A 56,070-nucleotide genomic window follows, 5' to 3' on the forward strand; every position below is an offset into this window, starting at 1 on the left:
GGCGCGGTCGGCCAGGTTCTCCCGTCGTGCAAGGGCCCCGGCCAGGGCGTCCGAGCTGTCGCCGAGCGTGTAGACGGAGGCGCCGCGGGCGCCGGGGGCGCTGTCCGCGTGAAGCGATACGAAGAGGGCGGCCTGCCGGCGCCGGGCGAATTCCACGCGGTCGCCCAGCGGTACGAAGCGGTCGTTGCTGCGGGTCATGGCCACGCGGCAGCGCCCCCCGGATTCGAGGACTTTCCGCAGTTCTTCCGCCGCGGCCAGGACGATGCGCTTTTCCTGCGTGCCCTGGGTGCCGATGGTGCCGGGGTCCCGCCCGCCATGGCCGGGGTCGAGCACGACCAGCGGCAGCGGCCCGGCACGCGCCGGGTTGCGCGGGGCGGCGTTGCCGGGTTGGGACGTACCAGGCTGGGAGGTACCAAGTTGCGAACGGCCGAGGTTGGAAGCCGTGGCCGTGGCGCTTTCCGCCAGCGGACGGCCGGCGGCGGCCAGGCGGGCGAAGCTGGTGGCGGTGGTCGGTTCCAGGTCGATGACCAGGCGCCCGCGGGTTTCCTCAACCCGCTTGAGCGCGGCGGGGCGCAGGAGGTCGAGCCTCAGCCCGCCGCGTCCCGCGACGGCGCGGCGGATAGGGCCGGCGCTGCCCAGGCTGGCCGGGCCGCGCCAGGGGCTGCCGGGCGTGGTCAGCACCAGGCGATTCGGGTCCGTGGCGGCGGCAAGCCGCCAGCGCGTGCCCGCGGGCAGGATGAGGGTGAGGCGCGCGCCGTCACCCGCCGGTTCCAGCGTGGCATCCGTCACGGCGGCTTCGGCCGGCCGCGGCGGCGGCAGGGCGGCGAAGGCGAGCGCGAGGCTCGCCAAGGCACGGCGACCCAGCATGGTGTCGGGTGGTCCCCCGCAGGCGCCGGCACCGCCCCCCGGCGCCGGAACGCAACCATGATGCCATGGCATGCCCGTCACTTGCCAGCATCCGTTGAGAGCGCGCTTCAACAGGAAGGCCTGTTCGGCGCCGGGTCGCGGCCCGGTGGCGGTTTGCGTCCTGCGCACAAATCGGCGATTGGGTGGTCCTTCGAGGCCAAAGCGACCCGCATGGCCACGGCGCCTTGTGGCCCCCGGTTGCACCGCCTATGGTGGGTCGCCCCGGTGGCGTCAGCCGCTGGTGGGGTCCTTGTGTTCGCGCGGCCGCCCGGCCCGCATCTCGCCGCGAGATCGCGGCCGGTGATGCGCCAGTGGTGGCCTTAGTCCTGGCATGGTGATGGGGCGCCGCCCCTCATCGCATTTCGCCAGGTGCCGCGGCCCCCGATCCCGCCGGCGCGGCGCATGCGGCGCATCCTTCCTGCTGGCTGACCCCTGGACTTCCCCGGGGGACACGGTTCGGGGCGATGCGTTCCATGCCCACGCCGCCCGCCCGATTGCGCCTGCAACCGGCGCCCCCGCCTGGACCTCACGTCCGGGAGACCAGCTCAAGGGGGCTGCCGATTGAAGGGTTTCCGGGGCAGCGCGAGGCGCGCCCGCCGGGAACGGTCTGCCAGGGGTCACTCCCGGGCCAATCGTTCCCAATGAACCCAACAGGGTCGTGCCGCCAGGCCGACCCGCCGAGAAGAGGACCGGATCGCCGCCGCATGGAAACTCTCCTGCCGCGATTCCGTCGCTTCCCGGGCCCCGCCACCACCTGCCGCCGCTGCCGGCCACTGGGCGGAAACCCAGGCCAGCGCGGTGCGGAGTCCCCTCACCCATGACCAAGCGCATGCTGATCGACGCATCACACCCGGAAGAGACCCGGGTGGTGGTGCTGGACGGCAACCGGCTCGAAGCCTTCGACATCGAGTCGGCCAACAGGATGCCCCTCAAGGGCAACATCTACCTCGCCCGCGTCGTGCGGGTCGAACCCAGCCTCCAGGCCGCCTTCGTCGAATACGGCGGCAACCGGCACGGCTTCCTCGCCTTCGGCGAAATTCACCCCGACTACTACCAGCTTCCCGTCGCCGACCGGCAGCGCCTCATCGAGATGCAGCAGGCCGAGGCGCTTGAGGAGCAGGAGCGCGAGGACGCCGAGGACGCGGCGCGCGACATCGATGCCGCGCTGAACGGCGCGCTCGAAGCCGCCGCGACCGCGGAGCTGGAGGCCGAGGCCGCGGAGCCGGATGCCCCCGCGGAGGTCCGGCATGAGGAGGTCTCGGCCGAAGCGGCGCCGGACGCCCCCGCTCCCGAGCCCGCCGAACAGCCCCATGCGACCCCCGTCGAGCAGAGCGCGGAGGCGGCCGAGGCCGCCGCCGACGACGCCTATGCCGCCGCGGCCGAACGCGACGCCGCCGAAGCCGCTGCCGATGCGGCGGAGGATGCGGCCCGCGACGACCAGAATGGCAGCCAGGAAGACCGGGGCCAGGACGAGTACGAAAGCGTCGGCAACGCCGATGCGCCCCCGCCGGAGACGGTCGGCGGCACGACGGAGGATGACGCGCGCGAACGCCGCATCCCGCCCCGCTTCCTGCGCCACTACAAGATCCAGGAAGTCATCAAGCGCCGGCAGATCATGCTGATCCAGGTGGTGAAGGAGGAGCGCGGGTCGAAGGGCGCGGCGCTGACCACCTACATCTCGCTGGCCGGCCGCTTCTCCGTGCTGATGCCGAACTCGCCCCGTGGCGGCGGCGTCTCCCGCAAGATCACCTCGGCCGCGGACCGCAAGCGGCTGCGGGAGATCATCGACGAGCAGGGCCTGCCGCAGGGCATGTCCCTCATCGTCCGCACCGCCGGCGCGGCCAGGCCGAAGCCCGAGATCAAGCGGGATTGCGAATACCTGCTGCGGCTGTGGGACGGCATCCGGGAGCGCACCTTCGCCTCCTCCGCCCCCGCCCTGATCTATGAGGAGGCGGACCTCATCAAGCGGTCCATCCGCGACGTCTACGGCAAGGACGTCGAGGAAGTGCTGGTGGATGGCGAGGGCGCCTACAACGACGCCCGCGAATTCATGCGCATGCTGATGCCGGCCCATGCCAGCAAGGTCCGGCCCGTGCGGGACGGCGTGCCGCTGTTCGCCCGCCACGGCGTGGACGCGCAGCTGGACGCGATGCACAGCCCGACCGTGCAGCTGAAGTCCGGCGGCTACATCGTCATCAACCAGACCGAGGCACTGGTCGCCATCGACGTGAACTCCGGCCGCGCCACCCGCGACCGGCACATCGAGGACACGGCGCTGCGCACCAACCTGGAGGCGGCCGACGAGGTCGCGCGCCAGCTGCGTCTGCGGGACCTGGCGGGCCTCATCGTCATCGACTTCATCGACATGGAGTCGAACAAGCATGACGGGATGGTGGAACGCCGGCTCAAGGAAGCGCTGAAGCAGGACCGCGCCCGCATCCAGGTCGGCCGCATCAGCCATTTCGGCCTGCTGGAGATGTCGCGCCAGCGGCTGCGCCCCAGCGTCGTCGAACACGCCTATGTCGCCTGCCCGCATTGCCAGGGCCGCGGCCTGGTGCGCGGCGTGGAAAGCAGCGGCCTGCAGGTGCTGCGCGCGATCGAGGAGGAAGGCGCCAAGCGCCGCGCCGCCGAGATCGTCGTGCATGTCGCCATGCCGGTGATGCTGTGGCTGCTGAATCGCAAGCGCGAACGGCTCGGCCAGATCGAGCAGAAATACGCGATGTCGGTGCTGGTCCAGCCGGATGACACGCTGATCCCGCCCGCGCTGCGGATCGAACGCACCCGCGCCCAGAACCCCGACGCCATCGCCGAACGCCCCAGCGCGCTGCGCATGGACTACGCGCCGGAGCCGGAGGAGGCCGAGGTCGATACGCTGGAGGAGATGGAGGAGGAGGCCCCGCCCCCGCCCCGCCAGCGCGAGCCCCGCGAGCAGCGCGAACCCCGGCAGCCCCGCGAAGCCCGCGAACCGCGCGAGCCCCGAGGGGAATCGCGCGGGGAATCGCGCGGGGAGACGCGTGGTGAAGGCCGTGCCGAATCGGCCGAGGGACGCGCCCCGCGCGACGGTGCGCCGGAGGCCGAGGGCGAATCCACCGCCGAGGGCCAGCGCCGCCGCCGCCGCCGCCGCCGCCGTGGTGGCCGTCGGGAGGGCCTGGAAGGCCGCCCGGAAGGCTCGACCGAGGGTGGCGCCGAGGGCGTCAATGCCGAGGATGAGGGCGAGGACGACGAGGCGCCCGAGGTGACCGTGGCGGCCGAGGCGCAGCCCGCCGTCGCGGAAGCCCCGGCAGCGGAGGCCGTCGAGGCCACCACCGAGACCGCGGAGGATGAGGGCGCCGCCCGTCGCCGCCGCGGCCGTCGTGGTGGCCGCCGCCGGCGCGAGGGCGAGGAGGCCGTGGGCGATGAAGCCCCGATCGCCGCCGCCCCCCCGCCGCGCCGCGCGCCGACGCCGGCGGATCCCTTCGCCGGGCACATGGACGACATCTTCTCCGCCATGGAAGCGGCGGAGGAAGCGGCCGCCCGCGCCGTGACCACCCGTCGCCAGCCGATCGTGGCGCCGGCGCCCGTGGAAGCTGCGCCCGTGGAAGCCGCGGTGGTGGAAGCCCCCGCTGCCGAACTCCCCGCTGCCGAAGTCGCGCCGGTCTCCCAGGCGGCAGCGGAGGCCCCGGTGGTCGATGCCCCGGTGGGCGAGGCTGCGGTGGTCGAGGCTGCGGTCGCCGAAGCCCCCGCTGCCGAGGCGCCCGTCGCGGCGGTGGAGGCAAGTTTCAGCGCCAAGGCCGAGGCCAGCTTCACCCCGGCGGAGCCGCCCGCGCCGGAACCCGCCCCGGCACCGGCTGCCCCGACACCGGCTGCCCCGACACCGGCTGCTCCCGAAGCGCCGGTCGCGGCCCCGTCTGTCACGGAACCGGCGCCCGCCGTGCCCGAGGTCGTGGCCGCGCCGCCCGTCGCCCCGATCGTGCTGGGCGAGGGGACGGAGGCGGACCTCCCGCGCAAGCGGGGCTGGTGGCGCCGCTGATCCAACCACCTCCCGGGATTCGTTCCGGGATCGCCTGATCGAAGCCGCCGGGACCACCGTCCAGGCGGCTTCGTCGTTCCGGCATCCGGGCGGCACCGCTGCCTGCATGGCTGCCCTCCCGCCCCCCCGGTTGCGATGCCGCCGCCAACCGGTGATGGTGCGGCAGACCAGCCGGGAGAGCCGGCCCAGGGGGAGTGCATCGCGTGGCGCAGCTGACCGTCCTCGAGCCCGAGGGCATGTATCCCGACACGATCCTGGAGCAGGAGGTCCTCGGCCCGGCGGTGCAGGTGCTGCATGGCGGCGCGCCGCATACCGAATCGCTGGACATGCTGCCGGACGAGCTCTGCGCCCGCGTCGATGGCCTGCTGATCTTCCGCCACTGGCTCCGCCCGCAGCACATCGCCCGCTTCCCGAAGCTCAAGGTCGTGGTGCGCATGGGCGTGGGGTATGACCGGCTGGACCGCGCGGCCTGCGCGGCGCGGGGCATCACCGTCTGCAACGTGCCGGACTACGGCACGATGGAAGTGGCGGACCACGCAATGTCGCTGGTCCTGGCCCTGACCCGCGGCGTGATCCTGCACCACGACCTGCAGCGCGAATCGCCCCCGGCCGCCTGGCGCTACGTGGACAGCCCGCTGATCAAGCGCGCGCAGGAACAGGGCTTCGGTATCGTCGGCCTGGGCCGCATCGGCACCGCCGTCGCGCTGCGCGCCAAGGCCTTCGGCTTCAAGGTCCGCTTCTTCGACCCGAACCTGCCGAACGGCGTGGATCGCGCGCTCGGCATCCAGCGGGCGCGGTCGCTGGAGGAGCTGATGCGCGGCTCCGACATCCTCTCCATCCATGTGCCGGACACCCGGACCACGCGCGGGCTGATCGGTGCCAGGGAACTGGCCTGGCTGCCGCAGGGCGCGGTGGTGGTGAACACCGCGCGGGGCACCAGCCTCGACATCGATGCCGTGGAAGCGGCGCTGCGGTCGAACCACCTGGCCGGGGCCGGGCTTGATGTCATTCCGGTGGAACCGCCGGTGGACCCGGTGCCGGGGCTGCTGGCCGCCTATCGCGCGAAGGAGGAATGGCTCAAGGGGCGCGTTGTCATCACCCCCCACAGCGCCTTCCACACGCCCCATGCCTGGGACGACATCCGGCGGAAGAGCGCGGAGACGATGCGCGACGTCCTGGTTCTCGGCCTTGACACGAACGTGATCCGGCCCGACCAGGACTGAATGATGGGGCCGCGCGCCCGACGGAACGGGGTTGCACCCCTTGCCGATCGCAGGTTCAGGCCGCCACCAGGGCTGACAACCATGACGCGAAATCTACACGCCAGGCGGGAAGGTTTCAGTTTCGTTGAAAAAAAGAGATTGACGCGGTGCACACTGTGACACACTAATGTGTGCCGCGGGGAAGCTCCATCCGCTACCGGATTGACTTCCTTGCCAAGGAGATCAGCAGTTTGGCCCGCCAGCAGGCGAATATCTTCGGGTGGCGGGCATCTCCCTGGCGAGGGAAGCGATAGGCATGCACGTCTTCCTCGACATCTCCCGGTTGCTGAGCGTTGCGCACCGCAGCGCACCATCCGGTATCGACCGTGTCGAACTGGCCTATGCGCGGCACTGGGCGAATCTCGCCCCCTCTGAATGCACTTTCGTCGCGGAAGTTCCGCTGCTGGGCTTCGCCGCCCTGTCCGCCTCGCTCGTCCGTGAACTGGTGACGGCGCTGGAGGAGGCGTGGGAGAGCGGGACGCGCATCGCCACCGGCGCCGCGCGCCGCGCCCGCCTGTCCCTGCCCTTCGGCCGCGGCGCGCTGGTGGAAGCGCTGCGGCGGCCGGGCCCGAAATGCTTCCTGCTGGTCTCCCACCGGGCGCTGGAACGCCCCGCGCGGATCGCGGCGCTGCGCCGCCAGGGCTGCCATTTCGTGCCCCTGATCCATGACCTGATCCCGCTGCACCATCCCGAATTCGCCCGCGCCGGCCACGCGGAGAAGCACCGCCGCCGCATCGTCACGACCGCCGCGCTGGCGGACGCCATCATCGTCAACTCGGCCGCCACGGCGGCGGAGCTGATGCCCTGGCTCAGCGCCCGCCCCTCCCCGCCCCAGGTCGCGGTCGCGCCGCTCGGCGTCACGCCGCCGATGGTGGAAGCGCCGCCGGTCGCGCTCCGTCCCTATTTCGTCGTGCTCGGCACGATCGAGCCGCGGAAGAACCACCTGCTGCTGCTGAACCTCTGGCGGCAGCTCGCCAGCACCCATGGCGCGGCGGCGCCGCGCCTGGTCGTGGTCGGCCGCCGTGGGTGGGAGAACGAGAACGTGCTGGACATGCTGGAGCGCTGCAGCGCGCTGGATGGCCTGGTGCGCGAAGCCGGCCCGCTGCCGGACCGGGAGGTCGCGTCCCTGCTGCGTGGCGCCCGCGCCCTGCTGTTCCCCTCCTTCGCCGAAGGCTTCGGCCTGCCGCTGGCCGAAGCCCTGGCGCTCGGCGTTCCCGCCATCGCGTCCGATCTTGCCGCGCTGCGGGAAGTGGGCGGCGCGGTGCCGGACTACCTCGATCCGCTCGACGGCTCCGCCTGGCGCTCGGCAGTGCTGGACTACGCGCGGTCGGACAGCGTCGGCCGCCGCACCCAGATGGGCCGCCTGACCGGCTGGAAGCCGCCGAGCTGGGAACGGCATTTCATCGAGGTTGAACGGCTGATGGTGCGCCTCGCGCAGCGGCCCATCGGCCAGCCATCCCTGATCCCTGCCCTGCCGGCCATGGCGCGGCCGGAACCGGGCGTCGGGCGGCGCGATGAAGGCCATACCTGACATTGGGCGCCGCTTCGCCGGGCCCCGCCCCGTCCCGTCACCACCGCCTGCCGAAGACAGCCGACTGACCAGGGCGAGGGCGGCACGATGAGGATCGCCGATCGTCCAGAACGGACGACACGGCCCGGCGCCGCAGGGCCCGGCACGCCGAGCAATCGGAAGGGCGCCGCCAGGGCGGCCGCGCCGATCGCCATCGTGGGCGCGGGCTGCAGGCTGCCGGGCGCGCCGGACCTTGATGCGCTGTGGCCGATGCTGGCGGCCGGCACGGATGCCGTGACATCGGTGCCGGCCGAGCGCTTCGTGAAGGAAGCCTTCTTCCACCCGCGCCGCGACGAATACGGCCGATCCTACACCTTCGCCGCCGGTACCATCGGCGATGCGCGCGGCTTCGATGCCGGCGCCTTCGGCATCTCCCCGCGGGAGGCGGCGGAGATGGACCCGCAGCAGCGCCTGCTGCTGGAAGTGACGGCGGAGGCGCTGGAGGATGCGGGCTGGCGCCCCTCCGCCATCGCCGGCCGCGCGGTCGGCGTCTTCGTCGGCGGGTCGGCGACGGATTACGCGGAACTCCGCCTGCCCGACACCAGCGGCGCCGACCGCTACTTCATGACAGGCAATGCGCTGTCCATCCTGTCCAACCGCCTGACCAACGTCTTCGACCTGCGCGGCCCCGCGGAGACGATCGACACCGCCTGCTCCTCCTCCCTGGTCGCCCTCCACGCCGCCTGTGCGGCGCTGGCGGATGGGCGGCTGGAAGCGGCGGTGGTGGGGGGCGTGCAGATGCTGCTCTCCCCCTTCGCCTTCATCGGCTTCTCCCGCGCCGGCATGCTCTCCCCCACCGGGCGGTGCCGGGCCTTCGATGCGGCGGCGGATGGCTATGTGCGGGCGGAAGGCGCGGTGGCCCTGCTGCTGAAGCCGCTCGATGCCGCGCTCGCGGCCGGGGATGCGGTGCGGGGCGTCATCCTCGGCACCGGCGTGAACAGCGCCGGGCGCACCATCGGCCTGTCGCTGCCGAACCGGGAGGCGCAGGCGACCCTGATCCGCCGCGTCATGGCCGAGGCAGGCATCACGCCGGATGACCTCGCCTATTTCGAGGCGCATGGCACCGGCACCCAGGTTGGCGACCCGACCGAGGCCTGGGCGATCGGCCAGGCCGCTGCCGGCCGTGCCCGGCCACTGCCGATCGGTTCCATCAAGACGAATATCGGCCATCTGGAGCCCGCCTCCGGCCTGGCGGGCCTGCTGAAGGCGATGCTGGTGCTGGAACAGGGGCGCGTCCCGCCAACGCTGCACCAGGCCAACCCCAACCCGAACATCGATTTCGCCGCGCTGAACCTGCGCGTCGTGGGCGAGGCGGAGGCGCTGGACAGCCTGGCGCCGGGCAGCGTCGCCGGGGTGAATTCCTTCGGCTTCGGCGGCACCAACGCCACTGTCCTGCTGGGGCCGGCGCCGGCCCGCGCCGTGGTGCCCGCCGATGGCCGCCCCCTGGACCGCCCCCTGGCCCCCCCCCCGGGCGCGATGCCGCCGCTGGTGGTCTCCGCCCGATCCGCCGCGGCGCTGGCGGAACTGGCCGGGCGGTGGGAGGCGCGGCTGCGGGGCCAGGATGTCGCCGCCGCCGCCGCCCTGGCGCGCGGCGCGGCGCGATACCGGGACCTCCTGCCCCACCGGTTGGTGCTGCGCGGCGGGGATGGCGATGCGCTGGCCGCCGCCATCGCCGCCTGGCGCCGCCCCGCCGGCACGCCAGAAGGCCCGCCTGCAGATGGGTCCGCGCCTGGGACCGCGACCGGCACCGCGACCGGGGGCGTGGCCAGCGCGGCGCAGTCCTCGCCCGGCGGCACCTGCTTCGTCTTCAGCGGCAATGGCGCGCAGCATGCAGGCATGGCCCGCGCCGCGCTGGCCCATTCCGCCGCCTTCCGCCGGGCCTTCCGCCCCGTCGATGCCGCGCTGGCCCCCCTGCTCGGCTGGTCGCCGCTCGCGATGCTGCGCGCCGGCGTCTCCGCCGCCGATCTGGCCGCGACCGATGTCGCGCAGCCCCTGCTCTTCGCCATCCAGGTCGCGAGCCTTGGCGCGCTGGCGGCGCAGGGCATCCGCGCGGACATGGTCCTCGGCCATTCGGTGGGGGAGGTCGCCGCCGCCCATGCCGCGGGGATCCTCGACCTGCCGGCGGCCGCCCGGCTCGTGGTTGCGCGCAGCCGGCACCAGCAGCGGATGCAGGGCGTGGGGCGCATGGCGGCCCTCGGCGCCGCCGCCGCCGATGCGGCCGCGATGATCGCCGAACTCGGCCCGGAAGCGGCGGGGCTGGAAGTCGCGGCCCTGAACGCCCCGGCTTCCGTCACCCTGGCCGGCCCCGGCCCCGCGCTGGCGGCGCTGCGGCCCCTGGCGGAAGGGCGGCGCCGTTCCTTCATCCCGCTCGACCTTGACTTCGCCTTCCACAGCAGCGCCATGGACCCGGTGCGGGACGGCCTGCTGGCCGACCTGGCCGATCTCGCGCCAGGGGCCGGGCGGCTGCCCATGGTCTCCACCGTCACCGGCCAGGCTCTGGACGGTGTGGCGGCGGGGGCGGCCTATTGGTGGGGCAACCTCCGCCAGCCCGTGCTGTTCGAAGCCGCGCTGCGTACCGCGCTGGACCGCGGCGCCCGGCTGTTCGTCGAAATCGGGCCGCACCCCGTCCTGCAATCCTACATGCGGGAGACGTTCCGCGCCGCCGCGGTGGAGGCCTCGCCCCTGGCCACGCTCAGCCGGCGCGACGCGGCGGGGCAGGACCCCTTCCCTGGCATCGCGGACCGCCTGGTGGCGGGCGGTGCCGATCCGCGCGGCGGCCCCGCCTTCCGCGCCCCCCGTTCCGGCAACCCGGCCGCGCGCCGCCTGCCGCTGACGCCCTTCGACCGCAGGCCCACCTGGCATGCCGCCACGGTGGAAAGCGCGCGGCTGGTGGACCCGGACCAGGATCACCGGCTGCTCGGCTTCCGGCGGGGCAGCGAGCCCGGCACCTGGTCCCGCGCGCTCGACACCGACCTGGAGCCCTGGCTGGCCGACCATCGCCTGGGCCCCGATGCCGTGCTGCCGGCCTCCGCCATGCTGGACATGGCCCTGGCCGCCGCCCGAACCCGCCACCCCGAGGCCGTCGCGCTGGAAGTGGCGGAATTCCGCATCCTCCGCCCCCTGGCGCTGGAGCCCGGGCGGACGCGGGAAGTGCGCAGCACGCTGGATGCCGCGGGGGCCTTCCGCCTGGAAAGCCGCCGCCGCCTGTCCGGCGACGCCTGGGCCCTGCATGCGGAAGGCGAGGCCCATGCGGTGACCGCCGCAGCCCTTGCCCTGCCGCCGGGCGGAGCCCTGTCCGATGCCGTGGTGATCGACGGCGCCGCCATCCGCGGCCTGGCCGCCAGCCTCGGCCTGACCTACGGCCCCGCCTTCTCAGCGGTCGAACGGGTGGAGGCCAGCCTGCGCGCGGCCGATGGGCTGGGCCGCGCCCTGGTGCGCCTGGCGCTGCCGGACGCAGCCCCCCCCGATGCCGGCTTCCTGCTGCATCCCTCGCGCCTCGACGGCGCGCTGCAGGGCCTGTTCGGCCTGCTGGGGGAGGCTGGCCTGCCACCGGGCATCGGGCTTGCCCCCGTGCGCTTCGCCCGGGTGGTCGCGCGCCCGGGCGCCGTGCCGCCGGTGCTGGCGGAGGTGTCGCTGGTCCGTCGCGGTGCCCGGTCCGTCACCGCGCGCGCCGTGCTGCGCGATGCCGCCGGCCAGGCCGTGGCGCGGGTGGAAGGCGCTGTGTTCCAGATGTTCACGCAGATGTTCGGCCAGGCCGGCGCGCCCCCCGCCGCCGATGCCGCCTGGCGCATCGCACTCGCCCCCGCCGCGGAAGGCGCGCCGCCCGCCCCCGCTTTGGCCCCGGCCCTGGAAGCCGCACGGGCCGCCGCCGCGGGGATGGACCTGACGGAAGCCGCCCTGCTGCTGGAAGCGCATGTCGCCGCGGCCGCGCAGGCCTTCTACGCCGCCGATCCCGCCCATGCCGACGCACCGCCGGAGGCATCGCCCTACCACGCCTTCCTGCGCCGGGCGCTGATTGAGGATGGCGCGGCGGAGCCGCTGGCCCGCGGCGGCATCCGCCTGCTGCCCGATAGCGCCCTGCCGCCGGCCGAGGCCATCTGGCGTTCCGTGCTGGCGGAACAGCCGGGCCTGGCGCTCGACCTCGCCTGGATCGCCGATTCGGCGGAACGGCTGCCGGACGCGCTGCGCGGCCACATGCGCGATCCCGCGCCGCCGCCGGCCGAGGGACTGGCCATGGCGCAGCTGGCGGAGGCCGTCGCCGCCGCGGTGGGTGCCCTGGCCGCCGCCTGGCCGGAAACAAGGCCCATCCGTATCCTCGAAGTCGGCACCGCCGGAGGCGTGCTGGCGCGCCGCGTGCTGGCGCGGATCGCGCCGCTGGGCCGCGCCCTGGTCTATGTGGCGGCCGGCGATGGCCATGTCGCCCTGCCCGCCCTTCCGCCGGGCCTGCCTGCGGGCAGCGCCCTGACGGGTGCCGTGTGGGACCCGCTCTCCGATGCCCCACCGCCGCTGGTCGCGGACCTCGTCATCGGGCTGGCCCCGGCGGCCCGCGCCCGGGCCGGGGTCGCGATGGCGGCGGCGCTGCGACGGGCACTGGCGGAAGGGGGCGCGCTGCTGCTCGCCGAACCCCTGCCCGGCCGCGTCTGGACCTTCGTCTGCGGCCAGGACCCGGCCTGGTGGAGCGGCCTCGGCCCCGATCCCGCGGGATCGGGCGGCGGGTCGCTGCCGGACGCCACGCTCTGGACAGGCCGCCTGGCCGATGCAGGCTTCCGGGCCGTGGCGGCGGAACCGCTGGGCTGTGCGCCCTGGCCCGCCTTGCTGCTGGTGGGCGAGGCCCCCCCGCCCCCCGCCGCCGCCCCGCCCGCGCCGCCGCGGACCCTGCTGCTGGCGGACCCCGCTTCCCTGCCCCTGGCCGATGCCCTGGCCGCCCGCCTGCTGCGCCGCGGCGGCAGCGTGGCGCGCGGCGTGCTGGGCGCCGCCATCGATGCCAGCGCGCTCAGCGGCGTGCGGCTGCTGTGCTGCGCCAGCCCGGACGCCACCAGCCTGCCCGGCACCCTCGCCGCGATCACGCGCCTGGCGGAAGCCGCGCAGGGCCAGGCCAGCGGCTTCATCCTGGCCACCAGCGGCGGCCAGCAGCCCGCCGAGGGCCAGCACGTCCCGGAAGCCGCCGCGCTGCTCGGCCTGATGCGCGTCCTGGCGAATGAGATGCCGTCGCTGCGCCCCCGCCGCATCGATGTCGCCCCCGGCATGGCGCCGGCCGCCGCGGCGCGGCGCCTGGCCGCCGAACTCGATTCGCCGGCGGCAGAGGCGGAGGTCACGCTCGGCCCCGACCAGCGCCTGGTTCCGCGCCTGCAGCCGGTGGTGCCGCCGCCGCCGGCCGGTCCCCTCATGCTCGGCATCGGCCAGCCCGGCCGGCTGGGCACGCTGCGCTGGGAAGCCATGCCTGGCCTCCCGGCTGGCCGCGCACCCGGCCCCGGGGAAGTCGCGATCGCGGTGGAGGCCGCGGGCCTCAATTTCCGCGACCTGATGTGGGCGCAGGGCCTGCTGCCGGAGGAAGTGCTGGAAGCCGGCTTCGCCGGCCCCACCCTTGGCATGGAATGCGCCGGCACGGTCACCGCCGCCGGCCCCGGTGTCGCGATCCGGCCCGGCACGCGCGTCTTCGGCTTCGCCCCCGCGGCACTCGCCGCCCGCGCCATCACCCGGGTGGAGGCGATCGCGCCGCTGCCGGATGGGCTGAGCGCCGAGGAAGCCGCGACCATTCCCGTCGCCTTCCTGACCGCGCTGCATGCGCTGGAATCCTGCGCCGCGCTGCAGGCGGGGGAGGCGGTGCTGATCCATGGCGGCGCCGGGGGTGTCGGCCTCGCGGCGCTGCAGGTCGCGCAGCAGATCGGCGCCCGCGTGGCGATGACGGCGGGCAGCCCCGCCAAGCGCGCCTTCCTGCGCGCCGCCGGGGCGGAGCTGGTGCTGGACAGCCGCGACCCCGGCTTCGCCGACGCGCTGCGCGCCCAGTGGCCGGAAGGCGTGGACGTGGTCCTCAACTCCCTCGCCGGCGATGCGATGGAACGCAGCCTGTCGCTGCTGAAGCCCTTCGGGCGGTTCGTGGAACTCGGCAAGCGGGACTATGTGGAGAATCGCCGCGCGCCGATCCGCCCGCTGCGCCGCAATGCCAGCTACTTCGCCGTGGATGTGGACGAATTGCCGCGCGCCCGCCCCGGCGTCGCGGCGCGGCTGCTCGGCAAGGTGCGCGATGGCCTGCAGGATGGCAGCTTCCTGCCCCTGCCCCATGCCGCCTTCGGGCCGGAGGAGGTGGAAGCCGCCTTCCGCACCCTCCAGGCCTCCACCCATATCGGCAAGCTGGTGATCCGCCCGCCCGCGCCGCAGCCCGCCGCCGTCGCGCCCTGGGCGCCGCCGGCGGAGGCGACGATCGTCGTCGTCGGCGGCACGCGCGGCTTCGGCCTCGCCACGGCCAAGTGGCTGGCCGCGCAGGGCGCGCGCCATTTGGCCCTCATCAGCCGGCACGGCGCCATCGCCGCGGAGGCATCCGGCGAACAGGCGAATGCGCTGCGCGACCTGGCGGCGCTGGGCGCCCGCGCCGCCATCCATGCCTGCGACGCCGCCGATCCGGATGCGTTGGCGGCGACGCTGGCGCGCATCAGGGCCAGCCGGCCGATCGGCGGCGTGGTGCATGCCGCCGCCGTGCTGGATGACGGCGCCGCCACCGCCATGGATGCCGCCCGCTTCCAGCGCGTGCTGGCGCCGAAGCTGGTAGCGGCGGAGAATCTGGACCGGCTGACGGCGGCGGACCCGCTGGCGCTGTTCCTGCTGTTCAGCAGCGCGACCACGGCCTTCGGCAACCCCGGCCAGTCCAACTACGTCGCCGCCAATGCAGCGCTGGAAGCCCTGGCCCGCCGCCGCCGCGCCGCCGGCCGCCCGGCGCTGGCCGTGGCCTGGGGGCCGATCACCGATGTCGGCATGCTCGCGGCCGATGGGGACAAGGCCGGCCGGCTCAACCGGCGCCTCGGCGTCGCCGCCATGACGGCGGCGGAATCGCTGGCCTTGCTGCCGGCGCTGCTGGCCGCGGGCGATGCCACGCCGATGGTGGTGCGCCTCGGCCCCGCCGAAGGCCGCCTGGCCCTGCCGATCATGCAGGAGCCGATGCTGGCCGCGCTGGCGGGCCCCGCCGCCGCCGCGCCGGCGCAGGAGGATCTGCGCGCCCACCTCGCCAGCCTGCCGCGGCCGGAGGCGGAGGCGCTGGTGCTCCGCCTGGTGCAGGAGGAGATCGCCCGCATCCTGCGCCTGCCGCCGGAAGGGGTCGGCGCCGATGCCGGGGTGACGGCGCTCGGGCTCGACAGCCTCGGCGCCATGGAATTGCGCGGCGGGCTGGAACAGCGACTCGGCGTGCAGGTCGCGCTCTCCGCGCTCAGCGAGGAGTTGACGGTGGGGGCCCTGGCACGGCAGATCGCCGCGGCGGCCATCGCGCAGCCGGACACGGAAGCCACCATCTCCACCCTGATGGAAGCCTTCGAACCTCAGCGAAGCGATATCCGCGCCGCGGAATGAGGGGCGACACCACCGGCCCAGGCCCGGCCGCACAGCACCTGAGGGGTTCGGCACGCGACCATGGCAGTGACGCCACACCCGGATGGCGCACAGCGCCACCTTCCCTGGCCCGGCGCACAGCGCCAACGTCCCTTTCCCGGCGCGCAGCGCCACCACCGGTCGGCCGAGGCCTGACGCATGGTCCGGGGACACGGCTTCGGCCTTTCCGCCACCGCGCGGCTCGCGCTGGTGCAGCGCCTCGCCCGGCGGCGAGAGGGGCAGGACGCGCAGGGCACGACGGATGGGCGTGGCTTCAGCAGCATCCAGAACCTGCGCGACTGGGGCCTGGTGCAGGAAGGGATGGCGGCGCTCGGCATCGAAAGCCCCTTCTTCCGCGCCCATGAAGGCCGTGCCGGCGCGCACAGCCTGATCGGCAACCGGGACGTCATCAATTTCGGCTCCTACGATTATCTCGGCCTCAACGGCGACCCGCGGCTGCACCAGGCGGCGGCGGCGGCGATGGCCCGCTACGGCATCTCCGCCTCGGCCTCCCGCCTCGTCTCGGGCGAAAGGCCGGTGCATGGGGCGCTGGAAGCGGCGCTGGCGCGGCATTACGGGGCGGAAGCCGCGCTCGCCTTCGTCAGCGGGCATGCCACCAACGTCACCGTCATCGGCCACCTGATGGGCCCGCGCGACGTCATCGTGCACGACGCCGCCATCCACAACTCCGCGGCCGAGGGCGCCAAGCTGTCCGGCGCGCGCCGGGTCACCTTCGCCCACAACGACGCCCGCGCGGCGGAACGCGAACTGGCCGCCGCACGTCGCGGCGCCGCCCGCGCCCTCCTCATCGTCGAGGGGCATTACTCCATGGACGGGGATGTCCCGGACCTCGCCGCCTTTGTCGCCATGGCGCGCAAGCATGATGCCTGGCTGATGGTGGATGACGCGCACGGCCTGGGCGTGGTCGGCGCCACCGGCCGTGGTGCCTTCGAGGCCGCCGGCATCGATCCCTCGGAGGTCGACATCTGGATGGGCACGCTGTCCAAGACGCTCTGCGCCTGCGGCGGCTACATCACCGGCCGGGCCGATTTGATCGACTGGATGCGTCACACCGTGCCGGGCTTCGTCTATTCGGTGGGCCTGGCGCCGCCGCTGGCCGCCTCCGCCCTCGCGGCGCTGGAGGTGATGCAGGCGGAGCCCTGGCGGGTGGGGAAGCTGCAGGCGAACGCCACGCTGTTCCGCGACCTCTGCCGCGCCCGGGGCTTCGATACGGGGGCCTCCGCCGGCCTCGGCATCGTGCCCGTCGTGCTGGGCAGTTCGGTGCGCGCCGTCCGCGTTTCCGCGGCCCTGCTGGAGCGCGGCGTGAACGCGCTGCCGATCATCTTCCCCGCCGTGCCGGAAAAAGCCGCGCGGCTGCGCTTCTTCATCTCCGCCGAGCATGAGGAACGCGACATCCGCGACGCCGTCGCCGCGCTGGTGGCGGCGAATGACGGTATCTCCCCCGCCGATCTCGCGGGGTGATCGAGACCCGGCCGCCCCGGGGCCGCGCGGAGGAAGCCGCCTTCCACGCCTTGCCCGCGCGCCTGCAAGGAGCCGGCTGGGGCCCCCGGCTGCGGTGGGAGGAACGGCGCCTCTTCGCCCCCGCCACCAACGGCTTCCTTGCCACCCATGACGTGGCGCGGTTCCTGGCCTGGCGGGATGGGCGCGCGGTGGGGCGGATCGCCGCCTGCGTGCCCCACGACCCCGCCGCCCCCGCCACCTTCGGCTTCCTGGCGGTGGAGGAGGATGCGGCGGTGCTGCGGGCGCTGCTGGATGCCGCCCGGGGCTTCGCGGCCGCCCACGGGCGGGATGCGCTGCTCGGCCCGCTATCCTTCACGATCAACCACGAGGTCGGCGCCCAGGCCGGCTTCTTCGACCGGCCGCCGATGCTGCGCATGCCGGCGACGCCGCCCTGGCTGCCCGCGGCGCTGGATGCGGCGGGCCTCCGGCCCGTGAAGGACGTGCTGGCCTGCACCGTGGACCTGGCCACCGAACGCCACCGTACCCGCTTCGCCCGCCTTGCCGCTGCGCGCGCCCCGGACATGGCCCGCCTGTCCATCCGCGGGCTTCGCCGGGCGGACTACGCGGCGGAGGTCCGGCTGGTGGCGGCGCTGTTCGACGATGCCTGGGCAGACAATTGGGGCGCCGTGCCACTCGGCCCGGCGGAGGTCGAGACGCTGGCCACGCTGCTCCGCCCCCTGCTGTGGCGGGGGCAGGTCTTCATCGCGGCCTGGGACGGCAAGCCGGTCGGGCTGCTGTCGCTGGTGCCGAACATCGATGCCGCCCTGCCGCGCGACGGCAGGCTGCTGCCCCTGGGCTGGGCCCGGCTGCTGGCCGCCCTGGCAGGGCGCATCCCGGCAGGCGCGGACCAGGCGCGGATCCCGATGCTGGGCATCACCCGCGCCTTCCGCCGCCACCCCGCCTCCGCCCTCGCCATGGGGGCGCTGCTGGATGCCGCCTTCGGGCTGGCGGCGCGCCGGGGATGGCGGCGGATCGAGATCTCCTGGATCCTCGAGGACAATGCCGCGATGCTCAACGCCATGGCGCGCCTGCCCGCGCCCGTCACCGGGCGCTGGCGGCTTTGGGCGATGCCCGCCCATTCGCCCACCGAGGGTTGAAGCACGACGAAACCGCTGCCGTGCCGAGTGGCATTGACAGGTGCCCCGCCGATGGTGGCTATGGCCCCAATGCTTCCGCCCGACGCCCTGCCGTCGGCCAGGATTCGCGGGGACATCGCCATCGCGGCGGCGCCACCGCGCCCCGGGCCGCGCCGTTTCCTGTTCCTGCAGGGACCGATCAGCCCCTTCTTCCTGGAGGTCGCGCGCGGCCTTGCCGCGCAGGGCCACGCCATCCACCGCATCCACCTCAGCTTCGGGGACCGGCTGTTCTGGGGGCGGGTGGAGGGGCAGCCGCCGGCGGCGCATTACCAGGGCCGCCCGGCGGATTGGCCGGCCTTCATCGCCGCCTACCTCGACCGCCACGGCATCACGGACATCCTCCTGCTGGGCGAGCAACGCGCCTATCACCGCGCAGCCATCGCCGCCGCTGCCACGCGCGGCATCGCCGTGGTGGTGACTGATTTCGGCTATTTCCGCCCGGACTGGATCACGCTGGAGCGCGACGGCATGGGCGGCGACAGCCGCTTCCCGCGCGACCCCGCGCGCATCACCGCCCTTGCGCGGTCCCTGCCCCCGGCGGACCTGACGGAGCGGCTGAAGGATGATTTCGGCCGCCAGGCCGCGTGGGACGTGATCTACAACCTGGCCAACCTGGCGCCCTGGCCCTTCCGCCACTACCGGTCCCACCAGCTGCACCACCCCCTGGCCACCTACTGGGGTATCGCCCGCCGCCTGCTGCGCCGGCGGGCGGAGCGGGCGGAAGGCGAAAGGGCGCTGGCCGCCATCGGCGACCGCCCCTTCTGGCTCTTCGCCATGCAGATGGAGACCGATTTCTCGGTCCGCGCCTATTCGCGCTACCCCGACCTCGACACCCCGATTACGGAGACGCTGCGCTCCTTCGCCGCCCATGCGCCGGCGGAGGGGCATCTGCTGGTCAAGGTCCATCCCCTGGACCCCTGCGTGAAGCGCTGGACGACGCGCATCGGCCGGCTGGCGGCGGCGGAGGGCCTCTCCGGGCGCGTCCATGTCGCCCACAATGGCAGCCTGGACGAGATGGTGCATGGCATGCGGGGGCTGGTCACGATCAACAGCACGGTGGGGCTGAAGGCCGTGGTGTTCGGCAAGCCGGTGAAGGCGCTGGGTATCGCGGTGTGGGACCTGCCGGGCCTGGCGCACCAGGGAACGCTCGACAGCTTCTGGACGGAAGCGGCCGCGCCCGATCCCGCCTTCCGCGCCGATTTCCTCGCCGCCCTGCAGGCGACGACGCAGCTGCGCGGCGTCTTCTATGGGAAGGAGGGACGCGCCGTCGCCGTCGCCGCCGCGACCCGCGCGTTGCACGAGGATCGCGTCGGTGCCTTCCTGCCGCCCGTCACGGTGCCGGGGGCGGCGCTTCCTCCGGGCTGACCCGGAAGCGCATCAGGCCCACCGCGCGGTCGCCGATCCAGGGCGGCAGCAGGCCCAGCAGCCGCATCCCCAGCGCCATGGGCCAGGGAAAGCCCAGGCGCGGCACGCCGACCAGCAGGGCGCGGTGCACCTTGCCCGCCGCTTCCTCCGTCCCCAGCAGCAGGGGGCGCGCGCCATGGAAGCGGTCGCCCATCGCGCTGCGGAAGAAGCCCGGGGTGATGACCGTGACGCAGATGCCCCGCCCCCGCTCCGCCGCGCGCAACCCCTCCCCCCAGGCGATCAGCCCGGCCTTGCTGGCGCAATAGGCCGGGAAATCCGGCAGGCCCCGGAAGCCCGCGATGCTGGCCACCAGCGCCACCTGCCCGGATCGCCGCGCCCGCATCCCCGGCAGCAGCGGCGCCACCAGGTTGATCGCGCCGACCAGGTTCACCATCACCTGCCGCGCAGCCGCCGCCCGATCCTCCGGCGTGCCATCGGGCGCGCGGCCGGCGGAGGTGCCGGCATTGGCGATGACCAGGTCCACCGGCCCCGCGGCCTCGAAGGCCGCCAGCGCCGCGGCGACGGCGGCCGCATCCGTCACGTCGAGCACGACGGCCTCCGCCAGGGCCCCGGCGGCCCGGCATTCCTGGGCCACCACTTCCAGCGCCGCTGCCGACCGGGCGAGCAGCAGCAGCCGCATCCCCGGCGCAGCGAAGCGCCGGGCGAGTGCCGCGCCCAGGCCGCGGGAGGCCCCGGAGATGACGACGCTGCGCGCTTCCTTCATCGCAACCCCCTGATCCGCGCGATGCCGCGCCTGAGCCAACCCTCCGCCGCGCGAATCGCGGACAGGCGGCCGGGCGGGAACAACCCCGGCTGCGCCATCCGGTCCAGCAGCACCTCCGGCGGGCAGGGCAGCAGCGTCAGCGGGTCGATGCAGCGGGGATAGAGGATCAGCGCCGCCGCGACGAGTTCGTCCAGCGTCGCCCGCCGCGTGCGGGGCGGCGCGCCGGAAGGCAGGGCGCCGCGATCCTGCGTCAGCCCCCAGCCCGCATAGAAGGGCATCCCCCAGCAGGTCACGGGCAGGCCGCGCAGCAGCGCCTCGAACCCCGTCAGGGAGGTCAGGGTATGCACGGCGTCCACCCGGTCCAGCAGCGCCGCCATCGGCGCCTGCTCCACCACCTGGTCGGCCAGCCCCGCCAGTTCCGCCTTCGGGATGCGGCCGCGGCGGAACCCGGCCTCGATGTCCGGATGGGGCTTGTAGACCAGGAAGGCATCGGGCTCCGCCGCCCTGACCGCCCGCAGCAGGTCGATGTTGCGGCGGATGGCGCCGCCGCCGAGTCGCACGGAGGCATCGTCCTCCACCTGCCCCGGCACCAGCACCACGCGCCGCCCCGGGGCCGCCGCGATCGCCGGAAGCGTGCCGCCGAGGTTGTACTTGGTGATGCCGCGCGCCACGACGGCTTGGCGCAGCGCCGCCGCGCGCACCAGCGTCTCCGGCGCGAAATCCCCGGCCTCGAGGAGGCGCGTGAGGTCGCTCGGCGCCGCCGGGTCGAAATAGGCCCCCCCGGCATCAAGCGCGAAGGACGCCCCGGGCCGGAAGGCTGCGCCGAGCCCGGCGGAGCGGATGAAGCCATCCTCCAGCCAGCGGAGTTCCACCCCCGCCGCCCGGCAGCGGTCCCGCAGGCCTGGCGGCGCGGAGGCCGCCCAGGCCAGCAGCGCCCCGCCCCGTGCCCTGGCGGCCGCCAGCGCCGGGGCCACGCGGCCGTGGAAGCTGGGCGCCGGGGCGCTGGAGGCCAGCAGCGCGCGCACCCGGTCCCGCTTGTAGGGGTGCACGCCGAGGCAGGCGGCGACGCCGCGCGCCTCCGCCTCCCGCTCCCGCCACAGCGCCAGGATCGACAGCGCGTGCCCGATCGAGCAGGGCTGCCGCGTGAAGGGGTCGGCGGCCCGGGTGGCGGCGAGGATGGAGGCCCAGGCCGCGACCGGATCAGCCCCGGCCAGCGGCCCATCCGCCACCCGCACCCCGGCGGCCAGCGCGAGCAGCGCCAGGGGCCGGGACGCACCATGGACCGAGGCGGCCGCATCCAGCAGCGTCCAGGGGGACAGGCGCCCCGGGATGTCCGAAGGGGTGGCCACGTCATCGGCGAAGGGATCCGCCGCCCGGAGCACGGCAGAGCCAGGGGGGGGCCCAGGATGCTCGCCGCCACCGATCACCAGCGCGGCACGCCCGGGCGGCAGGCCGATCGCCGCCGCGCCGGGGTCGTCCAGCCCCGGCGGCCCGCCAATCCGCCCCGCCGCGACCGCCGCCATCACCTGCCGGGCCAGGGCCAGGAACGGCACCGGCGCGGGGCGTGCGAGGGCGGCGCCGACGGGGTCCGGCCCCGGCCCCATGACCAGCAGGACCGGCACCTCGCGCCCTCCGAGGCGGGCGGGTTGGAAGGGGCCGGGGGTCCAGAGGAAGGGCGCGTCCATGCCCTCCGCCGCCACGTCAGGCGGCCCTTCGCCGGCGGGCAGCAGCTGTCGTCCGGGCCAGAAGGCGGGCAGGTGCGGCAGCGCCGCCAGCGCCGCCGCCGGCACGCGCAGCGGCCCCAAAGGCGGACCGGGGGGCGGACCGTAGGGGGTTGGGGATAGGTCTTGTTCCGGCACACCGGCAGCCTAGCATCCGGCGTCCCATCGGGCGCCCCCCGGCGTCGCCCCCCCGTAGTCGCCCCCCCGGCCCGCCCCCCCGGGGCGGCCGTTTCGAGGGTGGTTTGCGTTTTGCGTCAGCCGGGTAGTTCCGCTAAACTCCGCTCCCATGAAGCAAGCCATCGTGATTGGAAGCTCCTTGGCCGAGCCGTGCCAGGGCGGGCGGGCTGCATCTCGCCAGGGCAGGCTGGGCCTGGCCATGGGCCTGCTGGCTACCATCCTGGTGCTGCCGGGCTGCGCCGGCCTGACGGCAGCCTGGCCCTTCAGCCGCCAGGCGGCGGCACCCGCCGCCCCCCCGGCCGCGGCCGTGCCGGCCGACCCGGTCCTTGCCTTCGCGGCCCGGGCGCAGCCGGGATCCCAGGACCGCATCACGCTGGCGGATGGCCAGTCTGCAACCGCGCGCCTGGTGCGCGCCTACAACGCCGCCAGCGGCCGGGAATGCCGCGAAGTGGCCGTCGTGACCTCCGCGGGCGAAAGGGCGCGCGTCATCTGCGCGACGCCCGAGGGCAGCTGGGCGGAGACGCGGATGCTGCTGCGCGGCGGCGGGATCCCCCGTCCGTGAGCAGCACGGCCGGCGACGGGATCGGCCTGCCGGAACGCCCCCGGGGCATCGCCCTCATCAGGAAGGGCTTCCGGATCCAGGGCCGCGTGATCCACGCGCTGGCGATGCGGGAACTGTCCACGCGCTTCGGCCACAGCCAGCTGGGCTTCGTCTGGCTGGTGCTGGAACCGCTGATGCTCGCCTCGGCGATCGGGCTGATCCACTACGTCTGGCATCCCGACGGGAAGGGCGACATCCCCGTCTTCCTCTTCTACATCGTCGGCTACGCGCCCTACTTCGCCTTCCGCGCCATCATCAACCGATCGACCTCCGCCTTCGAGGCGAACATGACGCTGATGTACCATCGCCAGGTCCGCCTGACCGATGTGATCATCGCGCGAAACCTGCTGGAAGCCGGGGCGGTCCTGGCGGTGCTGGTGCTGGTCGTCGGCGGCGCATCCTGGCTCGTGGACATGGTGCCGGCGGACATCCCGCTGCTGGCCCTGGGCCTGCTGCTGATCTTCCTGTTCGCCAACGGGCTGTCCATGCTGGCGGCAGCCGCCTCCGCCCGGTGGGAGGTCGTGGACCGCCTCGTCCACCCCCTGACCTACCTCTCCCTCCCGATCTCGGGCGCCTTCATCCCGCTGGAAAGGCTGCCGCCGAGCTGGCGGGAGGTGTTCCTGTGGAACCCGCAGGTCAGCATGCATGAGATGGTGCGCGAAGGCATGTTCGGAGAGCTGACCGCAACCTATTTCGACACGCAATATGCGATCACCTGTGTGGTGATCCTCAACCTGCTCGGCCTTGCCGCGCTCCGGGCCGTGCGGCCCAAGCTCGAATTCTGACGGGCCGGCCGGTGATCATCCTCGACAACGTCTCCAAGCACTACGAGGTGCGCGGCGGCAGCCGGAAGACGGTGCTGCGCAACGTCAACGCGGTGATCCGCCCGGGCGATGCCGTCGGCATCCTGGGCCGCAACGGCACCGGCAAATCCACCCTGGTGCGCATGCTGGCCGGGGTGGAACACCCCTCCGCCGGCCGTATCGAACGGCGGATGTCCGTCTCCTGGCCCCTGGCGCACGGGATCGGCCTGCAGGCGGCGCTGACGGGCGCCGACAACGCGCGATTCATCGCCCGGATCTACGATCACGACGTGCGGGACGTGCTGGACCAGGTCGAGGATTTCGCCGAGCTCGGCAGCTACATGCACATGCCTGTCCGCACCTATTCGGCCGGCATGATGGGGCGCCTGCTGCTCGGCCTGTCCTTCGCGGTGGATTTCGACTGCTACCTGATCGACGAAATCACCGCGGCGGGCGATGCACGATTTGTCGCCCGCGCCCAGGAAAAGCTGTCACAGAAGACCCGGGGCCGTACACTGGTCCTGGTCAGCCATGTGCCTGAACATCTGAAGATCTACTGCCGGACCGCAGCGGTGCTGAACCATGGCAGCCTGACCTTCTTCGAGGACATCGATGAAGCTGTCGCCACCTATAAGGCCCTCTGAAACCCTTCCCGCCACGGGGGTCGAGGAACAGCGCCTGCCGCCCCGCGTGGCGCAGAAGGGACGCAGGCAGCGAAGCCTGCTGCCCAAGACCGCCATGGGCTGGTACCTGCTGCTGGTCCTGCTGCCGACGCTGCTGGTCGGCACCTACTACGTCACCTACGCCGCGGACCTCTACGAATCGGAATCGCGGCTTCTCGTCCGCGGCCGCGGGGCGAGTGGCGGCAACGCCGCGGGCGGCATCATGGCTGCCGTCACCGGCGGCGGCGGCCGCGGCGGCATGGACGAAGCACGCGCCGTGGCGGCCTACATCGACAGCCTCGATGCGCTGGCGGGATTGCGCCAGTCGCTCGACCTCGTCGCCATCTGGCGGCGGCCAGAGGCCGACCTGGTCTCCCGCCTCCGCTCGGAGGATCCGGCGGCCGAGCGCCTCCTCCGCTATTACCGCGGTCGCGTGACGGTCAATTACGATATCGAGACAAACATCACCACGCTGCGCGTCCTCGCCTACCGCCCCGGCGACGCCAAGGATATCGCGGAGGCGCTCATCGCCCTGTCGGAGAACCTGGTCAACCGCTTCTCCGCCCGCACTGCGGCGGACACCATCCGCGTGGCGCGGGAGGAGGTGGACATCGCCGAACGCCGCGTCCTCGCCGCCCGCGAAGCCCTCAATACCTTTCGCGAACGCGAACAGGCGCTCGACCCCACCCGCACCGCCGGCGCGGCAGTGGAGAATGTCTCCCGGCTCGAAGGCCTGCTGACGCAGGCGCGCGCGGAGTTGCAGGAAAAGCGCGCTTTCATGCGGCCGGACAACCCGCAGATCCAGGTGCTGAACAACCGCATCGCCGCCCTCATCGCGCAGATCGGCGCCGAACGCGCACGCTCCACGCGCGGTGAGGAAGGGCTCACCCAGCAGCTTTCCGGCTATGAACGCCTGCAGCTGGAACGCGAATTCGCGGAAAAGCAGCTCACCTCCGCCATCAGTTCGCTCGAGAATGCGCGCGCCGACGCCCAACGCCAGGCCGTGTTCCTGATGCGGGTGGTGGAGCCCAACCTGCCCGAGCGCGCCCTCTACCCCAAGGCACGATTCAACACCCTCACCGTCTTCGCCGGGCTGACGATCCTGTTCGGGATCGGCTGGCTGATGGTGGCGGGCGCCCGGGAACATGCGAGCTGACATGACGGATACTGCCTCCCCCATGACCACGGCACGCCCCGCGGCGGCGAAGGCGCTGTTGCGCTGGCTACTGGCGGCGTCGCTGCTGCTGCCTGCCTTCATCCCCACCCCGGTGCATGCGCAGGTTTCGGCGCCTTCGCTGCCATCGACGCGGGGCGCCACCACCGCCACGCCGCAGGCGGCCCAGCCCGCCCAGGCCGCCGGCAGCACCGCCCAGGGCAGCGCGCTCCCGGCGCTCACCGCCGGGGACTTCATCTCCACCACCCGCGCCGGTTCCGCCACCGCGGCGGAAGGCGGGCCGATCGCGGTCGGGCCGATCGGCGAACCCGGGCGCTTCCCGGGCCCGGCCACCGTCGTGTTCGGCTCCGCCCTCTTCACCCGCGGCGGGGCCGCTGCCTCCGACACGCCGAACCCGAACTACACCATCCTGCCCGGCGACCGCGTCTCCATCACCGTCTGGGGCTTCGTCGAAGCCTCCATCGTCACGACGGTGGACACGGACGGCAACGTCTTCATCCCCCAGGTCGGCCCCATCCGCCTTGCCGGTGCGCGCGCCGGCGACGTTCAGCGGGTTGTGGAAACCGAGGTCCGCCGCGTCTATTCGCAGCAGGTCCAGGTCTATGCGGTGCTGCTTTCCGCCGGCCAGGTCGGCGTCTTCGTCACGGGCCAGGTCCGCATGCCGGGCCGCCATCTCGGCTCCGCCTCGGAAAGCGTGCTCGACTACCTTTCCCGCGCGGGCGGCGTGGATCCCGGCCGCGGCTCCTACCGCGACATCACCGTGACGCGCGGCGGCCGCACCGTCGCGCGCATCGACCTCTACCGCTTCCTGCTCTCCGGCGAACTGCCCACCCTGTCGCTCCAGCAGGGCGACACCATCCTGGTGCCCGCGCAGGGCGCGATGGTCGGGGCCGATGGCGCCGTGCGCAACAACTTCCTGTTCGAGGTGACGGGCCGCACCATGCCGGGGTCGGAACTCATCCGCCTCGCCGCCCCCCTGCCCTCCGCGACCAATGCCGTCATCCGCGGCACGCGCAACAGCCAGCCGTTCTCCCGCTACACGACGGTGCGCGAACTGGCGGGCGTCCAGCTGATGGACCAGGACGTCGTGACCTTCATCACGGATGCACCGCCGCCCACCGTCCGCGTCTCGGTGGAGGGCAGCCGCATCGGCCCCTCCGTCCTGATCACCGACCGGGACGTCACGCTCTGCACCGTGCTCGACTACATCTCGGTCGATCCCAACCTCGCCAACACGCGCGGCATCTTCCTGCTGCGTCCCTCGATCGCCGCGCAGCAGGCACGCGTGATCACGGAGGCGATGGACCGGCTGGAGCGCCAGCTTTTCCTCACCGTCTCCCCCACCACTGGCGTCGCGGAGGTCCGGGCCTCCGAGGCGCAGCTGGTGTCGAGCTACATCAGCCGGGCGCGGCGGACGCGGCCAGAAGGGCGGCTCGTCGTGATGGATCGCGGCGGGCGCTGCGCCGATGTGCGGCTGGAGGATGGCGACGTCATCGTCATCCCGGAACGCGTCCAGACCGTGCTCGTCTCCGGCGAGGTGACGGCGCCGCAGGCCGTGCTCTGGCGCCCGAACATGAGCGCTCAGGACTTCATCCGCGCGGCCGGTGGCCTGGCGGAGCGCGGCGGCGACAACCAGCTGATGATCCGGCGCGCGAGCGGGGAGCTGATCCTCGAGCCGACGGAACCGCCCCAGCCCGGCGACGAGCTGATCGCCCTGCCCCGGCTTGACCCGAAGAACTTCCAGCTGACGCGCGACCTGCTGAACATGATCTTCCAGACCGCGCTGTCCGCCCGCGTCTTCGCGAACTGATCCACCACGCACCGCCGGGCGGAACGGGGCGCTGGCCGAAAGGTCAGCGCCCTTTCTGTTGCCGCAGGGCGGCGGTCGCGATAGGCAGGATGCCGATAATCGGCCCCGAGAGGCCGGCACCATCCAGGGAGGCTTCGTGACCATGACCCACCAATTCGGCCGCCGCACCGCAATCGGCCTCGGTGCCACGCTGCTCGCCGCGCCGGCGGTCCGCGCCCAGGGCCGCTTCCCCGACCGGCCCATCCGCCTGATCGTCCCCTGGGGCGCCGGCGGCACCACGGATATCCAGATGCGCGTCCTGGCCGAACAGGCCGCGCGCCGCCTCGGCCAGCCCGTCATCATCGAGAACAAGGCCGGCGCCGGCGGCGTGCTGGGCGCGCAGCAGGTGCTGAACGAACGCAATGACGGCTATGTGATCACTCAGATGCCGATCAGCGTCTTCCGCCATCCGCAGATGGCAAGCCGCGCGCTGTTCAACCCGCTGGAGGATTTCACCTACATCATCCACCTCACGGGTTATCTGTTCGGCGTGGTGGTGAAGGCGGATGCGCCCTGGAACACCTTCCAGGAATTCCTGGACCACGCGAAGGCGAATCCCGGCCGCGTCACCTACGGCACGCCCGGTGTCGGCACCTCGCTCCACATCACCATGGAACAGATCGCGGGCACCCGCGGCATCGACTGGGTGCATGTGCCGTTCCGCGGCTTCGCGGAGAATGTCACCTCCCTCCTCGCCGGGCAGACCACTGCGCTGGCCGACAGTTCCGGCTGGTCGGAGATGGTGCAGGCCGGCCGCCTCAAGCTGCTGGTCACCTGGTCCGCGGATCGCGCCAAGCGCTTCCCGAACGTGCCGACGCTGCGGGAGACGGGCATCGATATCGTCAGCGCCAGCCCCTACGGCCTGGCGGGGCCGAAGGGCATGAACCCCGATGTCGTTCGCGTGCTGCACGACGCCTTCAAGGAAGCGCTCTACGATCCCGCGCATATGGCTGTGCTCGACCGCTTCGACATGGCGCCGATGTATCTCGGCCCCGATGAATACGCGACCGATGCGCGCCGCACCTTCGCGACGGAAGGGGAGATGATCCGCCGGCTCGGCCTCCGTCTCTGAGCACGGCGTCTCTGAGCACGGCGGCGCCGACACTGGCGCATATCCGCTGCGGCGATGACCTCCGCCCCCGCCTGGCCGCCAGCGGCTGGGCGGGGGACTACCTGGCGATCAGCGACCCCGTCTGCGTCGGCGCGGTGAATGACGACGCGCTGATGGCCTATCTCGGCCTTCGCGCCCGCGTCATCGCGCTGCATGCGAAGGTCGATCTCCAGGAAGCGCGGCTGCGCCTGGGGCGGGAGTACATGGCCCTCAATGCGCTGGACCGCTTCGACCGCGTGCTGCTGTGGTTCGAGCATGACCTCTGGGACCAGGCCGTGCTGATCCGGGTCCTGTCGCTGCTGGCGGATCGCCGCGGGCTCGATGGCCGGCTGTTCCTGATGCCGGCGGACGGGAAGCGCCCCTTCATGGTGCTGTCCGACGCCGAGCTCGCCGCGCTGGAACCGGTGCCGGTCACGCCCCTCCAGCTCGAGGCCGGCGCCGAGGCCTGGGCCGCCTTCGCTGATCCGGACCCGGAGGCGCTGGACCGCCTCTGGCGCCGTGCCAGCCCGCTGCCGCATCTGGCCCACGCCATGCGCCGGCACTTGCAGGACCTGCCCTGGCGCGCGGACCGCCTGGCGCTGACGGAGCGCCAGGTGCTGCGCGCCGTCGCCGATGGCGCCAGCACCCTGCCCGCCGTGATGCGGGCACAGCACGCCATGGACGCCACCTACCCGCAGACCGACCTGATGCTGGTCGACCTGCACCGGCGCCTGTCCGCCGGCCCGCTGCGCCTGCTGGCCCCTGGCGACAGCTGGACACTGACGGATCGCGGCCAGGCCGTGCTGGCGGGGGAGGAGAAGCACCGCCCCCCGCCCCGCTTCCAGGGGGCGATTCCGGTCCGCCCCGACCCGCCCTGGCAATGGGACCCGCGCGCCACGGGCGTCCACCGCGCGCTACCGTAGCGCCGCGAAGAAGTCCTTCAGCAGCGCGGCCGCCTCGGTTTCCCTGACGCCGCCGATCACTTCGGGCGCGTGGTGGCAGGTGGGCTGGCCGAACAGGCGCGGGCCGTGTTCCACCGCGCCGCCCTTGGGGTCATAGGCCCCGAAGACCACCCGCTTCACCCGGAAGAAGGCGATGGCCTGGGCGCACATGGCGCAGGGCTCCAGCGTCACGGTCAGCGTCGCCTCCGGCAGCAGCTTGTCGCCCGTCACCCGCGCGGCCTCCCGCAGGGCCAGCATTTCCGCATGCGCGGAGGGGTCGCGCCGTGCCTCCACCTCGTTCCCCGCCACCGCCAGCACGCGGCCCGCGGCATCCGTCACCACGGCGCCCACGGGCACTTCCCCCCGCGCGGCGGCGGCGCGGGCAGCGTCGAGGGCGATTTCCATCGGTGTGGGGCCGCTTGGCATGGCCGCGATGCTTGCCCCGGCACGGCGGCGCGGTCTAGCAACGCGCATGAAAAAGCGACCGGTCATCGGTGTCACCCTGGATGCGGAACCCGCCGGCGGCTGGTCGAAGCTGCCCTGGTATGCGCTCCGCCAGAACTACCTCTCCGCCGTCATCGAGGCCGGTGGCCTGCCCGTGGCGCTGCCGCACCACCCGGACCTCGCGGCGGACTACCTCGACGCCATCGATGGCCTGCTGGTCACGGGCGGCGCCTTCGACGTGGACCCGGCGCTGTGGGGCGGCGGCGCGCCGCACCCCAAGGTGACGCTCAAGCCCGGCCGCACCGATTTCGAACTGGCCGCGACGCGCGAAGCGCTGCGGCGCGACATGCCTGTGCTCGGCATCTGCGGCGGCCAGCAGTTGATGGCCGTGGCCTTCGGCGGCACGCTGATCCAGCACATCCCGGACGAGGTTCCGGGCGCGCTCGCCCATGAACAGCTCAATCCGCGGCACGAGCCGGGGCATGAGGTCGCGGTCGCCCCCGGCACGCTGCTGGCGCGCATCGTTGGCACGGACCGCCTGGCCGTGAATTCCTCCCACCACCAGGCCGTCGCCACCCCCGGCACCGGCGCGCTGGTGAATGCCCGCGCGCCCGATGGCGTGGTGGAGGGCATCGAGCATCCCGGCCACCGCTTTGCGCTGGGCGTGCAGTGGCATCCCGAATATGCGGTGGACCCGCGGGACCCCGTGATCCTCGCCGCTTTCGTGGAGGCCTGCCGGTGACCGACGAGATCGAAGACGTCGCCTCCCCTGACACCCCTGAGGCCGAACGCGGCGAGCGCATCGCGAAGTATCTTGCCCGCGCCGGCATCGCGTCGCGCCGCGACGCCGAGAAGCTGATCGCCGAGGGCAAGGTGAAGATGAACGGCAAGGTGGTGGCCACCCCCGCCACCTTCGTCGCCGAGGGCGTCCGCATCAGCGTCGAGGGCAAGCCGGTGCAGCCCGCGGAACGCACCCGGCTGTTCCGCCACCACAAGCCCGATGGCGTGGTGACGACACACAAGGACCCGCAGGGCCGCCCCACGGTCTTCGAACGCCTGCCACCGGCCATCGGCCGCGTCGTCTCCATCGGCCGCCTCGACCTGACGAGCGAGGGCCTGCTGCTGCTGACCAATGACGGGGAACTGGCGCGCAAGCTGGAACTGCCCAGCAATGGCTGGCTCCGCCGCTACCGCGTCCGCGTCTATGGCGTGGTGGATGAGAAGTCGCTGGCCGCACTCGCCCGCGGCATCACCGTGGATGGCGTCGCCTATGGCCCGATCGAGGCCGGGCTCGACAGCCGCCGCGGCGCCATCGCCTGGCTGACGGTGAGCCTGAAGGAAGGCAAGAACCGGGAGATCAGGCGCGTGATGCAGCATCTCGGCCTGCACGTCACCCGGCTGATCCGCACGGCCTATGGCCCCTTCCAGCTCGGCACCCTGCCCAAGGGCGGCGTCGAGGAAGTGCACCCCAAGGTGATGCGCGAACAGCTCGGCATCGGGGAAGCGCCGCAGAAGAAGCGCCGGCGGGAGCAGGAGGAAGCGGCCGCCGCCGCCGCCGCAGCCCCCCCGCCGGTCGCACCGCCGGCGAAGCCCAAGCGCGTGCGCCCCGAAAACATCCCCCGCGCCCGCAATGCGGAGCCACCGAGGCCCAAGCATGTTGCGAATCGTCGCCGGAAGCCATCGGGGCCGTAGGCTCTCCGCCCCGCCCGGGGAGACCACGCGCCCGACGGCGGAACGCGTCCGCCAGGCCGTCTTCGACATGCTCTGGCACGCCCCCTGGGCCGGCCGGGCGGTGGTGGAGGAAGTGCGCGTGCTGGACGCCTTCGCTGGCACCGGGGCGCTCGGCCTCGAAGCCCTGAGCCGCGGCGCCGCCCACGCCACCTTCATCGAACGCGACCGCGCCGCGCTGGCTATGTTGCGCGCCAACGTCGCGGCGTGCCGGGAGGATGCGCGCGCCCGAATCATCGCCGGCGACGCCCTGAAACCCCCCGCCGCCGCACAGCCCTGCAGCCTGGTGCTGCTGGACCCGCCCTATGGCCAGGATTTCGTCCCCCGCGCCCTCTCGGCGCTCACCGCCACCGGCTGGATCGCGCCCGGCGCGCTGGTGGTGGCGGAGCTGGGGCGGGATGAAGCGCTGGACGCGCCGGGTTTTTCCGAGGTCGCCATGCGCGAACACGGCGCCGCGCGGGTGGTGTTCCTGCGTGCGCACTGACCAGACCGGAAACCCGATCCGATCACGCCATCCTGGCGTGATCGGATCGGGCCTCAGGCGGCGGCAGTGCTTGCGACAGGGACGGGTTCCGCCACATGCATACCGATGCCGAGCGCGTCGCTGATCGTCGCCTGCACCGTGTGATCCATCGTCATGCGATGGCGCCGGAGGAATGCGCGCGGGTCGACGCGATCCCAGAAGCCTGCCTGATTCAACTGCAGCGCGATTCGTGTGACATCGTCCAGATCAACGGCCGTCGGAGAATTGGGTAATTGCGCCAAATATTCTGAAAATATCAACATGACATGATCAGCAAATCGATCATCGTGAAGTTTTCGCGCCATGCGGGATATGTCGCTCGGCCTCAGACGGTGCAGACGATCTATTGTCATTGCGGGCTCATGATCGCTCATCAAGAAGACCCCCTTCTCGGCTGAATGAAGCTTGCCACGACGTCGATGTCATGACCGCTGAATAATTTCGCCGCATTCTCGAGGTGGATATGCTCGCGGCCAGCGCGAAGGCCATAGCGGCCAGAAGCGTTCGTGATGAACCAGCGGTATGGCCGCTCCCCTAGGTCGAAGATGATTTCGCCGCCGATACGGCCCTTTTCGCCCCCGAGCAACGCTGGGTGGCCCAGGCGCTGCTGCGAGGGGGTTGTGGGTGTACCGCGCAATCTCGGCGAGACGAAGGCGTGGGTCGCCGCATCGATCACCTCCTCGAGGGCGAACCAAAGCGTCCCACCCTGGTCAATCACCCAGAGAATGGGAAGTTCCGAATAAACATATCGCGCAACCCCCAGCCCTTGCTGCGCTGCCACCACTAGCAGTCGAAGGCGCACTGCGCTCGCGGCGTCCAGCCGGACAAGGCTCCGTGGCTTTCGGGTTCTCTCGTGGTCGTCCACCCGGGTTGGGTCGAGCGGTACGCCGTACAGCGCATCAAGGTCGGCAGGCCGCCGGGGGTAGCCTGGACCACCTTTTGTCAACGAAGGGTCAACGGCCACGCAAATCTTCCGATCCCGCCTCGATCCCTCTTAAAACTTCGTTGCGCCCTGCCAACAGTGGACCCGGCATGACACTTCGGGCCGGTGGCCCGGCGTCACTCCCCGCCGGCCCCCAGCGTGATGCCGAGCTTGGCGTACATCTCCACCAGCCGGGCGTCGTAATGCGCGGCGTCGAACAGCGCCGCCTGGCGGGGCCCGCGCCAGGACAGCTCCGCGCGCAGATCGTCATTCGAATCCAGCGCCTGGATCGCCTCCGCCATCGCCCGCGTGTCGTAGGGGTCGACCGTCAGCGCCGCATCGCCCACCACCTCCGGCAGCGAGGCGACGTTGCTGGTCAGCACCGGCGTGCCCAGCAGCATCGCCTCCAGCGCCGGCAGGCCGAAGCCTTCATACAGCGAAGGGAACAGCAGGGACCGCGCGCCGCGGATCAGGCTGACCAGCAGGCGGAAGGGCGCGTAGTCCAGCAGGATCACCCGGTCCCGCAGCTTGCGGGTCATGCCCTGCGGGCCGTCGAAGCGGGCGTCCTCCGGGAATTGCCGGTGGTCATCCTCGAACAGCAGCGCCAGTTCCTGGCGCACCTGCCAGCCATGCTTGCCGCAGATCACCAGCGGCCAGGGGCTGCCGGAGGCCAGGTAGGCCTCGATGATCCGGCCGATATTCTTCTTCGGCTCAATCGCGCCGAAAAACAGCCAGTAGCCCCCCCATTCCAGGCCGAAGGCGCCCTTCACCTCCGCCCGCGCCAGCGCCTCCGGCTTCTCCGCCAGCGCCGCCGGGATCTCCACGCATTGGTAGGTGACGGAGATGCGTTCCTCCGGCACCCCCAGCAGGTTCACGATGTCGCGCTTCGAGGCTTCGGAGACGGTGGCGATGTGATCGGCCTCCGCCGCGATGCGCCGGATGGTGCCGAGGTAGCGGCGCTTCGAATCGAGCGTTGCGTAGGGCATCCGCAGCGGCACCAGGTCATGGATCGTGTAGATGTTCCGCGCCCCCTCCACCCGGAGCGGCAGCGGGAAGGTCCAGTGCATCACATCCTGCCGGTCCGGCAGCCGCACGCGGCCGAACTTCCGGCCAGGCGCCGCGCGCTGCACCGCGGCGCGGAACAGGCCCGGTATGTTCCAGAGCCGGTCCGCCTGGGGCAGCCGTGCCTCCAGCCCCCGCAGCACCACGCGATCGGTCCGGGGCACCGCCCGCGCCATCGGGCCCATGGCCAGTTTCAGCCGCGCGCGGAAATCCTCATAGGCCTGCTGGCGGGGGGGCAGGGGGCGCGGCGTTGCGTCATACAGCCCGACCTCCCGCAGCAGGTCATCGCGGCCGCTGGAGGATTTCTGGCCATAGAGCACCCCCACCTCCGCCCCCAGCGCGTGCAGGCGCTGGGTCAGGTTGCGGCAATAGGTCGCGACCCCCGTGCCCTGGTCCAGGGCCAGGTTGTAGCCGTCGATCGCGATCCGAGGCTTCAGCACCGTCTTCCGTCTCCCATCGCGATCCCGGCGTTCGAGCCAGCCGGTTAAGCCCAGCCCGCCCGGCCGCCGTCAACCCGCCACCCTCAACCCACCGGCGCCAACCCACCGTCAACATCGATCACGCCGTCGCGCGCAACCTGCGCGGCCCCAGCTTACGCTGGACGCAGCCCATCGGTTGATGCTTGATCCGGTGGCGCGCAAGGGCAGGGCCACCATGCAACCGACGGATCGCATCGAACAGGCGGAGGCAGCCCCGGCGCGGGGCGGCTCGGGCGCTGGAATCGTGGTGGCGCATGCCGCGGCACTGCTGCTGCGCGCGATCGCGATCGCCATCCTGGCTGCGCCCATCGTCATCGGGCTGGTGCTGCTGGTCCGCTGAGGGCCCCACCCGCCGAAGCCACGCACCATGCTCCTGCCGCGTCATTGCCTTTCTTTTTCCGAATCCCTGCGACATACCGGCGGACACCGCCGCAGCACCGAGGTTCCACGATCCATGCCGACCGATGCCGTGCCGACTGGCTCTTCCACCGCATCCACCCGTGGCGCCGTTGACCAGATCGTGCCCGTGATCCTGTCGGGCGGCACCGGCAGCCGGCTCTGGCCGCTGTCGCGGGAAGCCTATCCGAAGCAGTTCTGGCCGCTGGTGTCCCAGGGCACGATGCTCCAGGAAACCGCCGCCCGCGCCCGCGCGCCCGGCTTCGCGCCCCCCGTCGTGGTGTGCGGGGAAGCGCATCGCTTCCTGGTGGCCGAACAGCTGCGCGAAGCCGGCGCGGAAGACAGCCGCATCATCCTGGAGCCCAGCGCCCGCAACAGCGCCGCCGCCATCGCCGCCGCCGCGATCCTGATCGGGGAGGATGCGCCCGACGCCATCCTCTGGATCATGGCCGCCGATGCCGCGGTGCAGGACGTGCCCGCGCTGCGCCATGCCCTGACCGCCGCGGCACTCGCCGCCCGCGAAGGCCGCATCTGCACCTTCGGCATCCGCCCCACCGCGCCCGAGACCGGCTACGGCTACATCGAATCCGGCGCGCCCCTGGCGGGGATCGAGGGTGCGATGCAGGTCGCCCGCTTCGTCGAGAAGCCGGACGCCGCGACGGCGCAAGCCTTCCTGGCGGGCGGCCGCCATCTCTGGAACAGCGGCATGTTCGTCGCCACGGCCAGGACGCTGGTCGCCGAACTCGCCGCCCATGCGCCCGGCGTTCTCGCCGCCGCGCGGGAAGCGGTGGCCGGCGGCGCGCGGGACCTGGGCTTCGTGCGCCTCGGCGCCAGCTTCAGCGACGCGCCCTCCATCTCCATCGACCATGCGGTGATGGAACGCACCGCGCTCGCCGCCGTCGTGCCCTGCGATCCCGGCTGGTCCGATGTCGGCTCCTGGGCCTCGCTGTGGGAGATCGCGCCGAAGGACAAGGACGGCAACGCCGCCATGGGCAATGCCGCGGTGCTGGGGTCCAAGCGCTGCTATGTCCGCTCCGAGGGGATCCTCACCGCCGTGGTGGGGCTGGAGGATGTGGTGCTGGTCGTCACCGACGACGCCGTCCTCGCCGTCCATCGCGACCGCGCGCAGGACGTGAAGAAGATGGTGGAGCAGCTGAAGGCCAGCGGCCACAAGGAAGCCACCGAACACCGCCGCGTCTACCGCCCCTGGGGTGCGTATGAAGGCGTGGCCCATGGCAGCCGCTTCCAGGTGAAGCGCATCACCGTCCGGCCGGGCCGCAAGCTGTCGCTGCAGAAGCACTACCACCGCGCGGAACACTGGGTCGTCGTCGCCGGCACCGCCGTGGTGGAACGCGACGGGGAGCGCATCCTGCTGCGGGAGAACGAGTCGGTTTACCTCCCCCTCGGCTGCGTCCATCGCCTGGAGAACCCCGGCATGATCCCGCTGACGCTGATCGAGGTGCAGTCCGGCCCCTACCTCGGCGAGGACGACATCGTCCGGCTCGAGGATAATTACGGCCGGGCCTGACCCGAAGGGAGGCGGCATGGGGCAGGATCAGCCGCCGGCGCCGCGCCCGGACACGCAACGCGGCGCCGGCGATGCCCGCGCCACCCTGCGCCTGGCGGATAGCCTCCGTGATGCGCGGGACTGGCCGGGCGCAGCCGCTGCCTATGGCGCCTGGCTCGCCGGCCGCCCGCATGACTGGCCCGCCTGGATCCAGTACGGCCACGCGCTGAAGGAAGCGGGCGACCCGGAGGCGGCGCTCGGCGCCTATCGCCGCGCGGAACAGGGCAGGCCCGGGGATGCCGATCTGCAGATGCAGATCGGCCACGCCCTCAAGCTGCTCGGCAACCTGCCGGAAGCCCGCCTGGCCTATTCCCGCGCGCTGGAGATGGAGCCCGCCGACGACGCCGCCTGGCGGGAGGTGTCGCAACTGCTCGGCCAGCCTGAGGTCGCCGCGGCGGAACCGCCGGAGGCCCAGCTCTCCCTCGTCGGCGATCTCTGCGTCGTCTTCGACCTGACGGACCTGCTTTCCTGGTTCGGCAGCAACCGCGCGCCATCCGGCATCCAGCGGGTGCAGTTGGAACTGGTCGGGCCGGCGCTACGCGGCGGCGGGCCGGCGGCGCGCGTCATCCTCGCGGTCTACAACCCGGACACGCTCGGCTGGCGCGCCCTGCCGCGGGAAGCCTTCAACCGCCTGGCCAGCCTGTCCCGCAGCGGCGCCGATCCGCGGGAGCCCGCCTGGGAACAGGCCGTCGCCGTCGCTCGCCAGGCGGTGGAGGCAGCACCCGACCTGGCCTTCCCCGCAGGCGCCTGGCTGGTCGTGCCCGGTTCATCCTGGTGGCTGGCCAACTACCATTTGGCGCTGCGGCTCGCGAAGGCTCGCTTCGGCCTGCGCCACGCCCCCCTGGTGCATGATTGCGGCCCGCTGGTGGTACCGGAACATTCGCCACCGGCGACCGCCGCCCAGTTCGCCCGCTGGTTCGCCGGCCTCGCCGCCCATGCCGACCTGCTGCTGCCGGTCTCCGCCGCGACGGCGGGGGATATCAGCCGCCTCCAGGCACGGCACCTGCCCGCCTTCCCCCTGCCGCCGATGATGGTGGTGGGGCTGGATGGCGCACCCCGCGATCCCACCCCGCGCGACCCCGCGCCCCATCCCGGCGTGAATGCCCTGGCGGGCCGGCCCTATGCGCTGTTCCTCGGCACGCTGGAATCGCGGAAGAACCACCTCTTCGTCCTCAACGCCTGGCTGTCGCTGATCCGCAAGCATGGTGCGGGCAAGCTGCCGCTGCTGGTGCTGGCCGGCCGCACCGGCTTCATGGGCGATGCCGTACTGGCCCTGCTGCGCGGCGCGCCGGCGCTGCGGGATGCCGTGCTGCTGCTGCCGGACGTGCCGGATTCCGCGCTGCCGCTGCTGTATCGCCGCGCGCTCTTCGTCCTCTACAACTCCGACCATGAAGGCTGGGGCCTGCCGGTGACGGAGGCGATCGCCCAGGGCAAGGCGGTCCTCGCCCCCGACCATTCCGCCCTGCCGGAAGCCGGGCGCGGCGCCGCCATCCTGTTCCGCCCGCATAGCGAGCCCGACTTCATCGCCAAGATCGAGCAACTGGCCTTCGACCCTGGCTTCCGCAGGGCGGCCGAGGCCAAGGCCGCCGCCGCGCCGCTGCGCAGCTGGCAGGCGATCGGCGATGCGGTGCTGGGCCGCCTGGCGCGGGAGAATGCCGCCCCCCCCGCGCCCCCGCTGGCCATCCCCTTGGGCACCATCATCCGCCTGGGCACCGGCGGCTTTGCCGCGCCCGGCCCCATGGCGCTGCTGGCGGAGGCGCTGCGCGACGGGGAGGGCTGGCACGCGCCCGAAGGCTGGGGCTGCTGGACCCGCCCGCTGGAATCAGGCGGCCGCGCCGCGCTGCGCCTGGTCCTGCCCGCCTCGGTTCCTTCCTTGGGGCCTTCCTCGTCCACCACCGGCCGCATCCGCCTCCATCTGCTGCTCCGCGCCCCGGCCACGGCGCAATCCATCCGCCTGGTCCCGCGCGGCGCAGATCCGATGGCCATGACGCTCGCACCCCGGGAGGACGCCATCGCCGCCCTGGAACTGCCGGCGGTGGAGGGCGTGATCGAGCTGGCGATCGAAGCCCATTCGGCGCCGGAAGCCCTGGCCCCCGACGGCACGCCAGAGGGGCGGGCGGTCGGCATCGGCCTCGTCTCCGTCATGGCCTGCGCGACGGATGATTTGCTGGCGCGCCTCGACTACCTGGAGCACCAGCGCTTCACCTGGCCGGAGGCCGAGGCGTAGCTCACGGCCCCTGCAACGGGGGGCGCCGGCGCTGCGCGTCGCGCAGCCGCATGTCCTGCCAGATCGCCAGCGTCGCCCAGGCCGCTGGCAGAGTCGGCTCCACCAGATAATGCCGCCCCGGCGCCAGCAGCTGCAGCATCCGCACCCAGACCGGGAAGAAGCGGTCGCGCGTCGCGATCACGGTCAGCGCCTGCGGCGTGAGCGCCCCTTCGGGCAGCCGCGCGGCCAGGGCGCGCAGATCATCCTGTCCCACCACACCGGTGAAGGCCGTGAGGTCGTAAAGCCGGTCCAGCGCCGCGGCAAGCGGCCGACGGTTGAACCAGGCCGACAGCGCCTCTACGAAGGCCGCGCCCTCCAGGTCGCCCGTGACGGTGACCAGGACCGTGGCGAAGCGGCTGTCGATGCTGATGGCTACGCTGCGCATGGCGGCGACCCCGCGCCGTCAAGGCGCGGCGCAGCGGCGGCCGCACCGGGCAGCGGCCCAGGCGGCCTCGGCATCCCCGAGCATCAGCGCCGCCGCCAGCCGGCGGCCGACCTCCGCCGCCGGCAGGTCCTGCCGGTCCAGGAACAGGATCGCCAGCAGCTCATGCAGCGCATCGGGCGCCGCATCCGACCGCTGGCCCAGGCGGCGAAGCTCGATCGCGATGGCGCGGCTCAGGGACGGGTCCGGCCGGGCCGCGACAGGACCAGGGGACGCCAGGGCATGGGGAACCATGTCGAAATCCTCTCCAGCCGGGACCGGCGAAGCGACCGGTCCTGGCGCCGAGAACTTTGCTCATGTTTATCGAATATGTTCAACAAACATATTCCTTGAATGAAAAATAGCAACACAGCATGGTGCCACCGCCTCCAGGAAGCCGTTTTCGTGTTCCCATCGATCGCCTCCCGCAAGAAACGGTATGAGTCCGAATCCCGCAGCCAGCAGCGCGAACAGACCAAGGCGCGCCTGCTGGACGCGGCGGAGGCGCGGTTCAGCGAGGCCGGCTACGACAATGTCTCCGTTTCCGACATCGCGGCGGCGGCGAAGGTCGTCCCTTCCCTGATCAACAGCTATTTCGCCGGCAAGGCCGGGCTGCTGATGGCGGTGGTGGCGCGGCACAACGCGCCGCAATGGCCGGTGCTGATGGGCATCCTGGCGGAATGCGCCCCGGCGCTGGATCGGCTGGACCGCTTCATCGCCACCCAGGCCGCGATGGATTTGCGCCGCCCCCGCCTGCTGGCCGCGCTCCAGGGCCTGTCCTGGACCTGGCCGCCGGAGAGCGAGGCCGACAACCTGGCCGAGTTGCAGCCGGCGCGGGACGCGCTGGCCGCCCTGGTCCGGGACGGGATCGCGGAAGGCGCCATCCGCCCGGTCGCGCCGGAGGCGGCGGTGGAGGCCATCATGGCCGTCTATGTCCAGGGCCTTCGCCCCGCCGTCTTCGCCACGCTGGACGGGCCGGCGGCGACGGCGCTGATCCAGGAAAGGCTGCGGGCGCTGCTGGCGGCTTGAGGCGCTACAGCGCCCGCCAGCCGATATCCCGCCGGCAGAAGCCGCCCGGCCAGTCGATCGAATCCACCGCGGCATAGGCGGCGTCCCGCGCCTCCCGCAGCGTCTTCCCCGTGCCCGCCACGGTCAGCACGCGGCCGCCATTGGCGACCAGCGCGCCGTCGTCCCGCCGCGCCGTACCGGCGTGGAACAGCTGCACGCCCGGCACCTGCGCCGCCGCCTCCAGCCCCCGGATCTCCGTGCCCTTGCGCGGGCTGGCGGGGTAGCCCTCCGCCGCCATCACCACCACCAGGCTGTGCGTCGCATCCCAGTTCAGGTCGAACATGCAGAGCGTGCCGTCGCAGGCCGCGAAAAGCGCGGGCAGCAGGTCCGACCGCAGGCGCAGCATCAGCGCCTGGCATTCGGGATCGCCGAAGCGGACATTGAACTCGATGAGGCGCGGCCCCGTCGCCGTCAGCATCAGTCCCGCGAAGAGCACGCCCTTGAAGGGCGTCCCTCGCCTCGACATTTCCGCCAGTGTCGGCTGGATGATTTCGGCCATCACCTGCGCCTGCAACGCGGGCGTGAAGGCGGGCGGGGGGGAATAGGCGCCCATGCCCCCGGTGTTCGGGCCGGTATCGCCATCGCCGACGCGCTTGTGGTCCTGCGCGGCGCCGAGCGGCAGGGCGGTTTCCCCGTCGCAGAGGGCGAAGAAGCTGATCTCCTCGCCGATCAGGCATTCCTCGATCAGCACGGTGGCGCCGGCCGCGCCATGGATGCGGCTTTCCATGATGTCGGCGATGGCGGCCTCCGCCTCCTCCACCGTTGAAGCCACCACCACGCCCTTGCCGGCGGCCAGGCCATCGGCCTTCACGACGATGGGTGCGCCCTCCGCGCCGACGTAGGCGCGGGCGGCGGCGGGATTGTCGAAGCGCTGCCAGCGGGCCCCCGGCACGCCGGCCGCATCCGCCACTTCCCGCGTGAACTGCTTGCTGCCTTCCAGCCGCGCGGCATCCCGGCCGGGCCCGAAGCATTTGATCCCCGCGGCCGCGCAGGCATCCGCCAGCCCCAGCGTCAGCGGCGCTTCCGGCCCCACCACCACCAGGTCGATCTTCCGATCCACCGCGAAGGCGACGATGGCCGGGATATCCTCCGCCCCGATCGCCACGCATTCCGCGATCTCGGCAATGCCGGGATTGCCCGGGGCGCAATACAGCTTGCCGATCAGGGGCGATGCCGCGATCGCCCAGCACAGCGCATGTTCCCGCCCGCCGCTGCCCACCACCAGCACCTGCATCGCGCCATGCCCCCGCACACACAGAAAAGACCGCACGGCCGGTTCCGCGCATACCGCCGGATAGCATAGGGTCCGCCCATGGACACGCCGCCCCCCGCTTCGACCAACGTTCCCGAATACGCCGTCAGCGAGATCGCCGGCGCCATCCGCCGCACGCTCGAAGGCGCCTTCGGCCGCGTCCGCGTCCGGGGCGAGATCACGGAATGCAAGCGCTACCCCTCCGGCCACATCTACCTGTCGCTGAAGGACGAGAACGCGAAGCTGGAATCCGTGGTCTGGCGCACCAGCGTCAGCCGCCTGTCGGTCCAGCCGGAGAACGGGGTGGAGGTCATCGCCACCGGCAAGCTGACCACCTATGCCGACCGCTCGAAATACCAGCTGGTCATCGACCGCCTGGAATTCGCCGGCGAAGGCGCGCTGCTCGCCCGGATCGAGATGCTGCGCAAGAAGTTGCTGGGCGAGGGGCTTTTCGATGAGGGGCGGAAGCGCCCCCTCCCCCGCCTGCCGCTGGTCGTCGGCGTCGTGACCAGCGAGGCCGGCGCCGTCATCCAGGACATCCGCACGACGATCCTGCGCCGCTTCCCCCGCCGCCTGATCCTCTGGCCTGTCCCCGTCCAGGGCCAGGGCGCGGCGGAGAAGATCGCCGCCGCCATCGAAGGCTTCGGCCGCCTGCCCATCGGCGGCCCGATCCCCCGCCCGGATGTGCTGATCGTGGCGCGCGGCGGCGGCAGCCTGGAAGACCTCATGGCCTTCAACGAGGAGGTGGTGGTCCGCGCCGCCGCCCTCTCCCCCATCCCGCTGATCTCCGCGGTGGGGCATGAGACCGACACGACCCTGATCGATTTTGCCTCCGATCGCCGCGCGCCCACGCCGACCGCCGCGGCCGAACTGGCCGTGCCCGCCCGGGCCGATCTGCTGGCAGACCTGGCCCAGCGGGAGGCGCGGCTGCGCGGTGCCGTGGTGCGCCAGTTGCGGGCGGCGGAGACCGTGCTGCTCCGCCTCGAACGCCGTCTGCCGGATGTGCCCGCCCGGGTGCTGGACCTGCGCCGCCGCCTGGATGAGGCCGGCGAATCCCTGCCTGGCGCGCTGACCGGCTTCATCGCCAACCGCCGCGCCGCCCTTGCCCCCCTGGTCGTCCCCCATCCCAGAGCGGGCATCGAGGCGCGCCGCCACGCCATCGCGCTGTGGGATGGACGGAAAGCCGCCGCCTTCGCCCGCATCGTCCAGCGCCAGCGTGGTGCCCGTGCGTTGCAGGCCTTCTCCGCCGCACCCGTGGAGGCGCTGCTGCGCCAGAAGCGCGAACGCCTGGAAGGGCTGTCTGCCAGGCTGGAGGCCGGTTCCTACCAATCGGTCCTCGCCCGCGGCTTCGCGCTGGTCCGGGATGCCGATGGCCAGACGCTGACCCGCGCTGCCGATGTCGGCACCGGATCGAAGCTCTCCATCGCCTTCGCCGATGGCGCGATCTCCGCGGTCGCGGATGGCGACGCCACGAAGGCGAAGCCGCGCGCGAAGCCGAAGCCCCCGGCGCAGGAGAGCCTGCTGTGATCGCCCGCCGCCTGCTGCTGGCAGCACCGGCCTTGCTGCTGGCCCGCCCCGCCGCCGCCGTCACCTGGTCCGCCCCCGCCCGCCAGGGGGCGCTGATCGTGGGCGATGCCGCCCCAGGCACGCGGCTCGCCCTCGATGGCCGCGCCATCCGCGTCTCGAACTCGGGCAAATTCGCCTTCGGCTTCGGACGCGACCACGCCGCGCCAGCGACGCTCCTCATCACCCATCCCGGCGGCCGCGCGGAGACCCGCGCCATCACGGTGGAGCGCCGGCAATGGGACGTGCAATCCATCACCGGCCTGCCCCCCGCCCAGGTCACGCCGGACGAGACCGCCTTGCGCCGCATCCTGGCGGAGCGCGAGAAGCTGGCCGCCGCCCGCGCCACGGACAGCACCCTGGCCGATTTCGCCGACAGCCCCACCTGGCCCGCCCGCGGCCGAATCAGCGGCATCTTCGGCAGCCAGCGGGTCCTCAACGGCCAGCCCCGCCAGCCGCATTACGGGCTGGATGTCGCGGGGCCCGTGGGCACGCCCATCCACGCCATGCTCGGCGGGCGCGTGACGCTCTCCGACGAGCATTTCTTCTTCGGCAATTTGCTGGTGGTGGATCACGGGCACGGGGTGAACACCCTCTACGCCCATCTCTCCCGCCGCCTGGTGGAGGTCGGCACCGCCGTCGCGCGCGGTGAGCGCATCGCGGAGATGGGCGCGACGGGCCGCGTGACGGGCCCGCACCTCCATTTCAGCCTGTCCTGGTACCAGACCTGGCTGGACCCTCAGCCGGTGCTGCCCGCGCAGCAACAATAGGCGCGCCGCCGCGTTGGCGCCCCGCACCCAAGGATACGCGCATGGCCGACAACCAGTACGCCCGCTACCCCAGCCTCTCCGGCAAGGTCGTGCTCATCACCGGCGGCGCCTCCGGCATCGGGGCGGAGATGGTGCGCGCCTTCGCCGACCAGGGCGCGAAGCCGGCCTTCCTCGATTTCGACGACGCGCATGGGCGGAAGGTGGCGGAGGCCACCGGCGCGATGTTCGTGCATTGCGACCTCCGCGACATCGCGGCCCTCCGCGCCGGCATCGCCCGAATCGCGGAGGCGCTGGGCCCCGTGCAGGTGCTGGTGAACAACGCCGCCCGCGACGACCGGCATGGGCTGGAAACGGTGGAGCCCGACTACTGGGACGAACGCATGGCGACCAACCTGCGCCACATGTTCTTCTGCGTGCAGGCCGTGGCCCCCGCGATGCGCGCCGCCAAGGCGGGGTCCATCATCAACATGGGCAGCGTCAGCTGGATGGGCGGCCAGGGCGGCATGCCCGCCTACACCACCGCCAAATCGGCCGTCCGCGGATTGACCCGCGGACTGGCGCGCGACCTCGGCGTGGATGGCATCCGGGTGAATGAGGTTGTGCCCGGCTGGGTTTTTACCGAACGGCAGGAGGAACTCTGGGCGACGCCGGAGGCGGTGGCGAAGCACCTGGAGGGCCAGAGCCTGAAGCGGAAGGTCATGCCACCCGACATCGCGCGCATGGTGCTGTGGCTGGCCGCCGAGGACAGCGCCATGGTCACCTCGCAATACTTCGTCGTGGATGGCGGCAAGATCTGAAGACGGTCCAGGGGCGTCACGCCCCTGGCGGATGGGGTCCTGGGAAGGCAGCGCCTTCCCCGCCTCACGCAACCCCGAAATGCCCTGCGAACTGTTCCCGCAGCTTCGTCTTCAGGATCTTCCCTGTCGCCGTATGCGGAATCTCCGCCACCACCACGACATCGTCGGGCATCCACCACTTCGCGACATGCGGAGCGATGTGGTCCAGCACCGACTGCTTCTCGATCACCCGTCCCGGCTTCGGCACCAGGATCAGCAGCGGCCGCTCATCCCATTTCGGATGCCGTGCCGCCACCACCGCGGCTTCCGCCACATCCGGGTGCCCCACCGCCAAATTCTCCAGCTCGATGGAGGAGATCCATTCGCCGCCGGACTTGATGACGTCCTTGGTGCGGTCGGTGATGCGCATGTAGCCATTGGCGTCGATGGTCGCGACGTCGCCCGTCTCGAACCATCCATCCGCCGTCAGTGAATCGCGCGCAGCCTTGAAGTAGCCCGCAGTCACCGTCGGCCCCTTCACCTGGAGGTTTCCGAAGGTCTCCCCATCCCACGGCTTCTCCGCGCCATCGTCGCCGACGATCCGCATATCCACCGTGAACGGAGGAAAGCCCTGCGTCTCCTGCAGGTCGAGCATCCCTTCCGCGTCGCGATCCGCAACCGCCGGCTTGATCCCGCAGATCGTCCCGATGGGCGATGTCTCCGTCATGCCCCAGGCATGCATCACCTTCACGCCGCGATCCGCGAAGGCTTTCGTGATCGCGCGCGGGCAGGCGCTGCCGCCGATGATGACGCGGCTGAGCGAACCGAGCCCCGCGCCCGTCGCTTCCAGATGCTGCAACAGGGAAAGCCACACGGTCGGCACCGCGGCGGTGAAGGTGACGCCTTCCTGCATGATGACCTCATGGATGGAGGCGCCGTCCAGCTTCGGTCCCGGCATCACCAGCCCCGCCCCCGTCAGCGCGGCGCTGAAAGGCAGGCACCAGCCATTGGCGTGGAACATCGGCACCACCGGCATGACCTTGTCCACCGACCGCAGCCCGAACATGTCCGCCGCCGTGCTCGCCATGGCGTGCAGGATGTTGGAGCGGTGGGAATACAGCACCCCCTTCGGCTCCCCGGTGGTGCCGGAGGTGTAGCAGAGCCCGGCGGCGTCATTCTCCTCGCCCGGTACCCAGTCGAAATCGCCATCGGCCTCGGCCAGCCAGGATTCATAATCCACCGCGCCGGGCAGCGTCGTCGCCGGCATATGCGCGGCATCCGTCAGGATCACGTAGCGCTTCACATGCGGAAGGCTCGGCGCCAGTTTTTCCGCCAGCGCGACGAAGCTGAGGTCCAGCATCATCAGCCGGCTTTCGGCATGGTTCAGGATCCAGGCGATCTGGTCCTGGAACAGCCGCGGGTTCAGCGTGTGATAGACGCCGCCGGCGCCGGTGATGCCGTACCAGGCCTCGATATGCCGCCAGGTGTTCCAGGCCAGCGTCGCCACCCGGTCGCCAGGCCGCACCCCTTCCCGCACCAGGCGCTGCGCCAGTCGCAACGACCGCACGCGCAAGGTGCGGTAATCCGTGCGGTGGAACGGCCCCTCCACGCTCCGGCTCACCACCGCCTGGCCGCCATGGTGCCGCGCCGCGTGGTCGATCAGCCGGTGGATCCTGAGCGGCCAGTCCTGCATCAGCCCGAGCATCGGCATCCTCCCCTTCGCCTTGGTTGGCGCGAGTCTTGGACAAGGCCGCGCCCTGCGCAACCTGTCTCCCATCGGGTCGCCATGGCGCCGCCATGAGGATCGGCGTTACTGTCGAAGACGCGACGGAGACACTGAAGACAAATGCCGGATGCCGGCGGCGCCCCCGCCCTTCCCACCACGGAACGCAAGAAGCGGCGCTGGCTCTCGCCCCTGCTGCGCAGGATCCTGCTGCTCAACGCCCTGCCGCCGGCGCTGCTGGCGGCCTCCCTCCTCTACCTCGACCAGTACCAGAACGGGCTGCTGGCGGCGGAGGTGGAGGCGCTGCGCACCCAGGCCCGCATCTACGCCGCCGCCATCGGGGAAGCCGCGACGCGCCCGCGGGACGACCGCACCATCCTGGTGCCGGAAGCCGCCCGCCCGCTGCTGCGCCGCCTGGTGGAACCATCCCCCAACACCCAGGCCCGGCTCTTCGACAATACCGGCCTGATGGTGGCCGACAGCCGCGTGCGGGAAGGCCCGGGCAGCGCCATCGTCACCGAACCCCTGCCCCCGCCGGAACCCCGCGGTGCCTTCGCCGGCACCGTCGCGGGCCTCTATGACCGGCTGCTGACCGTCCTCCCCCGCCAGGCGCGGGACGAGGTGGTGGTGGATGTGAACCCCGATGCGCCATCCTTCGACTGGCAGCCCGAATTCGGCGGCGGCCAAGCGGGCAGCGACCGGCGAGAGGAGTTGCGCCTGGCGCTGGAAGGCGGCGTCCGCCCCTATATCCGCCGCACCGCCGATGGCCGCCTGCTGGTCTCCGTCGCGGAGCCCGCCCGCCGCGGCGCGGCATCGGTCGGCATCGTGCTGCTGACGCGGGAGGCGCGGGAAGTCGATGCCAGGCTGCTCGACATCCGTGTCTCCGTCCTGGCGCTGTTCTCCACAGCGCTGGTGCTCACGGTCCTGCTCTCCACCTACCTCAACCGCACCCTCGCCACGCCGATCCTGCAGCTTGCCCGCGCGGCGGCCGCGATGCGCGAAGGCGAGGGCCGTGGCGGCAGCGTGCCGAAACCGCTGCTGGAACGCCCGGATGAAATCGGCGTGCTGGCGCGGGACCTGCAGACGGCCGCGCGCGCGCTCTGGGCGCGGATCGACGCCAATGAACGCTTCGCCGCCGATGTCGCCCACGAACTCCGCAACCCCCTGACCAGCGTGCGCAGCGCGATCGAGACGCTGCGCCGGATCGAGGACCCGGTGAAGCAGCGCCGGCTGCTGGCCATCATCTCCGACGATGCCGTGCGCATGGACCGGCTGATCAACGACATCGCCGACAGCTCCCGCGTCGATGCCGAACTGTCCCGCACCATCGCCCAGCCCGTGGATTGCGCGCCGATCCTGGCGGCACTCGGCGAACTCCACGCCGCCACGCGGGACGAGGAGGACCCCGCCGTCGAGATCGAGGCCCCGTCGGAGGGCCTGATCGTCCGCGGCGTCGAAGGCCGCATCGTCCAGGTCTTCCGCAACCTCATCGGCAACGCGATCTCCTTCAGCCCGGAGGGCGGGCATGTCGTCGTCCGCGCCCGCCCCACCGGCCACATGGTGGAATTCATCGTGGAGGATGAAGGCCCCGGCATCCCCGACGCGAAGCTGGAGAGCATCTTCGACCGCTTCTATTCGGAACGGCCGAGCGGCGAGCGCTTCGGCCAGCATTCCGGCCTCGGCCTGTCGATCAGCCGCCAGATCGTGGAAGGGCTGCGCGGCCGCATCAGCGCGGAGAACAAGCGAGACGCCGCCGGCACGATCACCGGCGCACGCTTCATCGTGACGCTGCCCGCAGCCTGAAGCAGGACCGCGCGAAACAGCTGAAACAGAACGCCCATCGCGGCCGCGAACAGGGGGGCCTAGCCTGCGCTACCCCGGAAGGCCTGCCGCCATGCAATGGAACGCGCTGCAGAACGCCGCCAAGGCCAAGGGGCAACTGGTCTTCGCCATGAACCAGTCGCAGACGCCGGCCATGACGGAGCCGGGGCCCTGGGGCACCTCCACCGACGGCTACTGCATCGGCCTGGCCGCCACCTGGATCTCCCTGCAATACCAGGGGAAGAACTTCCCCTTCGACGGCACGAAGGCCTGCGACAACCCGCCCTGGAAATCCACCATGGCGCAGACCCTGTCGGATACGAGCAACGGCGCGAAGTGGCTGGACTACTGGATCGCGGCCGGCGGGCCCTTCCAGCTGACGCTATCGGACGGGCTGCGGGCGACGCGGGCGACGATGCTGACCGGCGCCTTCATCCATTCCATCGCGGCCAAGGCCTATGGCTGCTACGGCATCACCGTGACGGGCACGGGCGGCACCCATGCCATCGCGGTCCGGCACGCGAAGGACAACCGCTTCCACTTCTTCGATGCCAATAACGGGCATTTCGTGGTGCGGGACCACACGCTGATCGCGGCCTTCCTGGACACGTACTGGCAGGACAGCGGCTACGCCACCGGTTTTCTCGAATCGACCGCGGCCATCGTCGGCATCCGGCCGCCCATCAGCTGATCATGAAAAAGGCCGGTCATGAAAAGGGCCGGGGCCCTGCGGCACCCGGCCCTGTTCACGCCAGAAGGCGAATGTCAGGCGGCATCCTCGCGGCGGTCACGCGCCTTCACATAGGCCACGGCCGCGTGCTGGGTGCAGTAGGGTTTGCCGGACGTCGCCTCCGCCGTGCAGAAGCGGAAATCGGCGGTCCCGGGTTCCCCGATCGGCCAGCAGCAGGACCGGGCGGAGCCCAGGCGCGGGAAGGCGCGCACCACCGCCGTCGGCGCGGCGGGGGCCGTCATGGTCGCGGCCGGCGTCGGCGCGGCGGCGGCGATGGGGGCGGGGCTCGGCGACAGGGTGCTGCGCGGCGCCGGGCTCGCGGGCCGTGCGGCGCGCACGGGCGCCACGGCGGGCTTCTCGGCCACCGCCTCGCGGCGGATCGGGCTTGGCCGCGCAGGCAGGTTCAGCCGGTGCGCCTTGCCGACCACGGCGTTCTTGGAAACACCCATCCGGCGCCCGATCTCGGCCGTCGAATGGCCTTCCGCCCAGAGCGCCCTAAGCCGCTCAATCGCTTCCGCAGACCAATCCATCGAAGTCTCCCGCTGCGCCCCAGACACAACATAGAGTAGTCCAGCGGAGGGGGCGACCACAAGTTGTGGAGTGGTCAACGGCGCATGAATCCTGTGGACAGAGCGGGACGAATCTCCCGCCCTGCCTTCAGGCCGGGCAGAATCTCAGAACAGAAGACCCTTCCTTAGCAACCCATGAACGCCCTTCTCCCCGTTCACGGTTTGCGTCACCCGGAAATCCACCGCCAGCGAACACAGCTGGTAGGCATCGGCCGCGGAGACGTTCATCCGCGCCACGATGAAGGCGATCATCTCCCTGAGCGCCTGCTTCATGGCGAGGTCGAGATCCTCGTTCATGCCCATGGAGACGTAGTGGGTCTTCGTCTCCGCCTTGGGGAACTTCAGGATCGGGTCCTTGGCGCCCCCGCCCTTTTCCAGCGTCAGGCGGAAATGGCCGGTCAGGCACATCTCCAGCGCGTTGATGCAGACCTCGCCATCGCCCTGCACGCCATGGCCGTCACCGGCCGAGAAATTGGCGCCGGCGACATGCACGGGCAGCCACAGCGTGGTGCCCGCCGTCAGTTCCTTGTTGTCGAGGTTGCCGCCATGGGCGCGCGGCTCCTTCGTGCTGATCGCCCCCCATTCCCGGGGCGGCGCCACGCCCATCACGCCGAAGAAGGGGCTGAGGGGCAGCGTCACGCCGGGGCCGACCGGCACCTTCCCCGTCATCGTCTCCTTGTCCACCGGGATGTGCAGCATGCGGTGGTAGGGGAAATCCTCCGGCAGCGTGCCGCCCAGCGGGCGGAAGCCGCAGAAGCCCCAGTCGCAGCCCAAATCGATGCGCTCGATGTCGATGCGCAGCGCATCACCGGGCTCGGCGCCCGCCACCGCCACCGGGCCGGTCAGGATATGCGGGCCGAGGCGCGGCGGCTTGCTGGCATGGATCGCGGTCAGCGCCGCCGGCGGCACGAGGCCCGAAGAAGCTGGGGGCATCACCTCCGGCGCGCCGGACACGCATTCGAGGACGACGAGGTCGCCCGACTGCACCGTCGCCACCGGGGCGAAGCTGGCATCGAAGGCGCCCCAGCGGATGGTTTCCGGCTTGGCGGGAATGCAATGCGTAGCAGGTGGGGGGATTTCGGGCATGGACGGACCTCTGGCGGTGTCTGCCCTCGCCATTCCCACCGGCGGCAGCGCGGGTCAATCCGGGACGGGCGGGGGTTTCACGCGGGCTGGCGCGGCGCTGCCCAAGCAGCAGGCAAAGCGCGGCTCAATGCGCCCCGAAGGTGAAGCGGATGCGCCGCTGGTCGCCCGGGCAGACGCGGCCGAGGCGACGGTATTCCTCGGGCGTGTCGATCTGGGCGTGTTGTGCGTTGCGGGCGTTGCGCAGCCGCTCCAGCACCGGCTCCACCGCCGCGGCCAGTTGGTCCTGCAGCAGCAGGGCGGCGGCGCCGACATCGGGCGCCTGGGCTTCCGCCCGCGCAGCCCAGGCCCGCGCCGCGGCGCGCAGCCCGTCCGCGGCCTCCCGCAGCGTGCGGCGGTTCACCTCGGCATGGCGGCGCTCATGGGCCAGCACCTCCCCGGCCAGGCAGCCGCCGCGGGGAATCTCCCGCGCCAGGCGGATGATGTGCTCGGCATGCAGCAGCGTCAGCCGGATCTCCGACGGCACGGCGCAGACCGCGCCCGCGGCGGCGGTACCGCTGCGCACCGTGATCTCGCTCCGCCATTCCACGCGGGACAATGTCAGGCCGAGGTGATGCAGCGGGGGCCCTATCTCCGCCTCCTCCCCCTCCGCGATTTGGCGCAGTTGCCAGGCCGGCAGGGGCGGCAGCACCCGCGGCTCGGGGTCGGAGAGGCTGACATTCAGCGCCGGCGTACCACGGGGCGGGCAGGCGGGCTGGGCCAGGGCCGCGCCGGCCGAGAGCAGCAGCACCGCCGCGACAAGGGCCAGCACCAGGTTCAGAGCCAGCCCTTCCGCTTGAAATAGAGGATCGGCAGCGCCGCCGAGCACACCATCAGCAGCAGCGCCGCCGGGTAGCCGAAGGTCGAGTCCAGCTCAGGCATATGCCGGAAGTTCATGCCGTAGATGCTGGCGATCAGCGTCGGCGGCATCAGCGCGACGGAGGCGACCGTGAAGGTCTTGATGATCGCGTTCTGCTCGACATTCAGGATGCCGAGTACGGCGTCGAGCAGGAAGTTCGCCTTGCCGTTCAGGAAGGCCGCGTGGTCCACCAGGCTGCGCACGTCCCGCACCAGGGTCTTGAGCAGGCTCTGGTTCTCCTTCCGCACCGCGGTCGCCTTCTCCGCCCCCACGAAGGACAGGATGCGCGTCAGGCCCAGCAGCGTCTCATTCGCCCGCGTGGTCACTTCACCGACCTGCCCCAGGGTGATCAGCGCCTCCCGCAAATCATGGTCGCGCGTCGTCGCCTTCACCTTGCTGCGCGCGGAGCGGAAGGAGGCGGCGGAGGCGCGGTCCATGTCGCTGCCGACACGCTCCAGGATATCCGCCAGGCGATCCACGATCTGCTCGAACAGGTGCAGCATCACCGCATCCGGCGTCGCCAGCAGGCCGGGGCTGCGCTGGCAGCGCAGGGCGAAGCTGCTGAAGGCCTTCGGCGTCGCGTAGCGCACGGTGACGAGCGCGCTGTTCGACAGCACGAAGGTGATCGGCGTCGACCCGTATTCGCCGCCCTCCACGCCATAGAGGAAATTGGCGGTGAGGAAGAGGGCATCGTCTTCCCGGTAGAGGCGCGAGGAGCTTTCGATCTCCTGCATCTCCTCCCGCGTCGGGATTTCCAGCTTGAGCGCGTCCTTGACCGCGCGGCCTTCTTCCGGCGTGGGGTTCAGCAGGTCGATCCAGACGGCACCCGCCAGATCCCCCACGGGCAGGATGCCGTCCCGCATCGCGAGGCGGCCTTCCGCGACGGTATAGGTCGTCATCATGTCGCGTACTCCCGCCCCGGGCCTACCCGTCTCGAGCCGTCGGCATCTAGCGCGCCCTGGCGGCCGATGTCACCCGCCGGGATGCTGCATTGCGACAGAGGCCGTCAGGGCGTGGCAGGAAGGCCGCAAAGCGCCGCAACGGCCGGAAAATCCGCTGCCTCCCGATGGCGGCCGGACGGCACCGCGCCGTCAGCCGGCCGGACCAGCTGGCAGGTGCCGAGCCCGCTGGCCGCGGCGGCATCCAACTCCTCCGCCACATCGGACAGGAACAGGATCGAGGCCGGCGGCGTGGCGAGCGCGGCGGCGATGGCGGCGTAGGAGGCCGCTTCGCGCTTGTGGCCGACCCTGGTGTCGAAGAAACCGGAGAAGATCGGCAGAAGGTCGCCGGCCTCGCTATGGCCGAAAAGAAGCCGCTGGGCGGCGACGGAGCCCGAGGAATAGACGGCCAGCCGCAGCCCCGCCGCGTGCCAGGCGCGGAGGCAGGGCGCGACATCGGGCCAGAGATGCCCGCGCAGCCGCCCATCCCGGAAGCCCGCTTCCCAGATCATGCCCTGCAGCGTCTTGAGCGGCGTCGCCTTGACGTCATCCGCCATCCAGCCGCGGAGCGTCGCGGCCGGGTCGGCGCCCGGCACCTCCGCCAGGATCGCCGCGACCTCCGCATCCCCGCGCCGGGATTCGAGAAACCCGTCCAGCGCCTGCTCCGCGAAGGGGAACAGCGTCTCCTTCACGAAGGCGATGGCGCTGGTCGTGCCCTCGATATCCGTCAGGACGGTGGTGATGGTCACGCCGTCGCCGCGGGGAAACGCTCCGCCATGTCGGTGCCGGTGTAGTGCGGCGTCCAGCCGGTGGTGTCGGTGAAGACGCGGACGACGGCGAAGTTCGGCTCCGTCCCGGCATCGAACCAGTGCCTGGAATTGGCGGGGACGCTGATGAGGTCGCCGGGGCCGCAATGCGCGTCGAAGACCTTTCCATCCACATGCAGCACGAAATTGCCGGTACCGGCGTGGAAGAAGCGGACCTCGTCCTCGGTGTGCGTGTGCTCCGACAGGAACTTGGCGCGCATCGCGTCCTTCATCGGATGGTCCGGCGTCAGCTTGATGACATCGGCCGTGCCGGCGCCGGTGCTGGACAGGAAGGCATCCAGCTGCGGTCGGTAGGCGGCCAGGATGGCATCGGCATCGGCATCGGCGGGCAGGTCGGCCCGCGGCCACTGCTCGAACCGCACGCCGATCGCCGTGAGGTTGCCGGCGATCTCGGCGGGATCCTCCGTCACGAGGACCTGGCTGTTGGACGAGGCGTCCCAGATGGTCAGGCGGCTCATCGCATTCTCCTTTCCTGCATCTCGCAGGCCAGCATGAATTCCAGGGCTTCGAGGCGCGCCAGCGCCCCCGGCATGTCGGCGGCCCAGACATAGGAGCCATGGCCGCGGATCAAGTAGCCCGGGGGCGGCTCTGCCATGCCGTCCCACAGCAGGTCCAGCCCCCGCTGCATGCGGGGAATATCCTGATCGTTCTCCACCACGGGCACGGAAACTTCCGCCTCATGCGTCGGCAATCCGGGGAAGGCCTTCAGCAGCTCATAGCCCGAGAGCGTGATGGATTCGCCTTCCGCCGCGCGGGACATGACGGTGTTGGCGATGGAATGGCCGTGCAGCACGGCACCGGCTTCCGGGAATTTCCGGTAGATGCCGCAATGCAGCAGCGTCTCCGCGCTGCTCCGCTTGCCCGCCGTCAGCGGACGCCCGTCGATGTCCACGACCATCACGTCGCCGGGGCGGAGAAACCCCTTGTGGCGGCCGGAGACGGTGACGGCGAGCGTCCGCGCATCGAGGCGGATGGAGAAATTGCCCGCCGTCGCCGGCACCAGGCCCTGGCGGTCCAGGCGGCGGCCGACCTCGATGATGGCAACCTCGACATGGTCAGGGATCAAGCCAGCCGCTCCTCCGGAAAGGTCCGGCGCTGCCAGAAGACGAGGCCGGCACAGATGGCAAGCCCCGCGACATCCGTGATGCCTTCCGGGATCATCAGCGCGAGCCCCCCGGCGGCGGCGGCCACGCGGAGCGGCAGCGGCAGGTGGCCGTTCATCATCCAGCCCTCGGTCGAGCACGCCAGCAGCCAGACGCCGAGGCCGGCGGTGACGAAGGATTGCAGGATGGGCAGCAGATCCCCCTGCGCCAGCAGCGCCGGGGACAGCCAGAACATGAAGGGCACGATGAAGGTGGCGAGGCCGAGCTTCACCGCGATGACGCTGGTCCGCCACATGTCGGCGCCCGCCATGGAGGCGGCGGCGAAGCTGGCCAGCGCCACGGGCGGCGTGATGGCCGACAGGATGGCGAAGTAGAAGATGAACATGTGGGCGACCAGCGGGTCCACGCCGATCCGGATCAGCCCCGGCGCCACCACGGCCGCCGCGATGGCGTAGGCCGCGGTGGTCGGCACCCCCATGCCCAGGATGATCGCCACCACCATGGCGAAGACCATGGCGAGGAAGGTGGAGGTCCCCGCGATGTCGAGCAGCATGGTCGCAAAACGGCCACCCACGCCGGTCAGGCCGATGACGCCGGCGACGATGCCCGCCGCGGCGCAGACGGCGATCAACTGCATCGTCTCCTTGGCCGAACCGCTCAGCGCCGCCTCGATCGCGCGCAGCGTCTCCGCCACCGCGCCGCCGATCGCGCCGCCGATCCCCTGGCCCCGGATCGCCATCCGATGCGCCAGCGCGGTGGCGAGCATGATGACGATGGTGGCGGCGATGCCGATGGCGGCGGCGCGGAAGGGCGAATAGCCCATCAGCAGGATGCCGATCAGCAGCACCAGCGGCGACGCCATGTAGGCGCGGCGACCGAGATCGACCCAGCGCGGCAATTCCTCCCTCGGCAGGCCGCGGATGCCGGCCTTGCGGGCGTTCAGGTCGCAATGGATGTAGTTGGCGAGGTAGAAGAGCAGCGCAGGGATCAGCCCCGCCAGCGCGATATCCGCATAGGCGCGGCCCAGCACCTCCGCCATGATGAAGGCGCCCGCGCCCATGACGGGGGGCGTGATCTGCCCGCCGGTGGAACTCGTCGCCTCCACTGCCGCGGCCGTTTCCCGGTCATAGCCCACGCGCCGCATCATCGGGATGGTGAAGGCGCCGGAGGCCACGACATTGGCCACCGCGCTGCCGGAGATGGTGCCGAAGAGGATGCCGGAGATCACCGTGACCTTGGCCGGCCCGCCGCGCGCGCGCCCCACCAGAGCGAGGGCGAAGTCGTTGAAGTAGTCGCCCGCCTTGGAGGCCTGCAGGAAGGCCGCGAAGGTGACGAAGAGGATGATGAAGCTGGCGGAGACCTGGATGATGGTGCCCAGCACGCCGTTGTTGCCGAACAATTCCACCAGCACCTGGTCCCAGGCGACGCCACGGTGGAACAGGATGCCCGGCATCCAGGGGCCGACGAAGCAATAGGCGATAAAGACCACCGCGATCAGCGGCATCACCAGCCCCGCGGTGCGGCGCGCGAATTCCAGCACCAGCAGCATGCCGACGCCGCTCGCCACCAAATCCTGCCAGTTGGGTCCCATGAAGGACCGCATCTCGATCCCGTCCGCGTCCAGGATGTAGTGGGCGGGCACCAGCAGGCAGGGGATCATCAGCGCCCAGTCATACCAGGGCACCCGGCGCTCCACCGCCGCCACGCCGACGGAGCGCGGCGCGAACAGCGCGAAGCCCAGCGCCGCGCCGAGGAAGACATGCACGGCGCGGGAGATGGTGGGATCGACCGGATCGACCAGAAGGATCCAGAGGTGCCACAGCACGAAGGCGGCCGCGGCTGCCCGCCAGGCCAGGCCCTGTAACCCCGCCAGGTCCCGGCGGGCGGAGGCGAATTCCATGTCGTCGATGGCGACGACGCCATCCGCAGAAGTGGGCGCAGCCTGCCCAGGGCCGTTCGTTGCCGGCGGATTGACCATGGAAGCCCCCCAAACGCGACGCGCCGGCCCCGGCGACG

General features: G+C 72.0%; 44 protein-coding genes and 1 pseudogene (1 of these 45 cut by a window edge). 26 read left to right on the plus strand and 19 right to left on the minus strand.

Features of this window, described 5'->3' with window-relative positions:
• Window positions 1–867 carry the 5' portion of an N-acetylmuramoyl-L-alanine amidase family protein gene (locus ACTIE5_RS21635; RefSeq protein ID WP_439551800.1) on the minus strand. The gene continues 348 nt to the left of window position 1, outside the view, so the window shows 867 of its 1,215 coding nt (coding positions 1–867); the start codon lies at window positions 865–867; the stop codon falls past the left edge of the window.
• Window positions 868–1,723: 856 nt separating this feature from the next.
• Between ACTIE5_RS21635 and ACTIE5_RS21640 the strand changes: the two genes are divergently transcribed.
• The 7 genes from ACTIE5_RS21640 (at window position 1,724) to ACTIE5_RS21670 (ending at window position 19,344) form a co-directional block, all read left to right on the plus strand.
• The gene (locus ACTIE5_RS21640; protein WP_439551801.1) at window positions 1,724–4,915 is read left to right on the plus strand and encodes an Rne/Rng family ribonuclease; all 3,192 of its coding nucleotides are present in this window, start codon (window positions 1,724–1,726) and stop codon (window positions 4,913–4,915) included.
• Window positions 4,916–5,118: 203 nt separating this feature from the next.
• A complete protein-coding gene (locus ACTIE5_RS21645; RefSeq protein WP_439551802.1) occupies window positions 5,119–6,138 on the plus strand; it encodes a C-terminal binding protein in 1,020 nt (339 codons plus the stop codon).
• Between the two features lie 295 nt (window positions 6,139–6,433).
• On the plus strand, window positions 6,434–7,708 hold the full coding sequence (locus ACTIE5_RS21650; RefSeq protein WP_439551803.1) for a glycosyltransferase family 4 protein: 1,275 nt from the start codon (window positions 6,434–6,436) through the stop codon (window positions 7,706–7,708).
• Window positions 7,709–7,795: 87 nt separating this feature from the next.
• Window positions 7,796–15,304: an SDR family NAD(P)-dependent oxidoreductase gene (locus ACTIE5_RS21655; RefSeq protein ID WP_439551804.1), complete on the plus strand. Its 7,509-nt coding sequence runs from the start codon at window positions 7,796–7,798 to the stop codon at window positions 15,302–15,304.
• A 177-nt stretch (window positions 15,305–15,481) separates the two neighbouring features.
• Window positions 15,482–16,804 (plus strand): aminotransferase class I/II-fold pyridoxal phosphate-dependent enzyme, encoded by a 1,323-nt coding sequence (locus ACTIE5_RS21660; protein ID WP_439551805.1) that lies wholly within the window; start codon window positions 15,482–15,484, stop codon window positions 16,802–16,804.
• Window positions 16,801–17,940 (plus strand): hypothetical protein, encoded by a 1,140-nt coding sequence (locus tag ACTIE5_RS21665; protein WP_439551806.1) that lies wholly within the window; start codon window positions 16,801–16,803, stop codon window positions 17,938–17,940. The genes ACTIE5_RS21660 and ACTIE5_RS21665 overlap by 4 nt, the downstream gene beginning before the upstream one ends.
• A gap of 69 nt (window positions 17,941–18,009) precedes the next feature.
• Window positions 18,010–19,344, plus strand: a complete 1,335-nt coding sequence (locus tag ACTIE5_RS21670; protein WP_439551807.1) for a capsular polysaccharide export protein, LipB/KpsS family — start codon at window positions 18,010–18,012, stop codon at window positions 19,342–19,344.
• Here ACTIE5_RS21670 and ACTIE5_RS21675 read toward each other — a convergent pair.
• Window positions 19,310–20,107: an SDR family NAD(P)-dependent oxidoreductase gene (locus tag ACTIE5_RS21675; RefSeq protein WP_439551808.1), complete on the minus strand. Its 798-nt coding sequence runs from the start codon at window positions 20,105–20,107 to the stop codon at window positions 19,310–19,312. The genes ACTIE5_RS21670 and ACTIE5_RS21675 overlap by 35 nt on opposite strands.
• The gene (locus ACTIE5_RS21680) at window positions 20,104–21,897 is read right to left on the minus strand and encodes a capsular polysaccharide export protein, LipB/KpsS family (RefSeq protein ID WP_439551809.1); all 1,794 of its coding nucleotides are present in this window, start codon (window positions 21,895–21,897) and stop codon (window positions 20,104–20,106) included. The genes ACTIE5_RS21675 and ACTIE5_RS21680 overlap by 4 nt, the downstream gene beginning before the upstream one ends.
• Before the next feature lie 307 nt (window positions 21,898–22,204).
• Here ACTIE5_RS21680 and ACTIE5_RS21685 point away from each other — a divergent pair, with 307 nt between their 5' ends.
• The 7 genes from ACTIE5_RS21685 (at window position 22,205) to ACTIE5_RS21715 (ending at window position 29,107) form a co-directional block, all read left to right on the plus strand.
• Window positions 22,205–22,567, plus strand: coding sequence for a DVU3141 family protein (locus tag ACTIE5_RS21685; protein WP_439551810.1), 363 nt, complete (start codon window positions 22,205–22,207; stop codon window positions 22,565–22,567).
• Complete coding sequence (locus tag ACTIE5_RS21690; RefSeq protein WP_439551811.1) at window positions 22,564–23,391, plus strand: ABC transporter permease; 828 nt, start codon at window positions 22,564–22,566, stop codon at window positions 23,389–23,391. The genes ACTIE5_RS21685 and ACTIE5_RS21690 overlap by 4 nt, the downstream gene beginning before the upstream one ends.
• An 11-nt stretch (window positions 23,392–23,402) precedes the next feature.
• Complete coding sequence (locus tag ACTIE5_RS21695) at window positions 23,403–24,053, plus strand: ABC transporter ATP-binding protein (RefSeq protein WP_439551812.1); 651 nt, start codon at window positions 23,403–23,405, stop codon at window positions 24,051–24,053.
• Window positions 24,022–25,227: a capsule biosynthesis protein gene (locus ACTIE5_RS21700; protein ID WP_439551813.1), complete on the plus strand. Its 1,206-nt coding sequence runs from the start codon at window positions 24,022–24,024 to the stop codon at window positions 25,225–25,227. The genes ACTIE5_RS21695 and ACTIE5_RS21700 overlap by 32 nt, the downstream gene beginning before the upstream one ends.
• Before the next feature lie 22 nt (window positions 25,228–25,249).
• Complete coding sequence (locus ACTIE5_RS21705) at window positions 25,250–27,055, plus strand: polysaccharide biosynthesis/export family protein (RefSeq protein WP_439551814.1); 1,806 nt, start codon at window positions 25,250–25,252, stop codon at window positions 27,053–27,055.
• A 142-nt stretch (window positions 27,056–27,197) separates the two neighbouring features.
• Window positions 27,198–28,166 carry a tripartite tricarboxylate transporter substrate binding protein gene (locus tag ACTIE5_RS21710; RefSeq protein ID WP_439551815.1) on the plus strand — a complete coding sequence of 323 codons (969 nt, stop codon included), beginning with the start codon at window positions 27,198–27,200 and terminating at the stop codon, window positions 28,164–28,166.
• 134 nt (window positions 28,167–28,300) lie between these two features.
• On the plus strand, window positions 28,301–29,107 hold the full coding sequence (locus ACTIE5_RS21715) for a hypothetical protein (RefSeq protein WP_439551816.1): 807 nt from the start codon (window positions 28,301–28,303) through the stop codon (window positions 29,105–29,107).
• Here the strand turns inward: ACTIE5_RS21715 and ACTIE5_RS21720 are convergent.
• Complete coding sequence (locus tag ACTIE5_RS21720; RefSeq protein WP_439552076.1) at window positions 29,099–29,530, minus strand: nucleoside deaminase; 432 nt, start codon at window positions 29,528–29,530, stop codon at window positions 29,099–29,101. The genes ACTIE5_RS21715 and ACTIE5_RS21720 overlap by 9 nt on opposite strands.
• Window positions 29,531–29,597: 67 nt before the next feature.
• Here ACTIE5_RS21720 and ACTIE5_RS21725 point away from each other — a divergent pair, with 67 nt between their 5' ends.
• The 3 genes and pseudogenes from ACTIE5_RS21725 (at window position 29,598) to rsmD (ending at window position 31,781) form a co-directional block, all read left to right on the plus strand.
• Window positions 29,598–30,311 carry a gamma-glutamyl-gamma-aminobutyrate hydrolase family protein gene (locus ACTIE5_RS21725; RefSeq protein ID WP_439551817.1) on the plus strand — a complete coding sequence of 238 codons (714 nt, stop codon included), beginning with the start codon at window positions 29,598–29,600 and terminating at the stop codon, window positions 30,309–30,311.
• Window positions 30,308–31,090, plus strand: a pseudogene (locus ACTIE5_RS21730) (pseudouridine synthase); the annotation flags it as partial. The gene ACTIE5_RS21725 and the pseudogene ACTIE5_RS21730, both read left to right, overlap by 4 nt.
• A gap of 133 nt (window positions 31,091–31,223) precedes the next feature.
• Window positions 31,224–31,781 (plus strand): 16S rRNA (guanine(966)-N(2))-methyltransferase RsmD, encoded by a 558-nt coding sequence (gene rsmD / locus ACTIE5_RS21735; protein WP_439551818.1) that lies wholly within the window; start codon window positions 31,224–31,226, stop codon window positions 31,779–31,781.
• 53 nt (window positions 31,782–31,834) lie between these two features.
• On the opposite strand, the gene ACTIE5_RS21740 is transcribed toward rsmD, so the two are convergent.
• The 3 genes from ACTIE5_RS21740 to ACTIE5_RS21750 form a co-directional block, all read right to left on the minus strand.
• On the minus strand, window positions 31,835–32,194 hold the full coding sequence (locus tag ACTIE5_RS21740) for a hypothetical protein (RefSeq protein ID WP_439551819.1): 360 nt from the start codon (window positions 32,192–32,194) through the stop codon (window positions 31,835–31,837).
• Entirely contained in the window at window positions 32,194–32,784 is a 591-nt protein-coding gene (locus ACTIE5_RS21745) for a hypothetical protein (protein ID WP_439551820.1), read from the minus strand. Before ACTIE5_RS21745 ends, ACTIE5_RS21740 begins: the two co-directional genes overlap by 1 nt.
• A gap of 95 nt (window positions 32,785–32,879) precedes the next feature.
• Entirely contained in the window at window positions 32,880–34,244 is a 1,365-nt protein-coding gene (locus tag ACTIE5_RS21750; protein WP_439551821.1) for a glycosyltransferase family 4 protein, read from the minus strand.
• Window positions 34,245–34,458: 214 nt separating this feature from the next.
• Between ACTIE5_RS21750 and ACTIE5_RS21755 the strand changes: the two genes are divergently transcribed.
• The 3 genes from ACTIE5_RS21755 (at window position 34,459) to ACTIE5_RS21765 (ending at window position 38,473) form a co-directional block, all read left to right on the plus strand.
• Window positions 34,459–34,623 (plus strand): hypothetical protein, encoded by a 165-nt coding sequence (locus ACTIE5_RS21755; protein ID WP_175533725.1) that lies wholly within the window; start codon window positions 34,459–34,461, stop codon window positions 34,621–34,623.
• A 114-nt stretch (window positions 34,624–34,737) separates the two neighbouring features.
• Window positions 34,738–36,207 carry a mannose-1-phosphate guanylyltransferase/mannose-6-phosphate isomerase gene (locus ACTIE5_RS21760; protein WP_439551822.1) on the plus strand — a complete coding sequence of 490 codons (1,470 nt, stop codon included), beginning with the start codon at window positions 34,738–34,740 and terminating at the stop codon, window positions 36,205–36,207.
• A gap of 16 nt (window positions 36,208–36,223) precedes the next feature.
• The gene (locus ACTIE5_RS21765; protein ID WP_439551823.1) at window positions 36,224–38,473 is read left to right on the plus strand and encodes a glycosyltransferase; all 2,250 of its coding nucleotides are present in this window, start codon (window positions 36,224–36,226) and stop codon (window positions 38,471–38,473) included.
• Window position 38,474: 1 nt separating this feature from the next.
• Here ACTIE5_RS21765 and ACTIE5_RS21770 read toward each other — a convergent pair whose 3' ends face one another.
• On the minus strand, window positions 38,475–38,897 hold the full coding sequence (locus ACTIE5_RS21770; protein ID WP_439551824.1) for a hypothetical protein: 423 nt from the start codon (window positions 38,895–38,897) through the stop codon (window positions 38,475–38,477).
• Window positions 38,898–38,915: 18 nt separating this feature from the next.
• Window positions 38,916–39,188, minus strand: a complete 273-nt coding sequence (locus tag ACTIE5_RS21775; protein ID WP_439551825.1) for a hypothetical protein — start codon at window positions 39,186–39,188, stop codon at window positions 38,916–38,918.
• 150 nt (window positions 39,189–39,338) lie between these two features.
• Between ACTIE5_RS21775 and ACTIE5_RS21780 the strand changes: the two genes are divergently transcribed.
• On the plus strand, window positions 39,339–39,962 hold the full coding sequence (locus tag ACTIE5_RS21780; protein WP_439551826.1) for a TetR/AcrR family transcriptional regulator: 624 nt from the start codon (window positions 39,339–39,341) through the stop codon (window positions 39,960–39,962).
• Between the two features lie 4 nt (window positions 39,963–39,966).
• Here the strand turns inward: ACTIE5_RS21780 and purD are convergent, their stop codons facing one another.
• Window positions 39,967–41,235, minus strand: coding sequence for a phosphoribosylamine--glycine ligase (purD, locus tag ACTIE5_RS21785; RefSeq protein ID WP_439552077.1), 1,269 nt, complete (start codon window positions 41,233–41,235; stop codon window positions 39,967–39,969).
• Window positions 41,236–41,313: 78 nt separating this feature from the next.
• Here purD and xseA point away from each other — a divergent pair, with 78 nt between their 5' ends.
• Genes xseA through ACTIE5_RS21800 form a run of 3 tightly spaced genes read left to right on the plus strand, consistent with a single transcriptional unit; the run spans window position 41,314 to window position 44,383 of the window.
• Complete coding sequence (xseA, locus tag ACTIE5_RS21790) at window positions 41,314–42,780, plus strand: exodeoxyribonuclease VII large subunit (protein WP_439551827.1); 1,467 nt, start codon at window positions 41,314–41,316, stop codon at window positions 42,778–42,780.
• Window positions 42,777–43,586 carry a M23 family metallopeptidase gene (locus tag ACTIE5_RS21795; protein WP_439551828.1) on the plus strand — a complete coding sequence of 270 codons (810 nt, stop codon included), beginning with the start codon at window positions 42,777–42,779 and terminating at the stop codon, window positions 43,584–43,586. The genes xseA and ACTIE5_RS21795 overlap by 4 nt, the downstream gene beginning before the upstream one ends.
• A gap of 41 nt (window positions 43,587–43,627) precedes the next feature.
• Entirely contained in the window at window positions 43,628–44,383 is a 756-nt protein-coding gene (locus ACTIE5_RS21800; protein ID WP_439551829.1) for an SDR family NAD(P)-dependent oxidoreductase, read from the plus strand.
• A gap of 64 nt (window positions 44,384–44,447) precedes the next feature.
• Here the strand turns inward: ACTIE5_RS21800 and ACTIE5_RS21805 are convergent, their stop codons facing one another.
• Window positions 44,448–46,067 carry a long-chain-fatty-acid--CoA ligase gene (locus tag ACTIE5_RS21805; RefSeq protein ID WP_439551830.1) on the minus strand — a complete coding sequence of 540 codons (1,620 nt, stop codon included), beginning with the start codon at window positions 46,065–46,067 and terminating at the stop codon, window positions 44,448–44,450.
• A 141-nt stretch (window positions 46,068–46,208) separates the two neighbouring features.
• Here ACTIE5_RS21805 and ACTIE5_RS21810 point away from each other — a divergent pair, with 141 nt between their 5' ends.
• Together ACTIE5_RS21810 and ACTIE5_RS21815 are read left to right on the plus strand one after the other, a co-directional pair.
• Window positions 46,209–47,888, plus strand: coding sequence for a stimulus-sensing domain-containing protein (locus tag ACTIE5_RS21810; protein WP_439551831.1), 1,680 nt, complete (start codon window positions 46,209–46,211; stop codon window positions 47,886–47,888).
• 91 nt (window positions 47,889–47,979) lie between these two features.
• The gene (locus tag ACTIE5_RS21815) at window positions 47,980–48,597 is read left to right on the plus strand and encodes a YopT-type cysteine protease domain-containing protein (RefSeq protein ID WP_439551832.1); all 618 of its coding nucleotides are present in this window, start codon (window positions 47,980–47,982) and stop codon (window positions 48,595–48,597) included.
• A gap of 74 nt (window positions 48,598–48,671) precedes the next feature.
• On the opposite strand, the gene ACTIE5_RS21820 is transcribed toward ACTIE5_RS21815, so the two are convergent.
• From ACTIE5_RS21820 to ACTIE5_RS21855, 8 genes are all read right to left on the minus strand, one after another.
• The gene (locus tag ACTIE5_RS21820) at window positions 48,672–49,166 is read right to left on the minus strand and encodes a GcrA family cell cycle regulator (RefSeq protein ID WP_439551833.1); all 495 of its coding nucleotides are present in this window, start codon (window positions 49,164–49,166) and stop codon (window positions 48,672–48,674) included.
• A 144-nt stretch (window positions 49,167–49,310) separates the two neighbouring features.
• Complete coding sequence (locus ACTIE5_RS21825) at window positions 49,311–50,291, minus strand: acetamidase/formamidase family protein (RefSeq protein ID WP_439551834.1); 981 nt, start codon at window positions 50,289–50,291, stop codon at window positions 49,311–49,313.
• 124 nt (window positions 50,292–50,415) lie between these two features.
• Window positions 50,416–51,099 carry a hypothetical protein gene (locus ACTIE5_RS21830; RefSeq protein ID WP_439551835.1) on the minus strand — a complete coding sequence of 228 codons (684 nt, stop codon included), beginning with the start codon at window positions 51,097–51,099 and terminating at the stop codon, window positions 50,416–50,418.
• A 5-nt stretch (window positions 51,100–51,104) separates the two neighbouring features.
• Window positions 51,105–52,088, minus strand: coding sequence for a magnesium/cobalt transporter CorA (corA, locus tag ACTIE5_RS21835; RefSeq protein ID WP_439551836.1), 984 nt, complete (start codon window positions 52,086–52,088; stop codon window positions 51,105–51,107).
• A 104-nt stretch (window positions 52,089–52,192) separates the two neighbouring features.
• Window positions 52,193–52,873 (minus strand): acireductone synthase, encoded by a 681-nt coding sequence (gene mtnC / locus ACTIE5_RS21840; RefSeq protein WP_439551837.1) that lies wholly within the window; start codon window positions 52,871–52,873, stop codon window positions 52,193–52,195.
• A complete protein-coding gene (locus tag ACTIE5_RS21845; RefSeq protein ID WP_439551838.1) occupies window positions 52,870–53,409 on the minus strand; it encodes a 1,2-dihydroxy-3-keto-5-methylthiopentene dioxygenase in 540 nt (179 codons plus the stop codon). The genes mtnC and ACTIE5_RS21845 overlap by 4 nt, the downstream gene beginning before the upstream one ends.
• Window positions 53,406–54,017: a methylthioribulose 1-phosphate dehydratase gene (locus tag ACTIE5_RS21850; RefSeq protein WP_439551839.1), complete on the minus strand. Its 612-nt coding sequence runs from the start codon at window positions 54,015–54,017 to the stop codon at window positions 53,406–53,408. The genes ACTIE5_RS21845 and ACTIE5_RS21850 overlap by 4 nt, the downstream gene beginning before the upstream one ends.
• A partial coding sequence (locus ACTIE5_RS21855) for a TRAP transporter permease (protein ID WP_439551840.1) occupies window positions 54,014–56,070 on the minus strand: 2,057 nt, incomplete at its 5' end. The genes ACTIE5_RS21855 and ACTIE5_RS21850, both read right to left, overlap by 4 nt.

The organism is Falsiroseomonas sp. (assembly GCF_051859025.1).
Taxonomy (GTDB): domain Bacteria; phylum Pseudomonadota; class Alphaproteobacteria; order Acetobacterales; family Acetobacteraceae; genus Falsiroseomonas.

Coding starts and splice junctions, on each gene's coding strand:
- ACTIE5_RS21640 (WP_439551801.1), top strand. CDS start 1,724: ATGACCAAGCGCATGCTGATCGACGCATCACACCCGGAAGAGACCCGG.
- ACTIE5_RS21650 (WP_439551803.1), top strand. CDS start 6,434: ATGCACGTCTTCCTCGACATCTCCCGGTTGCTGAGCGTTGCGCACCGC.
- ACTIE5_RS21655 (WP_439551804.1), top strand. CDS start 7,796: ATGAGGATCGCCGATCGTCCAGAACGGACGACACGGCCCGGCGCCGCA.
- ACTIE5_RS21660 (WP_439551805.1), top strand. CDS start 15,482: ATGGTCCGGGGACACGGCTTCGGCCTTTCCGCCACCGCGCGGCTCGCG.
- ACTIE5_RS21670 (WP_439551807.1), top strand. CDS start 18,010: ATGCTTCCGCCCGACGCCCTGCCGTCGGCCAGGATTCGCGGGGACATC.
- ACTIE5_RS21675 (WP_439551808.1), bottom strand. CDS start 20,107: ATGAAGGAAGCGCGCAGCGTCGTCATCTCCGGGGCCTCCCGCGGCCTG.
- ACTIE5_RS21685 (WP_439551810.1), top strand. CDS start 22,205: ATGGGCCTGCTGGCTACCATCCTGGTGCTGCCGGGCTGCGCCGGCCTG.
- ACTIE5_RS21700 (WP_439551813.1), top strand. CDS start 24,022: ATGAAGCTGTCGCCACCTATAAGGCCCTCTGAAACCCTTCCCGCCACG.
- ACTIE5_RS21705 (WP_439551814.1), top strand. CDS start 25,250: ATGACCACGGCACGCCCCGCGGCGGCGAAGGCGCTGTTGCGCTGGCTA.
- ACTIE5_RS21710 (WP_439551815.1), top strand. CDS start 27,198: ATGACCCACCAATTCGGCCGCCGCACCGCAATCGGCCTCGGTGCCACG.
- ACTIE5_RS21720 (WP_439552076.1), bottom strand. CDS start 29,530: ATGGAAATCGCCCTCGACGCTGCCCGCGCCGCCGCCGCGCGGGGGGAA.
- ACTIE5_RS21725 (WP_439551817.1), top strand. CDS start 29,598: ATGAAAAAGCGACCGGTCATCGGTGTCACCCTGGATGCGGAACCCGCC.
- rsmD (WP_439551818.1), top strand. CDS start 31,224: ATGTTGCGAATCGTCGCCGGAAGCCATCGGGGCCGTAGGCTCTCCGCC.
- ACTIE5_RS21740 (WP_439551819.1), bottom strand. CDS start 32,194: ATGAGCGATCATGAGCCCGCAATGACAATAGATCGTCTGCACCGTCTG.
- ACTIE5_RS21755 (WP_175533725.1), top strand. CDS start 34,459: ATGCAACCGACGGATCGCATCGAACAGGCGGAGGCAGCCCCGGCGCGG.
- ACTIE5_RS21760 (WP_439551822.1), top strand. CDS start 34,738: ATGCCGACCGATGCCGTGCCGACTGGCTCTTCCACCGCATCCACCCGT.
- ACTIE5_RS21765 (WP_439551823.1), top strand. CDS start 36,224: ATGGGGCAGGATCAGCCGCCGGCGCCGCGCCCGGACACGCAACGCGGC.
- ACTIE5_RS21770 (WP_439551824.1), bottom strand. CDS start 38,897: ATGCGCAGCGTAGCCATCAGCATCGACAGCCGCTTCGCCACGGTCCTG.
- ACTIE5_RS21775 (WP_439551825.1), bottom strand. CDS start 39,188: ATGGTTCCCCATGCCCTGGCGTCCCCTGGTCCTGTCGCGGCCCGGCCG.
- purD (WP_439552077.1), bottom strand. CDS start 41,235: ATGCAGGTGCTGGTGGTGGGCAGCGGCGGGCGGGAACATGCGCTGTGC.
- xseA (WP_439551827.1), top strand. CDS start 41,314: ATGGACACGCCGCCCCCCGCTTCGACCAACGTTCCCGAATACGCCGTC.
- ACTIE5_RS21800 (WP_439551829.1), top strand. CDS start 43,628: ATGGCCGACAACCAGTACGCCCGCTACCCCAGCCTCTCCGGCAAGGTC.
- ACTIE5_RS21805 (WP_439551830.1), bottom strand. CDS start 46,067: ATGCTCGGGCTGATGCAGGACTGGCCGCTCAGGATCCACCGGCTGATC.
- ACTIE5_RS21810 (WP_439551831.1), top strand. CDS start 46,209: ATGCCGGATGCCGGCGGCGCCCCCGCCCTTCCCACCACGGAACGCAAG.
- ACTIE5_RS21815 (WP_439551832.1), top strand. CDS start 47,980: ATGCAATGGAACGCGCTGCAGAACGCCGCCAAGGCCAAGGGGCAACTG.
- ACTIE5_RS21820 (WP_439551833.1), bottom strand. CDS start 49,166: ATGGATTGGTCTGCGGAAGCGATTGAGCGGCTTAGGGCGCTCTGGGCG.
- ACTIE5_RS21825 (WP_439551834.1), bottom strand. CDS start 50,291: ATGCCCGAAATCCCCCCACCTGCTACGCATTGCATTCCCGCCAAGCCG.
- corA (WP_439551836.1), bottom strand. CDS start 52,088: ATGATGACGACCTATACCGTCGCGGAAGGCCGCCTCGCGATGCGGGAC.
- ACTIE5_RS21845 (WP_439551838.1), bottom strand. CDS start 53,409: ATGAGCCGCCTGACCATCTGGGACGCCTCGTCCAACAGCCAGGTCCTC.